This is a genomic window from Sphingobium sp. (genome assembly GCF_041987595.1).
GTDB lineage: Bacteria > Pseudomonadota > Alphaproteobacteria > Sphingomonadales > Sphingomonadaceae > Sphingobium.
Genome location: NZ_JBHIWJ010000003.1, coordinates 1 through 56,060, shown reverse-complemented (window position 1 = coordinate 56,060; position 56,060 = coordinate 1). Strand labels below are relative to the sequence as shown.

The window sequence follows — 56,060 nt, the reverse complement described above, 5'->3', positions numbered from 1 at the left end:
GCGACCTACCTCCCCGCCTTCCGCATGGCGTTGACGCAGGGCAAGGCGCTGTCGGTGATGTGCGCCTATAACAGCGTCCATGGCGTGCCGGTCTGCGCGTCGGACTGGCTGCTGAACCAGCGGGTGCGACAGGATTGGGGCTTTACCGGCCTTGTCGTGTCGGACTGCGACGCGATAGGGAATATCAACCATTATCAGCGCTATCGCCAGACCAACGCCGCCGCCGCCGCCGTAGCGATCAATGCGGGGATGGATCTGAATTGCGGCAAGGCTTACGCCGCGCTTGATCAGGCGATGGCGCAGGGTCTGACCTCGCAGGCGACCGTCGACACCGCCCTCGCCCGCACTTTCGCCGCGCGCAAGGCGCTGGGCGATGCCCTAGGCGCAAAAAGCCGCTGGGACAGCGTTCCGGCCAGCGCCGTGGACACGCTCGCCAACCGCAATCTTGCGGTGGAAGCGGCGCGCAAGTCGCTGGTGCTGCTCCAGAATAACGGCGTTCTCCCCTTGAAGCGCGGCGCGCGCATTGCCGTCATCGGTCCCAATGCCGACAGCCTCGACGTGCTGGAAGCCAATTATCACGGCACCGCCGCCGATCCGGTGACCCCGCTCGCCGCCCTGCGCAAACGGTTCGAGGTGCATTATGCCCAAGGATCGACACTGGCCGAGGGCGTGCCCGTGGTCATTCCCGAAACCGCCTTCGCGCCCGGCCTGAAGGCGGAATTTTTCGCCAGTCCCGACTTCAGCGGTGCGCCGGTCGTGACCCAAACCCATCGCAAGGTCGATTTCGACTGGAACCGCAGTTCGCCCGCGCAGGGCGTGCCGAGCAACCGCTATGGCGTGCGCTGGACCGGCACGCTGCTGCCGGAAGGACCGGGCGATCATCTGCTGCGCGTCGATGTGCCGCGCTGCTTCGATTGCAGCGGCCATGATGCGGTGCGCCTCTGGGTCGACGGTCAGCCGGTCGTCACCGACACCGGCGACAATAAGAGCGTCGAGGCCCGCCTCCATTTCGCCGATGCCCGCCCGCGCAGCATCCGCCTCGAACTCGCCCATAGCGGCGAGGATGAAGGCATACGCCTCACCTGGGTCGCGCCTGCTCTGCCGCAGCGCAGCCGCGCCGTGGCCGAAGCCCGCGCTTCCGATGCCGTGATCGCCTTCATCGGCCTGTCCCCGGCGGTCGAGGGCGAAGCGCTCCAGATCGAGGTGCCCGGCTTCTCCGGCGGCGACCGCACCGATATCGGCCTGCCCGACGCCCAGCAACAACTGCTCGAAGCGGTCAAGGCCACCGGTAGGCCGCTGGTCGTCGTCCTGCTCTCGGGCAGCGCCGTCGCCATGCAATGGGCGAAGGACCATGCCGACGCGGTCGTCGCCGCCTGGTATCCGGGCGAAGCGGGCGGCACCGCGATCAGCGACCTGATCGAAGGCCGCTATGCCCCGTCGGGCCGCCTGCCCGTCACTTTCTACGCCAAGACCCGCGATCTGCCTGCCTTCGTCGATTACAACATGCGCGAGCGGACCTATCGCTATTTCCACGGGACCCCGCTCTGGGGCTTCGGCCATGGCCTGAGCTACGCCAGCTTCACCTATGACCAGCCCGAAGCGCCTGCGACCATCGCAGCGGGCGACACGCTGACGGTCAAGGCCCGCCTCACCAATAGCGGCGCTCGCGAAGGCGAGGAAGTGGCGCAGGCCTATCTGATCCCACCGGAAAATCTCCGCATTATCGGCGAGTTCAACGATCCGGTGCTGCGCCATAATCTGGTCGGCTTCCAACGCGTCAATCTGAAGCAGGGCAAGGAAAAGACACTGAGCTTCACCTTCGATCCGCGCGCGCTCAGCACCGTGGACCGCGACGGCAACCGTGCCGTGCGCCCCGGCGCCTATCGCCTCTTCATCGGCAGCGGCCAGCCGGGCGAAGCCAAGGGCACCGAAGTCAGCTTTACCATCACCGGAACGCAGGAGCTGCCGAAATGAAGATCGACCGCCGCTCCCTGATCGCTGGCGGCATGGCGCTCGCCGCAACGCCCGCGATCGGCGCCGGCCCGCGCTTCGAAAGCAAGCGCCCCGCGCAGCGCCACTTCACCAGCCAGGCCGTCGAACGCGAACTCGCCCGCGTCTCCACAAAGATCGGCGATGCCGAACTGCGCTGGATGTTCGGCAACTGCTATCCGAACACGCTCGACACGACGGTCTTCCTGGGGGAGGTCGACGGCAAGCCCGACGCCTGCGTCATCACCGGCGACATTGAATGTCTCTGGCTGCGCGACAGTTCGGCGCAGCTCAACCCCTATGTCCATCTGACCCGCGAAGATGCGAAGCTGCGCATCCTGTTCCATGGCCTCATCGCCCGGCAGGCGCGCTCGATCCTGATCGATCCTTACGCTAACGCCTTCATGCGCGACCCCACGGCCAGGACGAACCTGCCATGGGCACAGGCCGACGATACCGAGATGAAACCCGGCGTCGCGGAACGAAAATGGGAGATCGACTCCCTATGCTATCCGATGCGCCTCGCCCACGATTATTGGAAGGCGAGCGGCGATTCCGCCCCCTTCGATGCGCTCTGGGCGAAGGCTGCCCGCACCAGCATCCGTACCTTCCGCGAGCAGCAGCGCAAGGACGGCCCCGGTCCCTATCGCTTCCTGCGTCGCGACAGGCTGGCCACCGAAACGCAGATCCTGAACGGCTATGGCGCACCCACGCGCAAGGTCGGGATGATCCACAGCATGTATCGGCCCTCGGACGATGCCTGCATCTTCCCCTTCCTCGTGCCCGCCAATCTCTTCGCGGTGGCGGCGCTGCGCAAGCTGGCCATCGTCGCCAGCGAGGCGGCGAAGGACGCCACGCTTGCCGCCGATGCCAGGGCGCTGGCCGACGAGGTGGAAGCCGCCACCCGCGCCCATGGCACGATGATCGACCCGGCGACGGGCGAGCGCCTCTGGGCCTATGAGGTGGACGGTTTCGGCAACGGCCATTTCATGGACGATGCCAATGTGCCGAGCCTCTCCGCGCTCGCCTATCTTGGCGCGGTCCCGACCGGCGATCCCCTGTTCCAGCGCACCGCCGCCGCTGCATGGAGCGATCGCAACCCCTATTTCTTCAAAGGCACGGTGGCCGAGGGCATCGGCGGACCCCATGCGGGCCTGCGCATGATCTGGCCGATGTCGATCATCATGCATGCCCTCAACAGCGACGACGACGCCACCATCCGCCAATGTTTGCGTCATCTGAAGGCCAGCCATGGCGGCACCGGCTTCATCCACGAGGCCTTCGATCAGGATGACGCCGCTACCTACACCCGTCACTGGTTCGCGTGGGCCAATGGCCTGTTCGGCGAACTGATGCTGGACCTCGCCCGCCGCAAGCCTGCCCTGTTGGGGGCGCCGCTGTGACGCATCTCACCCGCCGCACCCTGCTCAGCGCAAGCGCCACGCTCGCACTCGCGAGGGCGGCCCGCCTCGAAGCCGCCGTGCCAACGGCCAGGCCGAACCTTTTCGTCGGCACCGGAGGCGACGGTCACACCTTCCCCGGCGCGTCCATGCCCTTCGGCATGGTGCAATTGTCGCCCGACACCGACACGGCCCGCTGGGACACATGTTCGGGCTATCATCATGGCGATGCCTCGCTGCTGGGCTTTTCGCACACGCACCTGTCGGGCACCGGTATCGGCGACATGCTGGACGTGCTGGTGGTCCCGACGCGCGGCCCGGTCCAGTTGCAGCCCGGCCGGCTCGACAAGCCGGATGAAGGTTATCGCCAGCGCTACAGTGAGGAACAGGCCGAACCGGGTTACTATGCCGTCTCCCTCGAAAGCGGTGTTCGTGCCGAACTGACGGTGACGCCGCGCACCGGCATCCATCGCTATCATTTCCCCGCCGGCCCGGCCCATATCCTGATCGACATGAGTCATCTGGTGATGGAAGGCCCCGGCGAAGCTCCGCTGATCGATGAGGCCGGACTGATCCTCGAAGCGGACGGCACCCTTACCGGCACGCGCCGCGTGTTCCGTTGGGCCAAGGGCCGTCGCATCTTCTTTGCGATGCAATTCTCCCGCCCGCCCAGCCGGGCCGAGTTCTTCTCCGACGACGACCAGCCTGCCGGAGCAACCTCCGCGAAGGGCAGGCGCCTTAAAGCCGTCCTCCATTATGAGGATGCAGGCATCGCGCCGCTGGTCATCCGCTGCGGCATTTCAGCGGTCGGTCTCGACGGCGCGAAGAAGAATCTCAAGGCCGAGGCCTCCCACTGGAACTTCAACCGCTACCGCGCCGCCGCCGCCCAGGCATGGGCGGAGGAAATGAGCCATATCGCGGCGGAAGGCGGCACGCCCGAGCAGCGCACCATTCTCTCCTCGGCACTTTATCATGCGAGCCTTGGTCCGACCCTCTTCTCCGATGTCGACGGCCGTTATGTGGGCCTCGACCACCAGATCCATCGGCTGAACAAGGGCGAGGAAGCCTATAGCGCCTATTCGCTCTGGGACACCTATCGCGCCTTTCACCCGCTTCAGACGCTGATCCGCCCGCATCGCGCCGCAGTGTTCACCGCCGATCTCATCCGCCAGACGCAGCAAAGCCCCTTCGGCCCGCCCGTCTGGCCGCTGCAAGGCGTGGAAACCGGCTGCATGATCAGCTGGCATAGCGTCGCCGTGCTGGCCGAAGCACGGGCGAAGGGCATCTCCGCCGACTATGCCGCCGCCTGGCCCGGCATCGAAAGGCGGCTGTTCGACTGGTCCACCCCGCATCAGGACAATAGCCTTGGCATCCGCGAATATGACGAGATGGGCTTCATCCCCGCCGACCGCATTTTCGAGAGCGTGTCGCGGGTGCTGGAATATAGTTATGACGACTATGCCGCCGCGTATGTCGCGGACGCGGCGGGCGCGACCGACAGGGCCAGGCGCCTGCGCCAACGCTGCGGTAACTGGCGCAATGTCTTCGACACGAAGCTGAACTTCGCCCGTCCGCGTCTGGCCGATGGCCGCTGGGCAGAACCCTTCGCGCCCAACGCAGTCGGCCATTCGAAACAATGGCGCGACTTCACTGAAAGCAACAGCTGGCAGGCGACCTTCCTCAACCAGCATGACGTCCACGGCCTGATCGCGGCCATGGGCGGCGATGCCGCGTTCGAGGCGAAGCTGGACGCCCTGTTCACCGCCGATTCCACCCTGCCCGAAGGCGCGCCGCCGGACATTAGCGGCCTTGTCGGCCAATATGCCCATGGCAATGAGCCGAGCCACCATGTCGCCTATCTTTACGCCTATTGCGGCGCTGCGTGGAAGACGCAGGCCATGGTTCGCCGCCTGCTGACGGAAATGTATAAGGCCGCGCCCGACGGCGTGATCGGCAATGACGATTGCGGGCAGATGAGCGCCTGGTTCATCCTGTCCTCGCTCGGTTTCTATCCGGTCGATCCGGTCAGCGCGACCTATGTGCTGGGCAGCCCGCTCTTTACCCGCGCGACCGTCAGTCTCGGCAAGGGAAGGAAGCTGGTCGTCGAGGCGCCCAATAACGGCCCCGACGCCCCTTATGTCCGCTCGGTGGAGTGGAACGGGAAACAGTGGACGAAAAGCTGGATCGCCCATGCCGATCTGGCGCAGGGCGGCACGCTGCGCTTCGAGATGAGCAGCACGCCCAACAAGGCCTTCGCCAGCCGCCCTGAAGACCGCCCCGGCCGCCCGGTATGAGCGTCGCAGCGGCCCTGACGCTGCTCGCCCAAAGCGCGCCATCCGCATTCGTGCCGCTGCAATCGGTCTGCGTGGTCGGGACCGGCACGGCCAAGCCAGCCGCCGACCTGCTGCGCCGCCGCCTTGTGGAACGCGGCGCGAACGACAAGAGCTGCGCGACGCGCATCGCCTTCCGGCCCGCGCACCTGTCCCAAGAAGCCTTCCGCATCGACCGGCAGGCCGCGACCGTCAGCATCAGCGCCGCCAGCACGCGCGGTTTCGTCTATGGCGCGGGCTGGCTGCTGCGGCATAGCGACAATCTCGCGCTCTCGCTGAGCGCGCCGGTCAGCGAAAAACCGCAGCAGTCGATTCGCGGCACCCAGATCGGTTATCGCTTCAAGAATAACAGCTATGATGCCTGGACCCCGGCGATGCTCAGGCGCCGGATCGAGGATTTCGCGCTCTGGGGCGCGAACCGCATCCAGATCATATCGCCGCGCTCCGACGACGCACCGATCTCGCCGCTGATGCCCGTGCCGCCCGAACAGGCCGTGCGCGATATGGCGCAGGCCACGCATGATCTGGGGCTGGACGTTGCGATCTTCTATCCGCTGCTGGGGGACTATGACGGCGGCGCGGCGGATAAGGCGGAGGCGCGCACTCTCGCCGCCTTCCTCAAGACCCTGCCCGCGCTCAACGCCCTCTATTTCCCCGGCGGCGATCCCGGCCATACCAGCCCAGAACGGCTTTTCCCGCTGCTTGACCGGCTATCCAGGACGCTGCGTGCCCGCTTCCCCAAGGCCGAATTGCTGCTCTCGACCCAAGGCTTTGATGCCAGGGATCTTGACGCGTTCCATGCCGCATTGGCCCGCCGCCCGACATGGCTGACCGCGATCTTCGTCGGCCCCCAGACCCGTGAAAGCGCCGCCATCCATCTTCGCCGCCTCGCGGGCCGTTTGCCGCTGGAACTCTATCCCGACACCGCCCATGCGATGCAGGCGCAATTTCCCATCCCCGACTGGCATCCTGCCTTCGCGCTCACACAAGGCCGCGAGCCGGTCAATCCGCGCCCCTCGGCACAGGCAGACATCTTCGCCGCAATCACGCCCGGCACGCGCGGCGCGATCAGCTACTCCGAGGGGGTCAACGACGACTGGAACGTCCACCAATGGCTCGCCATGGGTTGGAATGCCGGGGCGGACATCGCCAGCGATTATGCCAATTTCTACATTGGCGACCCGGCCTTCGCCGCCATCCCGGCGATGCTGGAAGCCAATTGGCAGGGCAACCCCGCCGCCAACACCGCCATCGACCGCACGCTGAAGGCCATTGACGCGGTCCACCCCGCACCATGGGCGGGCTGGCATGTCGACCTCTACCGATACCGCGCCGTCTACGACGCGCTGATCCGCGAGCGGCTGATCCGCGCGCGTTCCAATCAGGCTGAGGCGCTCTACACGCTGCGCCAGACGCCAGCCATCGGCGCCGAACCTGCCGTCGCCGCTGCCCGTTTCGCCTACGCCCGCCCGGACGCCCCCCGCTCGACGAGCTTGTATCAGCGGCTGAGCGCTCTGGCCGACCGGCTGCGCGCAACGGCCGGGATGCAGCTGTCAGTCGAGCGTCATGGCGCCTCCGACTGGCGACGTGGCGCCAATTTCGACCGTGCGATGATCGACCTTAACGACCGCTTCGCCGTTGAGCGCGACATGAACGCCGCCCTCTCTTTCCCCACCGAAGCCGAGCGGATCGCGGCGCTCTACGCGCTGGGCGACCGCTGGGGGATGGCAGATTTCGCCCTCTATGACGATCTGGGCGATCCCGATAACGAGCCGCATCTGGTGCGCGGCCCCGGCTATCCCGGCGATCCGCAGCTCTGGCGGACGGCAATCGACGGCGTGGCTGAATATACGCCGAATGAAGGCTGGCGCATGGCCGAACTCAGCTATGCCGAGGCGCTGTTCGAACATCCGCTGACCCTCCATTACGAAGGGCTGGAGAAGAACCGCGCCTATCGCCTGCGCTACAGCCGGGCCGGCGAGGATTACAGCCTGCCGCTCACCCTCACTGCCAACGGCACGCCTCTGCCCGCCCCATCCATGCGCGCGACCAACCCGCAGCGCGTAGAACTCCTTCTCGCCCCATCCCTCACTGCCGGCGGCACGCTCGATCTCGTCTGGAGCCGACCGCAGGGCGTGGGCGGCAGCGGCCGAGGCCGCCAGATCGCCGAAGTCTGGCTCATTCCCGAACCCCTAACCCCAAAGGCCAAGCCATGACCCCGCATCTTACCCGCCGCTCGCTGATGGCCGGATCGCTGCTCGCCGGAACAGCCGCCTGCGCCCCGCGCGGTCCCACGGCAACGCTCGGCAAGCCGCCGTTCCCCGCCGCATGGGGCGCCACCCCCTCGGCCCGGCAGCTTAAATGGCATGACCGGCGCATGTATGCCTTCATCCATTTTTCGATAAACACCTTCACCGACAAGGAATGGGGCTATGGCGACGAAGATGTCCGCCTGTTCAACCCCACCGACTTCGACCCCGACCAGATCGTCGCGGCAGCGAAGGCAGGTGGTCTCAACGGCATCATCATAACCGCCAAGCATCATGACGGCTTCTGCCTCTGGCCTACAATGCTGACCGAACATTGCGTCCGCAACACGCCCTACAGGCAAGGCAAGGGCGACATTGTCGGAGAATTGGAACAGGCCTGTCGCCGGGCTGGCATGGCGTTCGGCATCTATCTGTCGCCCTGGGACCGCAACCGCGCCGATTATGGAAAGCCCAGCTATATCGATTATTACCGCGCCCAGTTGACCGAACTCTGCACCCGCTATGGCGAGCTGTTCGAGGTGTGGTTCGACGGCGCCAATGGCGGCGACGGCTGGTATGGCGGTGCCCGCGAGACGCGGAAGATCGACGCTGAGCCCTATTATGACTGGCCCAGCATCGTCGCACTGGTCCATGAGCTGCAACCCAATGCCTGCACCTTCGACCCGCTGGGCGCGGACATTCGCTGGGTCGGCAATGAGGATGGCCATGCGGGCGATCCCTGCTGGCCAACCATGCCCAACGAACCTTATGACCAGACGAAGGGCAATAGCGGCGTGCGCGGCGCTGAACTGTGGTGGCCCGCCGAAACCAACGTCTCGATCCGGCCCGGCTGGTTTTACCATGCCGATGAGGATGCGCAGGTAAAGACGCCGCAGAAGCTGATGGAGATGTTCGACCAGTCGATCGGCCACGGCACGACCTTCCACCTCAACCTGCCGCCCGACAAGCGCGGCCGTATTGCTGATCGCGACGTCGCCAGCCTGAAAGCCTTTGGCGATGCCGTCCGCGCCACCTTTGCCACCGATCTTGCGCAAAACGCGGTTGCCACCGCAAGCGCTGACATTGGCAGCACGGCGGCCCACGCAACTGACGGCAACCCCGATAGTTTCTGGTGCGCGCCTACCGAAGCGAAAGACGCGACCCTCATCCTCGACCTTCAACCGGGCACCCGTTTCGATACTATCCGCCTGCAGGAATGGCTTCCGCTCGGCCTGCGCACGACCAGCTTCGCCATCGACATTTCCCATGACGGCCAAAACTGGCAGCAGGTCGCGGAAAAGCAGATGATCGGCCCCCAGCGCCTCATCCGCCTGGCCCAGCCCATCGCGCCCCGCCGAGTCCGCTTCCGCCCCACCGCTGCGGAGGCAGGCCCGACCCTGCGCGAATTCGCCCTGTTCCTCTCGGTCGCGCCCGCCGAACTGCCCCCGGCCAAAGCCAGCGATGCCAGCATCGTCGCCCGCAAGGGGTGGAAGATCATCGCCGCCAGCGCCCCCGGAGCCGAAGCCGTCCTCGATGAAGATGCCGGGACCGTCTGGACTTCCGTAGCTCCGGCAAATCTGACCATTGATCTGGGCCAGACCGAGAAGCTCGCCGGCTTCTCGCTGACGCCCACTCGCCATGTCGACCCGCAAGCCGCCCCGCCCGCCCGCTATGTGGTGGAAAGCAGCACCGACGGCAAAAACTGGACCAGACCGCACGAGGGCGAGTTCCAGAATATCAACTACGCCCGCGCAACCCAGCGCATTGCCTTCGCCGCCGCGCAAGATGTCCGCTATCTGCGCCTCAGCTTCCCACGCCCGGCAGTCCCGGCGCCCGCCATCGCGGTCGCCACGATCGGCGCTTTCCGCTGATCCTCTGAAGGGACGGAAGTGAGGGTTGGAAGCCGCATACGGCCCAAAGCAGCCCTCACTTCCCGGCCAGCCGGACAGCGCCCAATATCCCTGATCTTTCGTCAGGATCCGATTGGATCAGCAGCGCGACCTCATGCGCGCCGGCGGGCACTATGGCTGCCATGGCGCCAACGCCACCCCGATCCTTCACCCCCGCGCGCCTGCCGTCGATCCAAAGCTCCGCGCGCCCCGCAACCTGATCGAGCAACAGCCGTCCGCCTTCGGCCTTGATCCGCCTGCGCTCCGGCAGGACGGCCCGCCAGATGCGCCACTGCGCCGCCTTGTCCGCCTCAACGGCGGTCCCGCTGCGGATGAAGGCCCAGAGATTATTGTCTCCGTCGGCAGGACGCAGCGCGGGATCTGGACGCTCGGCAAAGGCGGGAGACACACGCCATTCCGTCAGAAGCGCGGCCCGAGCCTGCACCGGGACAAAGGGCCGCACGTCGCTCGCGAGTACCGGCAGCACCAGCCGAACCGGCCGTAGCCCTTCGGCCTGCGCATCGATCGTCACCCGGCCCCGTCCCTCACCCGCCTGCACGATCAGCTGCGCCAGACCATTGAACAGAGAACGCTCCGGCGCCTTCTCGCTCTCATGGCAATTGGGATCGCCGTTGCCGATGCCGATCAGTGTCGCGCCCGACACGCCAAAGCACACCTTGCGCTGCTCCACCGGCACATGATGGCCACGCGCGTCGACGGCGTCGACCGTCACCGCCACGACATCCTCGCCGTCGCCCCGCAAGGCGCGCCGTGTGGGCGTCAGCCGCAGCGCCACCGCTGGCCCGGCCGTATGATGCGTCGCCCGCGCCATGACGCGGCCGCCTCTCAGCGCCTCGACCTCCAGCACACCCGGCACATAGGTCGCGGCGAACCTGTTGCCCATGATGCGGTCGCAATCCTGCTCGCCGATCACGCGGCCGTTGATCTTCACCCGCACCCGATCGGCATTGGCGCTGACCAGCAGGTCGATCGTCTGACCTTCCCGGCCCGGCCCATGACCCGACCATGTCCAGTGCGGCGCAACGCCCACCACCACCTCGTCATCGATCCACTGCGCGCGCCGGATGTCATAAGCCGTCTTGGCAAAGCCGCACAGGTCCAGCACGCCGAAAAAGCTGGCGATCGTCGGCCAGGCATAGGGGGTCGGCTCGCCATGATAGTCGAAGCCCGTCCACACGAAGCCGCCCGCGATAAAAGGCCGCTCGGCAATCGCCTTCCACGATGCCCGATGCGTCGCGCCCCAGGCTGCTGCTTCCTCGTCCATGGAGGAAATGACATGCCTGCCCGAATCGCTGGCGAACGCGCCCCGCGTCATGAAGGCGCTCGTATCCTCCGAACTGGTCGAGGGCCTGGCCGGATTCAGTGCATGGAAGCGGTCGTAATCGTCTGGATAATAGTTGAATCCCATCACATCCACGACCTGCGACACGTTATGCAGGGCGTAGAAAGAGCCGTTCATCGCTGCCGTTACCGGGCGGCTGTCGTCCAGCGCGTGCACCGCCGCGCGCATACGCCGCACCATCTCGACCCCGGCCTGCGTGCCCTGCATCGGCTCTTCATTGAACACCGACCAGAGGATGATGCTGGGATGGTTGCGATGCGCCCGCACCAGCCATTGCAACTGCGCCATATTTTCGGGTGCCGGATTGAAAATCCGGTTCTCATCCATGACCAGAAAGCCCATCTGGTCGCAGAGCGCATAAAATTCCGGCGCCTGCGCATTGTGAGAACAGCGTATGGCGTTGCAGCCGAAATCCTTGAGGCGCTGGAGCCGCCATGCCAACAGCGCATCCGGCACGGCGACACCCACCCCTGCATGGTCCTGATGCAGACATACGCCCTTCAGCTTCACCGTCTGGCCATTCAACAGAAAGCCCCGCCCGGCGTCGAAGGCAATGGAACGGAAGCCGATGGGGATGGTCCGCCGATCCTCCCCGTGAGGGCCCTTGACCTCCATCTCGACCGTATAGAGCCGCGGCGTCTCGACCGACCAGAGCAGGACATCGCCCGCCTCGATCAGCAGCTCGGCATGTCCCGACGCGAGAGGAGCGACTTGCGCCGCAACGGCCTGCCGCGCCACCTCCCGCCCGTCCGGATCGCGCAGCACCGCCGTCACCCCCACATCGGCGGGAGCATCGGAGACGCTTTCCAGCGTCACCGTAACCGGCACTGTCCATCGTCCGTCAACCAGCCGGGGATCACAATGCACGCCGTCGGTCGCAACGGACACGGCAGCCCGCTTCGCCAGCCAGACATGGCGGTAAATGCCTGCGCCCTCATACCACCAGCCCTCCATCGCGGTGGCATCCACCTGCACCGCGATGACATTCCCTTCCTCACCGAACCGGGCGAAGGGCGTGATGTCGACAATGACCGCATTATAGGCCGAGAAATTCCGGACGACGAGGCTGCCATTGACCCAGATGGTCGATCGCGTCGCAATGCCGCCGAACTGCAATTCCAGCCGCTTGGCCCGGTCGCTCTCCTCCAACCGGAAGCTGCGCCGATACCAGCCCATGCCGCGCGGCCGATAACCCTGCGAGACATTGGCGCTTTCGACGAAAGGCTGAAAAGACGCCCAGTCATGCGGCAGGCTGACCTGCTGCCAGTCACTGTCGTCCCAGTCGATCGCGGCCGCTCCACGCGCATTGCCTGCCTTGACCGAAAGATAGGTCTGATGGTGGCCGACCGGCGGGTCCAGCGGAATGTCGCCCTCGTGAAAGAGCCACCCCCGGTCCAGCAACAGCCGCGAAGGATCGCCCTGTGGCAGAGGAGGCCACTCCCTCTGGCCCAGACCGTGCAACTCGGGTGCAGGCTCAGCCGCACTGGCGGCGTCGGGAACCAATCCGGCAGCCATCGCCAGCATCATGACCTCCCGCCGGCTGAAGCAGTTCACGCGTCCAGCGCCGCGCGCAAGGCCTGGACTTCAGCCAGCGAGGTCCGCCGCGCCGCCCCCAGCGCAAAGCCCATCGTCAATGCCCGCGGGTCTGGCGCGTAGCCTTCCATGCTGGCCGACGCATGAACCGCCTGCACATCGGTCGCGGCGATCAGCTGCCGCACATTGGCTGCCCGGATGCCCGATCCCGGCATGATGACGATCCTGCCGCCGGCCCGCCGGTGCATGGCCGCCAGCACCGGCAGCGCGTCGAGCGCCTTCACCGCTCCGCCCGATGTCAGGATATGATCGAAGCCCAGCTCGACGGCCAGATCGACCGAGGCCAAAGGATCATCCGCCAGATCGATTGCCCGATGCAGCGTCAGCCCGATATTTCCACGTCTTTTCCGCATCGCCGTGACCCAGCCGCGCAGGGCATCCGCGTCCAGCCCCCCGTTGCGCACCGCGCCGAAGACCAGCCCGTCCACCCCCGCGTCGATCAGCGCCGCACCTTCCGCCACGGCCGTATCCAGCATGGCCGCATCATAAACAAAATCGCCATCGCGCGGACGCACCATGGCACGCACGGTTTTGCCGCCCGCCCGCAGCCTTTCGACCGCCAGTCGGGCCAGACCCGCCGATGGCGTCAGCCCGCCGAGCGCCAACGCGCCGCACAATTCGATCCGATCCGCGCCGCCCCTGATCGCGCTTTCCAGGTCCGGCATGCTCTCTACGCAAATTTCCAGCAGGATGCGGCTCATATATTCTCAAATGTCCTAAAAATGGGAGGCGGGGCCGGGACAAAGGCGATTGGCGGCTGTCCTTTCGCAAGGCTATTGTATAGCGCTACCATTGCCAAGCCCCGGCTAGCCGGGGTCTGAATTCAGCCCTTCTTTCGCGGCAGAGCCGCTTGCCTCGCGGAAAAGACTTTCATAAGGAACTGCATGACGACGACCCGCCTTCTTGCCCACGCGGTGGAAAAGCCCTGGGGCCGCACCGACATTCCCGGCCATATCGCCGCCGCCGACGGCAGGCGCATCGGAGAGCTGTGGTTCTCGCCAGAGCAGGACAAAAATCTGCCGCTGTTGGTCAAATATATCTTCACCAGCGAGAAACTGTCGGTGCAGGTCCATCCCAATGACGCGCAGGCGCAGGAATGTGGACTGGCGGGCGGCAAGTCCGAATGTTGGTATATCTTGGATGCGCGGCCCGATGCGCGGCTGGGCATCGGGCTGACCCGGGAGTTGACGCCTGAGGAACTGCGCGCCGCGGCGCTCGATGGCAGCATCGAAGGACTGATGGACTGGAAACCGGTCGAGCCGGGCAGCTTCTACTATATTCCGGCGGGGACCATCCATGCCATTGGCGGCGGCGTGACATTGGTGGAGGTCCAGCAGAATAACGATGTCACCTATCGCCTCTATGATTATGGCCGCCCCCGCGAATTGCATCTGGAAGAGGCCATGGCGGTCAGCCTTCCCGCGCCCTATGCGATGCCCGACCGCATCGTGCCGGCGACGGCGGAGGAAAGGCTGGTCGCCGGTCCCGGCACACCCTTCCTTCTCGACATGATGCAGGCCGGAGCGGGCACGCAGCAGCAGATCGAGGGCGAGACGCTATGGTTCATTCCGCTGGCGGGGGCCGGCACGATCGACGGGCAGCCGTGGCGGCAGGGCGAATGTTGGTTGATTGAGGGGAGCGCCGCCCTGACCGCAGATCAGCATATGAGCGCGCTGCTCGCGCGCTTGCCCTGACATAGCGGCGCGAGCAAAGGGAGGCTGCGATGCCGCGCGCGGAAATGATAGCGAACAAGCGGGTCCTGTTCGTGATGGCGGTGGAGGATGAATATGGTCCCCATCTCAAGGCCCGATTCGACCCGCTCATGATCGGCGTCGGGCCGGTGGAAGCCGCGCTCAATACCGGCATCGCATTGCATGACATGGAACGGCGTCAGTCCCTGCCCGATCTGGTCGTCTCGCTCGGATCGGCCGGATCGCGCATCTGCACGCTGGGCGAGGTCTATCAGGTCGCCAGCGTCTCCTGGCGCGACATGGATGCTTCGCGCCTTGGCTTTCCCAAGGGCATCACGCCCTTTTCCGACCATCCGGCCGAAATGCCGCTGCATACGCCGCTGGAATTGCGCGCTGCCCGGCTGTCTACCGGCGCGAATATCGTCGGCGGCGAAGATTATGCCGGGATCGATGCGGACATGGTCGACATGGAAACCTTTTCCGTGGTCCGCGCCTGTCAGCGCTTTGGGGTGCCGGTCATGGGGCTGCGCGGCATTTCCGACGGGCCGGGCGAACTGGCCGACATGCTTGGCTGGACGCAATTGCTCGCGCTGCTGGACGAGCGGCTGGCCCAGGCCGTGGACATGATGGCGGGCGCGCTAGGCGACTGAGGATCTGCGGGGCCGCCATTGGCCAATGGCGAACATAGAGCGATTTCCAGTCAGATGGCATCATCTGACGGTTAAGAAATCGCAGCAAACAAAAGACTTGGAGCGGCGGTCTGATTCAATCAGATCGAAAACCGCTCTAGTGCCCGGCAATCCCCGCTGCGACCAAACCGTGCTTTCAGCGCAGCGGATCTCGCGCCCCTCACGCTTGCGGGATGGCTGGGAAGGAATATTCGGGAGGTAAAGGGCCGCTTTCATCCTTACCGCCCATGTGCGAGCAGACTGGCGGTAAGGCCATGCCAGGCTCGCTCAACCACGCGGTCAATGCCCCTCAAAGGCGATGATCGCCTCTGACGCAACGCCATCCGCTTCCAGCGCCGCCATACCGCCCAGTTCGGGCAGGTCGATGGCGAACAGCGCCATGAGCACGGATGCCCCCTGTTCGCGAATCAGTTGCGCCGCCGCCAGCGCAGTCCCGCCCGTCGCTATAAGGTCATCCACCAGCAGCACCCGCGCTCCGTCAGGAATCTGTCCTTCATGCAGTTCGAGCCTGTCCGTGCCATATTCCAGCACATAATCGATGCCGACGGTCTTGCCCGGCAGCTTCCCCTTCTTGCGCACCGGCACGAAACCCGTGCCCAGCGCATGGGCCAGCGCCGCGCCCAGAATGAAGCCCCGCGCTTCGATCCCGACGATGAAATCCGGATCGAGCGGTCGGGCAATCGCAGCCATGCGTCCCACCAGTTCGCTCAGGCCCTGCCTGTCCGCCAGCAAGGTCGTGATGTCCCGGAACTGGATGCCCGGCTTGGGAAAGTCGGGAATGGTGCGGACCAGGGCCGCCAGACTGTCAGCGCTCATATCTGCCCTCAAAAGAAAAGGGGCCCGGTTCCTTCGAAACCGCGCCCCTCCCATTTTTCTGCGTCAGACCGTAATCAGGCGGCCTTCTTCTTGTCCGCCCAGATATTCTGATAGGCCATGTAAGCCAAGCCCGTTGCGATCAGCAGGAAGAAGATCGTCGCCAGACCCGCACGGCGGCGGTTTTCCAGCTTCGGTTCGGCCGTCCAGGTCAGGAAGGCCGCGACGTCCTGCGACATCTGGTCGACGGTCGCCTTGGTGCCGTCGCCATAGGTCACCTGACCATCGGCCGTCAACGGCGGCGCCATGGCAAGGTTCAGGTTGGCGAAATAGGGGTTGTAGTGCAGCCCCTCCGGCGTCTTCGCATCCGGGAATTCCTTCAGCAGTTCGGCCGGCTGCGGCTGGAAGCCCGTCAGCAGCGAATAGACATAGGCGCTGCCATGATGGCGGGCCTTGGTCATCAGCGAGAGATCCGGCGGGATCGCATTGTTGTTCGCCGCCGCCGCCGCGACATTGTTTGCGAAGGGCTTGGGGAAATAATCCGCAGGGATCGGGTCGCGGGTCGACATCTCGCCCGTTTTGGGATCGACGTCGGGGGTCTTGATCGCCCACTGCTTGGCGATCGCCTTGATCTCCGCTTCATTATAGCCAATGCCCTTGAGGTCGCGGAAAGCGACGAACTTCAGGCTGTGGCAGGCCGAGCAGACCTCCTTGAACACCTGAAAACCGCGCTGGAGCTGCGCCTGATCGAACTTGCCGAAGGGACCGTCGAACGAGAAGGACACTTCCTTGGGATTGCGGTGAAATTCATGCTCCACCGTGGCCGCGGGCGGTTCGGTGACATAGGCCACCGCGCCGACCAGGAAGGACACGAGCAGCCAGCCGGCAAAGAAGAGCCCGACAAGAAATGCGCCAATGCGTACCATGCCTGTCAACTCCCCTTATTCGGCCGCGACCGCGACGGGTTCGCCGTCGGTCTTGCCATATTTTGCCAGCACTGCCTCCGTAATCGAATTGGGCAGCGGCAGCGGCTTTTCGAAGCGCGAGATCAGCGGCAGGATGATCAGGAAATGGGCGAAATAATAAGCCGCCGCAATTTGGGAGATCATTACATAGGGTTCCGCCGCGGGCGCGCCGCCGCAATAGCCAAGCACCAGCACGTCCAGGATCAGGATCCAGAAGAACTTCTTGAAGGTCGGGCGATAGCTGCCCGAACGCACTGCCGAAGTGTCGAGCCAGGGCAGGAAGAAGAGCAGCAGGATCGACGCGAACATCGCCAGCACGCCCAGCAGCTTCGCGGGGACAAAGAAGAAGTCCACGGTAAAAGCGCGCAGGATCGCGTAGAAGGGCCAGAAATACCACTCCGGCACGATATGCGCAGGCGTCGAGAGCGGGTTCGCCTCGATATAGTTATCGGGATGGCCCAGATAGTTGGGCGCATAGAAGAGCATGATCGCGAACAGGATCAGAAACACGCCCGCCCCGAAACCGTCCTTCGCGGTGTAATAGGGGTGGAAGGGCACCGTGTCCTGAGGCCCCTTCACTTCCACGCCGGTCGGGTTCGACGAGCCTGGAATGTGCAGCGCCCAGATGTGCAGGATCACGACCGCCGCGATCACGAAGGGCAGCAGGAAGTGCAGCGAGAAGAAGCGGTTCAGCGACGCGTTGCCCGGCGCGAAACCGCCCAGCAGCCAGGTCTGGATCGGCTCGCCCACGACCGGGATCGCGCCGAACAGGCCGGTAATCACCTTCGCGCCCCAGTAGGACATCTGTCCCCAGGGCAGCACATAGCCCATGAACGCCGTCGCCATCATCAACAGGAAGATGACAAGGCCCAGCAGCCAGACCATTTCACGGGGCGCCTTGTAGGAACCGAAATAGAGGCCGCGGAAGATGTGCAGATAGACGACGATGAAGAAGAAGCTGGCGCCATTGGCATGAGCGTAACGCATCAGCCAGCCCGCATTCACGTCGCGCATCGTGTGTTCGACGGTGTCGAAGGCGACAGCGGCGTTGGCGCCATAATGCATCGCCATGACGACGCCGGTGACGATCTGGATGACGAGGGCCAGGCCGGCCAGAACACCGAAGTTCCAGAAATAGTTGAGGTTGCGCGGCACCGGATAGCCTGCGCCCACGGCGTTGTAGACGAGGCGCGGAAGCGGCAGCTTCTCGTCGATCCACTGCATCGCGGGATGCTTGGGAGTATAATGTTCAGCCCAGGGAAAGCTCATCTTATATCCCCTCAACCCACAAGAATGGCGGTGTCGGAAGTGAAGCTGAACTTCGGCACTTCCAGGTTCTTCGGCGCGGGGCCTTTGCGGATGCGGGCCGCGGTGTCGTAGGAAGACCCGTGGCAGGGGCAGAAATAGCCACCATATTCACCGCGATTCTCACCCTCGCCCGCGCCCAGCGGCACGCAGCCCAGATGGGTGCAGACGCCCATGGTGATCAGCCACTGCTTCTTGCCGTCGACGGTGCGCTCCTCCAGCGTCTGCGGATCGCGCAGGGTGGACGGATCGACCTTGTCGGCTTCGGCGATTTCCTTCTCGGTCAGGTGCCGCACGAACAGCGGTTGCGAGCGAAAGGTCGTCTTGATCGCCTGACCCGGCTGGATCGCGGAGAGATCAACCTCCGTCGACGCCAGGGCCAGAACGTCGGCGCTGGGGTTCATCTGGTCGATCAGCGGCACCACGACCGCGACCGCGCCGACTCCCGCAAAGCTCACGGCTGCGATGTTGATGAAATCGCGGCGGCGAACACCCTCGCCCCCCGATGGCCCCTCACTCTCCACATGCTCAACAGTCGTCATGCACCTCAACCCTTGCAAGAACGTCACTGGCCCCGCCGCATTGCCTGTTTGGCTATGATTATCGGGAGAGCCGCGGCGCCCAGGCAAGTGGACGCGCCTTTCCCCCTGGCGCGGTTTGCAGGCCTGATAACCGTAGGATACGCCCTTTGCCAAGCAATTTAGACAGGCTATGACAATTAACCGCACTGTTCTATGGCCCGGGCCATGCGTATTGCCCTTTATCAACCCGAAATCGCTGGCAATGTCGGCGCGATCCTTCGTCTTGCCGCCTGCTTTTCCGTGCCCGTGGATATCATCATGCCGATGGGGTTCGCCTTTTCCGATGCGAAGCTGAAGCGGGCCGCCATGGATTATGGCGCGTCGGCCGACATCACCCGCCACGCCAATTTCGAGACCTTCGATGCCGCCCGCCGGGCCGAAGGGCGGCGCCTGATGCTGATGAGCAGCCATGCTTCGCAGCGGTTGCCGGATGTCGAATTCCGCACGGACGACATATTGTTGATGGGGTCGGAAAGCGCAGGCGTCCCCGACAGCGTGCGCGATCTGGCCGATGTTCGCGTACGCATTCCGATGGCGCCGGGCTTTCGGTCCTTGAACATCGCCGTTTCGACGGGCATCGCGATCGCAGAGGCCCTTCGCCAGACTGGAAGTTTTCCGCAATGACTAAAGTCCCTGAAATGACATTGGCTTTGAATCCCCGGCAACAGGCCGCCCGCCATTGGTTCGAATCGCTGCGGGACCGCATCTGCGCCGAATTTGAAGCGATCGAGCGGGAGGCGGGGTCGGATGCCCGCTTCGATTACAGCGCATGGGACCGCGAAGCGCCCGGCCTGACGCTGGGTGAAGGCGGCGGCGGCGTGCGCGGCGTCATGAAGGGCAAGATATTCGAGAAGGTCGGCGTCAACGTCTCGACCGTAAGCGGCGCCTTCTCCCCTGAGTTCGCCAAGACCATCCATGGCGCGGCCGAAGACCCCCGCTTCTTCGCCACCGGCATCAGTCTGGTCGCGCATATGGCCAATCCGCATGTTCCCGCCGTGCACATGAACACCCGCTATCTGGTAACGGCGAAAAGCTGGTTTGGCGGCGGCGCGGACCTCAATCCCCCGCTTCCAAGAGACGAAGACACGGCCCATTTCCATGCGGTGCTGAAGGCCGCCTGCGATGCCCATGGTCCGGACCATTATCCCCGCTTCAGCAAATGGGCCGACGACTATTTCTTCATTCCGCACCGCAACGTCCATCGCGGCGTCGGCGGGATTTTCTACGATCACCTGGAATGCGGGGACGATGCCGCGTTCGAGGCCAATTTCGCCTTCACCCGCGATGTGGGCGAGGCGTTTCTCAAGGCCTTCCCGCCCATCGTCCGGCGCCGCATGAACGAGAGCTGGTCGGAGGCGGACTATGCCCAGATGCTGGAATGGCGCGGCCGCTATGCCGAATTCAATCTGGTGCATGACCGGGGCACGCTTTTCGGCCTCAAGACCGGCGGCAATATCGACGCCATATTGATGAGCCTGCCACCCATGGCCAGCTGGAGCTGACGCAGTTGATGAGCCTGACCCCGGTTCCCGACGGCCAGATCGCCACCATCGTCACCCATCTGGAGATGCGGGAACGGCCGCGTCCCGCGCCGATCCCGCCTGCGCCGCTGCGACTGGTGCCGTGGAAGGCCCCCGCGCTGGACGCCTATCGCGCGCTGTTCCGCCGCGTGGGCGAGCCGTGGCTCTGGTTTTCCCGGCTGGCGATGAGCGACGAGGCGCTCAGCGCCATCATCCACGACCCTGCCGTCCAGATCTATGCGGCGACCGACCCGCGCGGGGTCGAGGTGGGGTTGCTGGAACTGGATTTCCGGTCCCTGCCGGACTGCGAACTGGCCTTTTTCGGGCTGGTCCCGCAGCATGTCGGCAAGGGCTTCGGCAAATGGCTGATGGCGCAGGCCAAGGCGCTTGCCTGGCGTAAGGATGTGACGCGCTTCTGGGTGCATAGCTGCACGCTCGACAGCCCGGCGGCGCTGGGCTTCTACCGGAAGGCGGGATTCCTGCCCTATAAGCGGGAGGTAGAGATTTTTGCCGATCCGCGGCTGGCCGGGCTGCTATCGCCCGACGCGGCGCCCCATGTGCCGATGCTGGGTCAGCTTACGGCCTGACGATAGAGCCGGGCCAGCATGACCAGCATATAGACCTGCACCACCGTCGAAACGGCGGCGGCCGCCACGCCGCCGGTCAGCCGCCCGCCCGTCTGCCCGCCGATCAGCGTGCCGATCAGTCCGAAAACGGCCTGCGCGGCGCCGCCGACGATGGCCGACAGCAAAGTCAACACCAGCATGAAACCCAGCAGCCGCCAGAAATGCCCGCGGGTCAGCGCCCAGCCCTGACGCAGCGAGGTCATGACTCCCTCCGTCCCGTCAATCACCACCGGATTGAGGAGCAGCAGCCGCACGCTGGCGAAAATGGTGGCGATGACCACCCCCGCCCCAAGCAGCAGGCCCAGAGTCGCCCCCAGCGGCTTGGCGATCAGGGTCAGGGCAGTCACGACCAGCATGGCGGCGATCACCGCCCCGGCCAGAAAACCGGCCACCACCATCGCCGTGCCCAGCAAAACCGGCAGCCGCGCAAAGCTGAGGCGCAGCGCTTCGCCCACGCTGATACCAGGGCGCAGGGCCAGCGCGAACAGGGTCAGCGACCCGAACCAGATGATGACCACCGCCAGCATCATCGCGATCCAGAAGCTGCCCGGAACATGCGGCAGGCTCGATTCCGCCATATTCCAGTTCGCCAGTTCCGGGGGCGTCATTTCCTGAAGGATCAGTCCCGGCAGGGCGACGAACAGCAGGGCGACCGGAAACAGCAGGCTGCTTTCGCGCGAGACGAAGGCGACAGCCTCCTCCCAAGCCTTGCCGATGGACATTGTCGCCATATCTTTGTGCCCTGTTCTCTTTACGATGCCTAGAAATTTGCGGGTGAGACTTGATCGCTCGCCCGGCCCAAGTCAAGGAAACGCCATGCCGTCCCTGTCCCCGTCCGACCCCGCCCGAAATATCGAGTGGACCGTGGAATCCAGTCCGGTCGATTATCCGGCGGCGCTGGCCGATATGGAGGCGCGGGCAGCGGCAATATTCGAGGGCGATGCGACGGAGCGGGTCTGGCTGCTGGAGCATCCGCCGCTCTATACTGCAGGCACCAGCGCCAATCCGGACGAGCTGCTCGATCCGCGCTTCCCGGTGCATGATGCCGGGCGCGGGGGGCGCTATACCTATCATGGGCCGGGTCAGCGGATCGGCTATCTCAATATCGACCTGCGCGAACGGGGCAGGGATGTGCGCAATTTCGTCCACCATCTGGAGGGCTGGATGATCGGCGCGCTGGGCGATCTGGGCATCGCCGCCCGCCGGGCGGAGGGCCGCATCGGCATCTGGACCGACGATCTGGAGGGACGCGAGGCGAAGATAGGCGCACTCGGCATCCGGGTGCGGCGCTGGGTCACGCTGCACGGATTTTCGATCAACGTGAACCCCGACCTGTCCCATTTCGGGGGCATCGTGCCGTGCGGTCTTGCCGAGTATCCGGTGACCAGCATGGCGGCGCTGGGCGTAAAAGCATCGATGGCCGACCTCGACGCCGCTTTGAAGGCTCATTTCCCGGCCTTTATCGGGCGCTTGCGCCGCTGCCCCACGCCCGACGGGGAAGGGGTTGAGCAATGCGGGACAGGCCGCTAGGGTCGCGGCTTTCGCCAGGTGGGGGGCTACCGGGCATGCTTTTTAAGGCTTGAAGGAGACCCGGATGCGTCTTGACGCGAAGACGGTTTGGACGAGTTTGCTTGTGACGGGCTGCCTGGGGCTGGCCGGATGCGGCAGCAAGAAAGAGACCAGCACCACCGTCCCCATGAACCATATGGAAGTGGTCGACGGCACGGTCAGCGACGCCATGACCGATCTGGACGGCGTGCAAAGCGAAGGCGCCACGATGGCGCTGCCCGCCAACCGCAGCGACAATGCCGCCGCTCCCGCCGCCGCCGCGTCCACGGAGGACAAAGCGCAAAAGCCTGCCGCCGATACCGAAGTGCTGTCGGACCAATAGGGGGCTGGCAGGGGCGTTCAGCCGTGATACAGCCCCCTCCAGCCAGATCAAAAGCTGTTGTCCGACAAGGGGATTTTCGATGACTTTCCGTTCCGCTCTGCGTCTTGCCGCTCTGGGGCTGACGGTCATGACCGTGCAACCGGCGTCGGCGCAGTTCTTCTGGTCGCCGCCCGATTTCTCGACGCCGCCGCTGACCGATGCGGAGGCCGCGACGGCTCTGGGCCTGCCCGGCGCCACCGCGGCGGAGATCAAGGCGGGGCTGGTGTGGAACCTGCGCGCCGCGCTCAATGTCGCGGCGCTGCAATGCCAGTTCGAACCCACCCTGCTGTCTATCAGCAACTATAACGCGATGATCGCCCATCATGACGCGGAACTGGACGCGGCACAGGCGACGCTGCTCGGCTATTTCCAGCGCACCGTGGGCAAGGGGAAGCCGGGGCAGATGGCGTCCGACCAATATGGCACGCGCATCTATTCGGGCTATTCGACCGTGCAGGCTCAACGTGGCTTCTGCCAGGCGGCGGCGCTGGTCGGACGGCAGGCGATCTTCGCCCAGCGGGGCACGCTGAACGAAGTGGCGCGCGGCGGCCTGGGCTCCATCAAGAAATCGCTGATCCTCGCGGGCGAGCAATTTTATGGCGATCCGGGGCGCAGCTATTCGCTGAACCTGCCGTCTTTCGATCCCAAATGCTGGAAGAAGGGCAAGATGGTGCCCGCCTGTCAGATTGCCTGGAATCAGAAGACCGGCGCGCAGCCCTGAAGAGGATTAACGCAAGCCCAGATATTTGTGCGACTGGAGGCTGAGCCGCCAGCGCGGGCGGGCCATGACCAGATCGACCGCCGCCTGCACATTTTCCGCAGCCTTGGGGTCATCGAGCGGCTGAACCAGCAAATGGTCGAATGCCCAATCCTCCATCGCCTCCACATCGGCAAGGCTATGCCCCCGCCCCGGCTGCGGCCAGACCAGTTTCAGCTCATTGCCGCGACGCTGAACCACCTCGCTTCCGGCTTTGGGGCTGATGCAAACCCAGTCCAGCCCCGGATGCGCGGGCAAGGTTCCGTTGCTCTCGATCGCAATAGCAAAGCCGCGCGCGTGCAACGCGTCCACCAGCGCGTCGTCGATCTGGAGCATCGGCTCGCCGCCTGTCAGGACGATATAGCGCCCTTCTTCGCCCGCGCCCCAAAAAATCAGAGCCGCATCGGCAAGACTCTCCGAATCGGCGAACCTGCCGCCGCCCTCGCCGTCGGTGCCGACGAAATCCGTATCGCAAAACCGGCAGATCGCAGTTGTGCGGTCCTGTTCCCTCCCGGTCCACAGGTTGCAGCCGGCAAAGCGCAGGAACACCGCCCGGCGTCCGGCATGCACACCCTCCCCCTGAAGCGTGAGGAACATTTCCTTGACGGCATAGCTCATGGCGTCAGGGCTTTACCGCATAAATGGTGGGATCGGGCAGGCCCGCTTCCTCGAACCCCTTGGATCGCAGGCGGCAGCTGTCGCACAGGCCGCAATGCTTGCCGTCGGGCGTCGGATCATAGCAGGACCAGCTCATCCCCGCGTCCAGCCCCAGCCGATGCGCTTCCCGCACGATGTCGGCCTTGCTCATATGCTGGAGCGGCGCGTTGATCCGGATCGGATTGCCCTCGACCCCCGCCTTTGTGGCAAGCGCCGCCATATTCTGGAAGGCCTCGATAAATTCGGGGCGGCAGTCGGGATAGCCGGAATAATCGAGCGCATTGACCCCGATATAGATGTCGTTCGCGCCCGCAACCTCCGCCATCCCCAGCGTCAGCGACAGAAAGATGGTGTTGCGCGCAGGCACATAGGTGACCGGAATGCCCTCTCCAACGCCACTCTTGGGCACGGCGATGTCGGCGGTCAGGGCCGATCCGCCAAAGGCGCTCAGATCGAGCGGCAGGACGATATGCGAAAGGGCGTTGAGCGCCGACGCGACGCGCGCGGCCGCCTGCAATTCCAGACGATGGCGCTGATTATAATCGATCGTCAGCGCCAGAACGCGATAACCGGCTTCGCGCGCGAGACCTCCCGCGACCATGGAGTCGAGTCCGCCCGACAGCAGAACGACGGCGAATTTTCCTTCATTGGCAACCATGGGTTCGCGCTACCCCTCCCGGCGCATGAGCGCAAGCGGGTCGACTCAGGAACAGGGGCGCACCCACCGTCCCTCCAGCGCGAACTCGAAAGGGGCACCATCGGCAATGCCCTGCGACTGGATCTGAACGAGCCGCGCCGTTTCGACGCGCAGATCGGTCCGTCCATTGCCCGCGCCGCCACATTCATAGGTCACGATCAGGCGGGTCGGCGTCTCGCTGACGGTGAAGCTCCGGCAGCTCGCACGGGCATGGCGAACCTGCAAAAACTGGCGGAAATCGGAAATGCAGAGCCGCCGGACCTCGCCCCCGCCGCCGCGCTCCCGCAATTCCCATTCGCCCGGCTCCAGCCCCTTGGCGAGCCGGGGCGAAGGCGCAACCGCCCCCGCGGGCCAGGCCGCCATCATCATCGCCATCACTGCCATCAGGGTGCGCAAACCCATTCGTCCAGCCTTCATCTGTTGCGCGCCGTGCACGCGGGAACGCGACTCCGCCAAACCCCTTGCCTCCCAATTGCGGCAATTTGATAGCGAAATGATTCCCCGCGGGCGGCAGCGACGCGGGATGGCGCGGTCAGCCCTGCCCGAAACTGTCGAGCGCCACCGGGAACATGCGCGAGCAAAAGGCGCAATCGACGCCGATGATCCCCTGATCGTCGGCCATTTCGGCCCGCTCCTCCGCCGGGAATCGGCCGATCACGCTGCGGATATGGCCAAGATCGCAGCGGCAACCCTTGGTGAGCGCAGTCGGTTCGGTCACCCGCACCTCATCCTCTTCATGGAACAGGCGCCAGACGATGTCGGTGAGCGGCAGGCTGCCATCCGTCAGCTCTGCATCCTGGAGCGTATGCGCCAGTGCCTGCACATGCTCCCATTCGGGATGGTCGTGACGCACATGCAATCGCTCGCGCCCCACCTCGCCCTCCGGCAGATGCTGAAGCAGCAGGCCCGCAGCCAGACAGCCCTCGCCCGCATCATGACGGGTCGCGATCTGGATGATGCTGGGAATCTGTTCTGACTGGAAGAAATAATGCTCTGCCGCGTCGGCGAGCGATTCGCCGTCGAGCGGCACAATGCCCTGATAGCGCTCGCCCGATACCGCCTGATCGAAGGTAATGGCGAGATAGCCCTTGCCGAACAGGCCGAACAGCGTCGGATTGGCGCCCAGCTCTGCCAGCCGGTCGGCGTCGAACTTGGCATAGCCGCGCACTTCGCCGCCCTTGTAATCGGCGACCAGCAGGCTGACGACGCCATTTTCAGTCTGCGCCTGAAGGGTCAGCTGCCCGCCCGCATCCTTGAGCGTCGTGCCGAGCAGCCCCGCCAGCACCAGCGCGGAGGCCAGCAGCCGCTCGATCTGCGGGGGATAGGCGTGCGCGGCCAGCACATCGTCAAGGACCGGTCCCAGCCGCACGATCCGCCCGCGCGCATGACGCGAGGGGATGGTAAAGCCAAGGGCCTGGTCGAGCGAAGCGGTTGAGGTCAAGTCGGACTCCGTGGGACCCGTGATCGCACGGGCCAGTCAAATGCTGCCGGAGCGCGCTGCGTCAAATCAGACGCAGCGCGCTCCAAGCTCTTGTTGGCGCATCGTTTTAAGCGGGAAATCGGTTCCCACTTTCCCGCACGATGCCCTAGATAGGAAGGCGGCCGCCAAACTCAACCGAGGCGACCAAGCGCCCAGAGCAGCACCGACTTCTGGGCATGGATGCGGTTTTCCGCCTCGTCCCAGATCACCGACTGCGGCCCGTCGATCACCGCTTCCACCACTTCCTCGCCGCGATGCGCAGGCAGGCAGTGCAGGAATTTGGCTGTCGGCCTGGCCAGCGCCATCAGATCAGGCGTCACCTGATAGGGCATCATCGCCTTCAATTTTTCCTCGGCATGGGCCTGACCCATGGAGATCCACGTATCGGTGACGACGATATCGGCGCCCGCCACGGCCGCCTGCGGATCCCGGCTGTGGATGATCTGCGCGCCCAGTGCACGGGCCTCCGCTTCGAAGGACGGATTGGGATCATAGCCCTCCGGTACGGCGATGCGCACGTCAAACTTCATCAGCCCCGCCGCCTCGACGATCGAGTGGAGGACATTGTTGCCGTCGCCCAGCCACGCCCACTGGCTGCCGGGCAGCGCCACGCCATGTTCCACCACGGTCAGCAGGTCCGCGACGATCTGACAGGGATGCGACATGTCGGTCAGGCCGTTGATCACCGGAACCGTCGCATGATGCGCCATTTCCTCGATCTTCGCATGATCGTCGGTGCGGATCATGATGGTGTCGCACATGCGGCTCAGCACGCGGGCGGTATCGGCGATCGTCTCGCCCCGGCCAAGCTGGCTGGTCGCGCCGTCCAGGATCAGCGACGTGCCGCCAAGCTGACGGATCGCCATGTCGAAGGATACGCGGGTGCGGGTCGAATTCTTCTCGAAGATCATCGCCAGCGTATGCCCGGCGAGCGGCGCATCCGCATCGGCCCGTCCCTTGGGCCAGCTCTTGCGCGCCGCCTTCCGGTCGATGGCGTCGGCAATCATGGCGGCGATCGCATCGCCGCCGGCATCGGATAGATTCAGAAAATGTCTGGTCATGATAACCCCCAATCCCAGCCTCCGTCCGATCGCGTCGAACGGAGGGGGATGATTGGCGTCAGGCCGCGTTCGCGAAGCTCCGCGCACCGGCGGAAATCTTCTCGATGCACTCGGCGATATGGCTTTCCTCGATGACGAGGGGCGGCAGGATGCGCACGACATTCTGCCCCGCCGACACCGCCAGCAGGCCATGATGGTCACGCAGATGCGCCACGAAATTGCGCGCATCATAGCTGTCCGTCATCTTGACGCCCAGCATCAGGCCCATGCCCCGCACGTCCACGAACATGCCGTCATGATTGGGGATAAGCTGCTCCAGCGCCGAACGCAGACGCGCGCCCATCGCCTTGACATGATCGAGGAAGCCCTCGCCCAGCACCTCGTCCACCACGGTCAGACCGACCGCCATGGCGAGCGGATTGCCGCCATAGGTCGATCCATGGGTGCCGAACACCATGCCCTTGGCCGCTTCCTCCGTCGCGAGGCAAGCGCCAAGCGGAAAGCCCGCGCCGATGCCCTTGGCCACCGCCATGATGTCGGGGGTCAGGCCATATTGCTCATGCGCGAAGAAGGTGCCGGTGCGGGCGTAGCCGCACTGCACTTCGTCCAGGATCAGCAGCAGGCCCTTCTCGTCGCACAGCTTGCGCAGGCCGGAGAGAAATTCCTGCGTGGCAGGCGTGACGCCGCCCTCACCCTGCACCGGCTCCAGCATGATCGCTGCCGTGTCTTCATCGACCGCAGCAGTGGCCGCCGCCAGATCGTTGAAAGGCACCACGTCGAAACCGGGCAGCAGCGGCTCGAACCCGTCGCGCATCTTGGGCTGGCTGGTGGCGGAGATCGTTCCCAGCGTCCGCCCGTGGAAGGCGTTGTCGAAGGTCACGATCTTGTGCCGGTGCGCCTCGCCATTGGCATAGTGATAGCGGCGCGCCGTCTTGATCGCGCACTCGACCGCCTCGGCGCCCGAATTGGTGAAGAACACCGTGTCGGCAAAGGTCGTGTCGACGAGACGCTGCGCGAATTTTTCGCCCAGCGGCATGCCGTAGAGATTTGACGTATGCATCAGCGTCGCGGCCTGATCGGCAATGGTCCTGACCAGTTTCGGATGGCCATGGCCCAACAGGTTGACCGCGATGCCGCTGGCGAAATCCAGATAGCGCTCGCCGCGTTCCCCGATCAGATAGCAGCCCTCGCCTCGGACCGGGCGTACATCGCACCGGGGGTAAACGGGCATGAGCGGCGTAATCGACATGGACCTTCCCTTTCTGGGCTGATGTGTAACACGTTCCGAAACGCAAAAAGGCGGCCCCCGCCGGGCCGCCCTTTGCGAGCGCTGCCTATACAGGGGCGCCCCCAAAGGCGCAACCCCATGCGACAGGGACGGGATTGGCCTTTTTACCCGATCTGGTTCCACGCCTCGGCAATCTCGCCGATCATGACGCGGGCCTGTTCGACCGGCTCGGCCTTGCGTTCCTTGGCCCCCACCAGCAGCAGGCGGCGGGCTTCGCGATAGATTTGTGCAAGGCCGGTCGCGATATCGCCGCCCTTGTCGAAATCCAGGCTCGATTCGAGCGCGAACAGGATCGACATGGCACGGGCCTGCTTGTCCGACACCTTGATGCGGTCGCCGCTCCGTTCGGCCAGCGCGGCGGCGTCCAGCGCCAGCAGCAGTTCGTCGAACAGCACCTTGACCAGCGCATGGGGCGTCGCCCCCTCTATCCGGCTGCCCGAATGCACCGCCGCATAACGGCGCGCCGCCATGCCGCCACCAAAGCTGCCATGATTATAAAACATGTCCGTGCTGACCCCTTTTTATCAATTGTCGCTCTTGGTCCAGAGCGCCACCTGCTGCTCCAGATAGCTCTGCGTCGCCTTCATGGCGGACAGCCGGGTTTCCATGGCCGAATAGACCTTGGTCAGCTGCGCCTGATAATCCGTCATCTGCGAGTCCAGCTTGTCGAGCTGATCGCTCAGATCGCTGGCCAGCGCCTTATATTTGCTTTGCGACGTAGCGAGCGGGCCGCCATCCTTCTGGATATTGTCGCGCACGCTGTCCATCATCCCGGCCAGACCGATGTTGGTGGCCGTCTTGACCGAAGGGTTCAGCATCTGCGTGATCGCCGTCGGGTCCGCCGCGATCGCCTTGTCCAGCGCCGCCGTGTCCAGCGACAGCGTGCCGTCGCGATTGGTGCTGACGCCGATGTCGTTCAGCGTCCGGTATGTTCCGCTGCCCGTCAGCGCGGTCGACACCATGGCCGACAATTGCCGCTTCATGTCGCGGATCGACGATTCGCCGTTCAGCACGCCCGCATTCGACGAATCCGTGCCAGTCGCCGTCGCCGTGTTCAGCGCCTTCATCAGTGTGTTGTAGGCGTCGACGAATTCGACCATCAGGTCGCGCATCGACGTCGTTGGCTCGCTCGTCGCCAGCGTGACCATGGTGCCGGGCGCAGCTTTGTTCAGGTCGATCCGCAGGTAGGAAATCGCGCTGTCGATCGTGTTGCTGGCATAATGCTGCTCTACACCGTCCAGCTTGATGATCGCGTCCCTGGGATCGGACTTGGAGACCATCGTGCTGCTGTCCGTGCCGCTCCAGGCGAATTGGGCAAGATCGGTTCCCGACACGCTGGTCAGGGAAAAATCATTCGCTGCGCCGGTCTGCCCCTTTAGCACCAGCCGCGTGCCCTGCGTATCGGTCACGACCGACGCCGTGACGCCCAGACCCGCATTGTTGATGGCGGTGGCGAGGCCGGCATAGCTGTTGTTGGTCGAACCGATGGTGATGGTGGCGCTGCTGCCGCCAACGCTCAGGGTCAGCTGGCCCTCGCCAACCGCCGTGCTGGAGGTGGCACCGGACACGGGTGTCGACGCCAGCGTCCGAGCCGAGGCCAGTTGCTGCACCTCGATCTGCGCGGGCAGCCCGGCGGGCGTGCCGCCCGGCAGCGCGCTGACCGCGGCGATGCTCGTGTCGTTGGAAGCGGGCGTCCCCGAATAGCCGGTGCCCGACAGCAGGCTGCTCAGGGCATCGGCGAAGGTGTCGAGCGAGCTGGAGGCCGAGGCCAGCGCCGAAATGCGCGCGCTGTTCGTCGTCTGGCGGCTGGTGATGGCGGTCTGCTTGGGCTCCTTGGCCGCGCTGACCAGGCTGGAAACGAGCGAGGCCGTGTCGATGCCCGATCCCGCGCCAAGCGCCGTCAAGATGCTGCTGCTCACCGAAGTCATTGGGCCGTCCTTTCAAATGCAAGAACGGCCCTAAGCCCAAGACCTTTAGGAATGATTTGCGTCAGGGTTCAAAAAAGCAAAGCCGAGTCTCGCTGACTGTCTGCAAGTGCGCCTTTCGGCCCATGGCGGCGGCACCCCTCTCGCCCGCGATCCGGCTACCCAACGGAAGTATCATATAATTGGCCGGGTCGGGCAGAGGGCTGGCACGGCATCGAGATGCGCGCTTCCGCGCACCGCCAAACAGACTCTCAAACCCCGGCGGCTACGATGTGATCGACCGTGCCGCGACGCACGTTGGCCTGCGCGGCATGGGCATAAGCAACCTGCTCCGCGATGCGCCTGGCGATGCGGATGGAGCTTTCCACCGCTTCCTTCGAAGCGGGCGGCAGGGGCACCAGCACCTGCGGCGCAGGCAGCATGGACTGGATTTCCTCCGCTGCGCCATCGACGGTCGCGCTGCTGCCTTGCGATCGCAGATCGGCCAATATGTCGGCTATGCGGGCATGCACCCTGGCATATTCGGCACTGCTGGCGATATCGACCTCCGCCGCCGCCTGTTCCTCGGGCTGTGCATTTCCAGTCGACCGGCCATTGGAGTTGACCGTAACTGAGGCGGAAACCGGCTGAACGGCGGACACGGCTGACGGAGCGCGGGTAACGCTGCGCTCGACCGGCGATATCTCATTCCGCGATAAATAGTCGCTCATGACGCACCATCTTAATGCGTCCCCGCCAATATTATACGGATAATAAGACCTAAACTTGAGTTAAGGATCGTAATTTTACTGCATTTCTGGCCAACATTCTGAAATCATGATATTTTCTTGCCATCTCCGTCGAAGCGGAGATCGTCGGGCACGGTGATGAACGGCCGGTCCATCTCGCTGGCCATCCGATTTTCTACCCGGAAGACGAAGGCCAGCACCGTTGCGACCGCCATATACAGCCCTTCGTTGACGATCTGCCCGGCGCGGGAGGTGAAGTAGATGGCGCGCGCCAGCTCGGGATATTGCAGCACCGTCACGCCATTCTGATCGGCCAGGTCGCGGATCGCCGCCGCCACCGCATCGCAGCCCCTCGCCACGACGACGGGCGCTCCGTCCTGCCCCGGCTTGTAGCGCAGCGCGACGGCGAAATGGGTCGGGTTCGTGATGATGACGCTGGCTTCGGCCACCGCCTTTCGGGTGGAACCGCTCAGCACCTCGAACTGGCGGCGGCGGATATGCCCCTTGAGTTCCGGCGAGCCTTCGCTTTCCTTATGCTCGTCCTTGATTTCCTGCTTGCTCATCGACAGCCGCCTGGCGCGCTGGAACAGCTGTGCCGGCACATCGATCCCGGCGATCACAAACAACCCGCCCGCCATGACCAGACAGGTCATGATGAAGATATTGCCCAGATCTGCCATGGCGGGCGCGAGACCGGCCTTGCCCAGCCCGACGATCTCGGTCAGCCTGTCCCAGATCATCCACACGCCGATGGCGCCCAGCAGCGAGACCTTTGCGATCGACTTGACCAGTTCGATCAGCCCCTGAAGCCCGAACATGCGCTTGAGACCGGAGGCGGGATTGAGCTTCGACGCCTTGGGTGCAAAGGCACCGGGACGGAATCCCAGCGAACCCAATAGCGCAGGCCCGGCAATGGCAGCCAGCAGCGTCGCCAGCAGGATCCCCGCCACCGGCAGGGCAATGCCGGAGAGCAGGCTCATTCCCCGGTCGGCGGGGGCGAAATTGACGATATCCTCCCGCCGGAAGCGCAGCGCCTCGATCAGCATGTCGGACAGGGATTTGACCACCGACGGGCCGGTTACCGCGATCCAGCCGATCCCTGCCATCACCACCAAAGCCGTCGCCAGATCGCGGGACTGAAGGATGTCACCGTTCTTGGCCGCGTCCTTCAGCTTCTTGGCTGTAGGCTTTTCGGTCTTTTCGCCGCTGCCATTTTGCTCCGCCATGGCTCAGCGCCCTTCCGAAATGGCCTGGGCCTGATCCAGCCCGGCCTTGAGCGCCACCGTGATCCCTTCGCCCATGACCGGAACGGTCATCGCCAGCAGGATCAGCCCGGCCATCAGCGCCACCGGCATGCCGACCGCGAACAGGTTGAGCGCTGGAGCCGTGCGCGACAGCATGCCCATGACAATCTGCACCAGCACAAGCGCGAAACCGACCGGCAGCGCGATCGTCAGCCCTGCGCCCAGCAGCGCGCCGCCAAATTCGATGAGATGCCAGACCGCATCGTTGCTGAGCATCGGCCCGCCCGGCGGCAGTGCCTGATAACTCTGCACGATGAAGCTCACCAGCATCAGATGCCCGTCCATGGCCAGCAGCAGAAACGTAGCGAGGATCGAGAGAAACTGCCCCACGGCCTGCGTGGCCTGCCCCGAGGAGGGATCGACCATCGCCGCGAAATTGAGTCCCATGGTGTTGCCGATCGCTTCGCCCGCCACCAGCGCGGCGGCGTAGCCGATCTGCACCGCAAACCCCATGGCAAGCCCGGCCAGCACTTCGCCCGCGACCAGCATGATGCCTTCGAAACTGGCGACGCCGTCCTGGGGCAGAACGATATGCACGCTGTTGAGCGCCGCCATGCCCAGCGCCAGCGACAGGATCAGCCGCAACTGCACCGGAACGGAGGGCGCGCCGAAAACCGGCGCGGCGATGAAGGCTGCGCCCGGCCGGATCATGGCGATCAGCCATATCCAGAGCTGGACTTCGACATTGGCGAAGCCCGGCGCGATCATTGGAGCAGGTCCGGGATGCGTTCGAAAATCTCGCGCGTGAAATCGGCGATCAGCACCATGATGGAGCCGCCGAACAGCACCAGCATGGCGCCGACGATCAGGATCTTCGGAATGAAGCTCAGCGTCTGTTCGTTGATCGACGTCGCGGCCTGAATCATGCCGATCAGCACGCCCGCGATCAGCGCCGGAATCAGGATCGGCGCTGCCGCCAGCGCCGTGATCCATAGCGCCTGTTGCGCCAGCCCCATGAAGAAATCGGCATTCTCCATCTCAGGGCCTCTATGTCGCGAAGGAGCCGGCGAGCGACCCCATGGTCAGCGCCCAGCCGTCGACCAGCACGAACAGCAGCAGCTTGAACGGCATGGAGATGATCGTGGGCGACAGCATCATCATGCCCAGCGCCATCAGCGTGGATGCCACCACTAGGTCAATGATGAGGAACGGCAGGAAGATCATGAAGCCGATCTGGAAGGCGGTCTTCAGCTCCGACGTCACAAAGGCGGGCAGCAGGATCGAGAAGGGAATGTCGGCGGGCGACCGGAAGGCGGGCGCCTCGGCCAGATTTTGGAACAGCTTGAGGTCGGTCTCCCGCGTCTGCTTGGTCATGAAGCCATGCAGCACCTTGGCCGAGCGGCCGACGGCTTCCTCGATCGGGATCTGGCCCTTGCCATAGGGGTCGAAGGCCTGCGCGTTGATCTGGTCGATGGCGGGCCGCATCACGAACAGCGACAGGAACAGCGACAGGCCGACCAGCACCTGATTGGGCGGGGTCTGTTGCAAACCCAGCGCCTGACGCAGCAGCGACAGGACGATGATGATGCGGGTGAAGCTGGTCATCATGAGGATCAGCGACGGCAACACCGTCAGCAGGCTCATGAGGATCAGGATTTGCAGCGACAGCGACAGCGAGCGCCCATCGCCCGAAATCTGGCCCATGGCGCGGGTCAGCGCGCCGCCATTGTCGGCGGGGGCGGCCTGCGCTGCGGCCTGCGCCAGAGCGGGTTCCGCCAGCAGGAGTCCGGCGGCCAGGGCAAGGCCGCCGATCAGAAAAAATCTAGCGCGCACGAAAAGGATCGCCTTCCGCGATCTTCTCGATCCGTCCGCGGGTCACCGACAGCAGGATCTTCTTCCCCTCGAATTCCACCACCGCCAGCTTGCCGAAAGTCCCCATCGGCAGCGCTTCGAGCAGCTTGAGCGAGCGGTCGTTCTGCCCCACCATCATGCCCGGCTGATATTTGCGCCAGAGCCAGAGCGCGCCGAAGGCCATGCCGCCGACAAGAGGCAGCAGGATCAGCAGCTTGACGAAATACCAGATCATGCAAAGGCTTTCCGCGACTATGGTTAATGCGTCATCCGTTCGGAAAGAATGGCGCGCAAGGCAAGCGCTAAAATCAGCGGCTTGCGATCAACCCCGCCGCTCGACGCCCGCCAGACGGGTTTCGGTCGCGGCGATCTCGACGATGCGGATGCCATAGCGGCCGTTCACCGTCACCACCTCGCCCTTCGCGATCAGCGCGCCATTGACCATGATGTCGAGCAGATCGTCGGCCTGCCGGTCCAGTTCGACCACGCTGCCTTCGGAAAGGTCCATGACCTCGGCCAGGCGCAGAGAGGTCGACCCGACCTCCACCGACATGCGGACGGGGATGTCCGCCAGCAGACGGAACTGGCGGTTGTTCACCATGCGGCTCACGCTGTCTTCGCCGACGCCGTCGAGACGCGGGGCTTCGCTCATGTCGCTCATTGTCCGGGTTCCTGTGCAAGCTTTTCGATCTGGAATGCGGCGCGGCCATCCTGGTCGCCGATCGAGCCATGGGCAACGATGCGGTCGCCGACGATCAGCGGCAGGCTGCGGTTGATGGTGACGGGAATGATGTCGCCGGCCTTGAGCTGCATCAGCTCGGCGAGCGAGAGATTGGGACGCGCCAGCACCGTGCGGGCGGGCAGGCGGATGTCGCGCATGCGCGATGCGATGCGGGCCTGCCACACCGGATCGGCGCGTTCCTCGTCAACCGGCAGCTTCGTCCCCATCAGCGGCTCGACCGCCCGCAACGCGGCAAGCGGAAACAGCAGGTCGATCGGCCATTCCTGATCGCGGGAAATGCTGATCCTGAAGCGTTGCAGCACCATCTGTTCGCCCGGCTGCGCCGCGGCGGCAAAGCCGATGCCGGTTTCGCGCACCACCAGCGCCGGTTCGACGGCCAGCATGTCGCTCCAGCATTCGACCAGACGTGCCATGACCGCATCGGAAATGCGGGCGATCAGCCGGTCTTCGGTGGGCGTGAACTCGCCGCGCGAGGGCAGCGGGCGATTGCCGATGCCGCCATAGAAACAGTCGACCAGCGTGGAGATCATCGCAGCGTCCAGCCGCAGCAGCACCTGCCCCTTGAGCGGGGCCAGCCGATAGACGCCGATGCTGGAAAAGGCGGGCACTTCCGCGCTCCAGGCGCCGAATTCCAGCGCCCGCGCATCCTGCGCGACGACAAGCGGACGGGCGCCCGCAATCGGCTCAATCAGGGCGCGAAGGCGCCGGCCGAGCTTTTCGCCCAGCCGGTCCAGCCCTGACAGCATCAGCGGCGCCTGCGATTCCCCTCGCCCGAAGGCATAGGACTGAACGTCGGTCATGAATGTCCCCTGCCGTCACGGTGAGGGACTTCCCACGCGATCAGGCAGGCCTATTGAATAACGAAATTGGTAAAATAAACGTTATCGACGCCGCCATAGCCCGTCTTTTGCTTCAAAATGTCGTTAATTATGGTCCGGATCTTCCCCTGAAGGGCCTTTTTGCCCTCCGGCGTCGACAGCGCCTCCACCGGCTGCTGCGCCAGCATCATCAAAACCTGGCTGCGAATCGCCGTCTCATGGGTCTTGATCGCCTCGATCACGCGCATGTCGTAATAGGTCGAAACCGCGATGGAAATCTGCGCGAAGGCGTCCGTGTCCGACATGTTCGAGGTGAACGGCGTCTGAAGCTGAAAATAGGTTGCCTGATAGGCCGAGGGATTGGCCGGGACGGGCAGATCGATGCCCTTGGCGGGGATATGGACGCCAGCGGGCAACGGCTGATGACCGCTGCCGCCGCCCTTGCCGCCTTCGCCCCCCTCACCGCCGCCGCCATGGGCCTTGGCCACTTCCTCTGCGCTCTCGCCCGCCAGGACGAGGACCGGCTTGTTCGGATCTTCCTTGGGGCCTTCCTCCTTGTGGGTGAAGAAACCGGCGGCATAAAGACCGCCAGCAGCCCCCGCCCCGCCCACGACCATGGCGATGACGATCAGCAGGATCATCTTCATGCCCCCGCCCTTCTTCTTCTTCGGCTTTGCGTCGTCACTCATCGGTCATAATCCCCCGTATCAGGCCAATCAGGCATAGCGCGCGCGGACGGATTCATTGCCCGCCCGACGCATGTCGTCATGGTTAAGAACGGCAGGATCGCCGGTATTTTTAGGGGTAAAGCCGCCATTTTCCTGCGCCCGCCAACGGCCTTGCCCCTGCGACTGGCCCATATTCTGGCTGTTGGCCCAGGCGGTCTGCGCAGATTGCTGCTGGGATGCCTGCTGTTGGGGCTGCTGCTGCGAACCTTGCTGACCGGGACTGTCGGCCCGCGCGGCTTCCGCGACATGAGGCGCGCGCTCAATCTTCAGGTCGGTGATGCGCACGGCCGCGAAGCCAGCATCCAGACGCAGCCGGTCGCTGTCCTGCCGGAGCGCCATTTCCGCGGCCTCGCTGGCAACGGTCAGACTGACGGCGGCGCCGTCCTGTCCCTGCCGGATGTCAACCTGAACCGGACCGAGTTGATCGGCGTTGATCTGGAACCGGCCCTGCGCACCATGGGCAGACAGCCCCGCTATGTCGCGGGCCAGCCCGTCGATCCACTGTCCGGAAACGCCCATGTCGACGACCTGCGCACCCAGACTGGCGGACAGGTCGACGACCGGCGCAGCGGCAATTGCCGAAGGCGCGGTCGGGGCAGCAGACGGCTGCGACGCCACGGTCTGCGGAGCGACATCAGCCAGTGCGGGCTGGACGGGGCTGGCGATGGCGACTTCAGCCGCCCGGGCGGGCCGTTCCGGTTTGGCGCGAGCCGGGACAACCTGATCGCCCGTACGAACGGGCGCGCCCGCCGGACGTGCAGCAACCTGTTCACGCACCATCTGGAGCAGAGCGAGCGCCTCGGATTTCACCGGCTGGACCGGCGGTGCCGCAGCGCCCGGATCACGCGCCAGGGACGACTCCCCGGCGATCGGGGCGGGACTGGCGATCGGGACAGGACCGGCGATCGGGACGGGACTGGCGATCGGGACGGGACTGGCGGCCGGTGCGTTCGCGGTGTTGGACGCGGTGGCCGGGATTGCGGGGCGGGACGGCTCGTCGGCCTGCGCGGTCGCGGCAGGCATGACGACGGTCCCCTTATCCGGAGCAGGCGCGTCGGAAGCCGCCTTGCCCGATGGGGCAGCGCTATCCTCCGGCCGCGCCTCTGGACCGGACGGCGTCGGCGCGCGTTGCGGCGATTGACTGGCCGCCGCGACGGCAGGTTGGGGCGTTTCGCCTGCCGCCGCCTTGCTAACCGGAGAGGCGGGAGAAGACGGCACGACATTCGCCGGGAGCATGGGCGCCGACGAAGACTGAGGCGCCGCTTCGGTCTGAACCGGCGCGGGCTGGTCCTCATCCTGATCGGCCGCCTCTGCTTCCGGCGCCGGCGCAATAAGGGTGGCATCGGAGACCGGGTCCGCCGTCACGATTGCCATCTGTTCAGGAAACGCAGGGGCTTTCGTTGCCTTGTCCGGCTTCACGACAGGCTGATCCGCGATCAACGGCCCGCCATCCTTCAGATCCATCACTGGCGGCACAGGAAGATCGACCGCTTCCTGCAGGACAGACGGAACAGGTCCGGTCTCGTCGGAATATGTTGCAGGAGGCGCCTCTTCGACATCAGCGTCAGCGGCCTGCTGCGCCTTCTCCACCCGTTGGGCCAGGCCAGCGGGGAGCGGCAAAGACGGATTGCGATGGCTCTGCACCGCGTTCAGAGCCGTGGCCAGACCCAGAGGCAGCGCGCCAGCGGGAATGTCGATCGCGGGCGTCTTGGCTCCGGGGAGATCGGCAGCCGGCGGAGCGGCGCCCCCTTCGTCCGTTGCGGCTGTCGGCTGGAGGGTCGGGGCCGCTTCGATGGTGCCCGACAGAAGCTGGGCGAAATCCGCGGCGCCCTCACCCGGCACGGCGAGCGCGCCAGTCCCGTCGACGGGCGCACGCATCGCGGCCGACGAAAAAAGCAAGGCCTTGAGACTGGTCAACATGGTCACGTCAGACATCTCCTGTCCGCTGCATCCGGCGATAGCGCGGCAGCGCCGCAAGTTTATTCTCCCGCCATTCCTCCAGGTCCGCGCGGGCGCGATCCTTGAGTTTCACGGCGATTTCGCGATCCCGATTGGCCGCGAGGGAGAGGGTTTCCTTGACCTCCACCTTGCGGCGCGCATCGTAGAGCGCACCATCCAATTGCCGTCCGGCCTGCTCCAGCCGCCCCGCAAGTTCCTGCATCGCTGCAAAATTCGCGCCAGTTGCGACGCCCTGCCCGGCAAAAAGATCATTGCGCACGTTGCGCAGCCGTTCGACGTTGCGGGCAATGCCCTCTGCCTCGTCGCGGGCGCGGGCGGTTTCGGCCGCGGCCATGGCATGCTGCACATGGCGGACGCGCAGCACGCGCTGGCGGCGGGCGACTTCGCCCTTCATGCGCCGAACTCGGCGATGAGCGCGTTGGCGCTGGTGTCGAGGTCGATGAAACTCTTCTGATCCTGCCGGATGAAGTCGAGGATTTCCTGACGACGCTGCACCGCCTCGTCGATCACCGGATCGTTGCCGGGGCGATAGGCGCCCATCAGGATGAGGTCGCGATTTTCCTCATAGGCGGCCCAGAGGCGGCGATAGGCGGCGGCGGCAAGGCGATGCTCGTCCGGCACCACGTCGGCCATCACGCGGGAGAGCGACTTGCCGATGTCGATGGCGGGGAAGATCGCCTGTTCCGACAGATGGCGCGACAGCACGAAATGGCCGTCGACGATGGCGCGGGCGGCGTCGACGATCGGATCGTCGGTGTCGTCGCCATCGGCCAGCACGGTGTAAAGCGCGGTGATCGAGCCGCCGGTCCGGGCGTCAACGCCCGCCCGCTCGACCAGACGCGGGATCAGCGCCAGCGCAGACGGCGGATAGCCCTTCATCGCTGGCGGCTCGCCCAGGGCGAGACCGATCTCGCGCTGGGCATGGGCGCAGCGGGTCAGACTGTCGATCAGCAGCAGCACCTTCTTGCCGCGTGCCCGGAAATATTCGGCGATGGCGGTGGCGCGGGCAGCGGCGCGCAGGCGTAGCACCGGAGGATGGTCGGCGGGCACGGCGACGACGATGCTCTTGTGCATCGCGCCCTTGAGCTTGGTTTCGAGGAAATCGCTGACCTCGCGGCCGCGCTCGCCGATCAGGCCGGCGACGACGATATCGGCTTCGGCGCCCTGGATCATCTGGCCCATCAGCACCGATTTGCCGACGCCGGACCCCGCGATGATGGCAATGCGCTGGCCACGCCCGGCGGTCAGCAGCGCATTGACGGCGCGCACGCCCAGATCGAACGGCTCGGTCACGCGGCCGCGGTCGAGGACGTTGCCCTTCACGCCGTTGAGCGGCCAGCTGCCCCCTGCGATGATCGGTCCCTTGCGGTCGAGCGGCTGACCCATGGCGTCGATGACGCGGCCGATAAGGCCCTCGCCCACCTGCACCATGGTCGCCTGCGCATCGGGTTCCACCCGCGCGCCATTTTCCAGCGGCGCATCGCTGTCGAGCGGCACCAGCAGCGTCCTGTCGCCGCGAAAGCCCACGACCTCGGCGCGGCAGATGGTGCCGTCGGACGCGATCACCCGCGCGCCCGCGCCGATCGGACGGCGGAAGCCGGTGACTTCCAGCATCCCGGCATCATGACTCACCAGACGGCCGACATGGCGGGGTGCACGGTTCTGGACCTGCATATGGTCGAACAGCGTCTCCGCCTGTGCAAGCGCGGCGCGGATCATAGCTTGCCCTCCATATCGTCGAGCAGGGCGCGCAGGCGCGAGAGGCGCACGTCCGGGCCATCCTCGACCCAGCCGTCCCGGGTTTCCAGCCGCACGCAGCCGCGCTGCATGGCGGGATCGCCCACCAGTTTGACGCCGATCTCCTCGCCTTCGAGCAGTGCGATATCTTCGGGATGCAGGTGCAGCGCGCCCTTCTCGTCATTGTCCTCGATGAAGGCAGCGACGCTGTCGCAGCGCTGGAGCAACCGCTCTATGTCGATTTCGACCTCGCCCACGATCTGCTCGACCAGCCGCACCACCGTCGCCGACAGCATGGTAGAAAGCATGCCGCTGGGCGCCGGGGACAGCAGTTCGAGCGCTTCGGCCAGCCGGTTGCGCGCTTCGGTTTCGGCGGCATGGGCGTCGCCTGTCACGCGGCACCCTTCATCGAAGCCCATGGCGAACGCCTCGATGCGCGCCTGTTCGAGAATATCCTCTTCGCTTTCAGGGACGGCGTCGCTGACGGCGGGACGGTGGGTGCCATGCCCCTCGGTGAACAGGCTGCGAAAGCCGCCGCTCGTCACCTGGCCTACGCCGCCCAGCGGAATGCTGGCGACTTCATGCCCGTTCCAGCCCTTATACAAAGTCGTTCCCCTTGCCGCCCAGCATGATGGTGCCCGCGTCGGCCATGCGGCGCGCGGTGCCGATGATCAGCTTCTGCGCGTCGATCACTTCGGCGAGGCGGATCGGGCCGCGCTCCTCGATCTCGTCGGCAATGGCCTGCGCGGCGCGGGCCGACATCGATCCGAAGATCTTGGCCTTCAGCATCTCGTTCGCGCCCTTCAGCGCCACCACCAGGATCGAGCTGTCGACGGTGCGCATCAGCGTGCCCAGATTCTTGTCGTCCATGTCGATGAGGTTGTCGAAGACGAACATTTCCTCTTCGATCGTCTGGGCGACCATCTTGTCCCGCTTGGCCAGCGCCTTGATGATGCGCTGCTCATTTTCCTTGCGGACGTTATTCATGATCGCCGCGGCCTCGATCGTGCCGCCGCGCTGCGACGCGCCGCCCTGCTTCTTGGCCATGTTGCCGCGCAGCAGCAGCTGTTCGAGGTCATCGAGCGCCTCGTTCGACACGGGGCCGAGCGTGGCTATGCGGTAGACGATCTCTTCCTGATATTCGACCGGCAGCAATTGCAGCACATCGGCGGCAATCGGCGCCTCCAGATGCGCCAGCACGATCGCCATGATCTGCGGATGCTCCGCCTCGATCAGCGCGGCGATTTCCTTGGCGTCCATCCATTTCAGCATTTCCAGCTGGGTGGACCGGGTCGGCGGGGTGATGCGGGCGAGCATATTCTCCGCCCGCTCTTCGCCCAGCGCCTTGGTCATCGCGCCGCGAATATGCTGGGTCGCGCCATAACCGATGGTGGTGCGCTTCTTCGCCTTGGTGACGAAATGGTCGAGCGCCTCGTTCACTTCCTCGACCGCGACGTCCGCGACGTCGTACATCGCATAGCCGAGCTGGCGGACTTCGTCGGGCTCGAGGCGCGAGAGGATCTGCGCGGCTTCGTCCTCGTCGAACAGCATCAGCAGGACGGCGGCGGCGGCGCTGCCCTTCAGCGCCGGACTGGCGGCGGCAACCTCAGGCATTTTCCTTCTTCCCTTCCTTCAGAAGGTCACGGACGACGAGGGCGGCGCGGTCGGGGTCCTGCTTCACGAAGTTGCGGATCAGGTCGGCGCGCTGGGCATAGTCGTAGGTGGACGAGATCATGTCGAGCGTCACGGGCGTCGAACCGTCGGGGTTCACCGTCGCCTGACGGCTGATCTCGGTCGAGATTTCGCGGCCGATCTTCTGGCCTTCAGCCGCGGTCTGCCCGGCGGCGGCCTCCTGCGCGGCGGCGCGACGCTTCAGCAGCGGGCGGCCAATGCCGAAGATCAGCAGCAGCGCGACCAGCAGCGCCGACACGTTCCGCACCAGCGGCGACACCCATTCCGCTTCATACCACGGCGCCTTGACCTCTTCTTCCCTGGCAAAGCTGCGAGCCGACAGGGCGACCACATCGCCCCGCGCCTGATCGAAGCCGACCGCGCCCTTCACCAGCGCTTCCAGAGCGGCGATTTCCTGCGCACTCCGGGGCTTGCCGTCCGGGCCATTGTCCAGCGCGACGGCGACCGACAGGCGTTTCACCGTGCCGATGGCGTCCTTGGTGACGGACACTTCGCGGCCCAGTTCGAAGCTGCGGTTGAAGGTTTCTTCCGTCTTCATCAGCGGATTGGGCGGGGTGCCGGGCTGGGCGGCGGTCTGCGCGCTGGTGGTCCCCTGCGCCACGGCCTGCCCATTGGGATTGGTCTGGGTCACGGTCGGGTTGACCGGCGCCTGATTGCTCAGCGCGCCCGGAACGCCGCTCGCCTCACCCCCCGCCCCCTGCCCCCGCGGGTCAGAGGCCCAGGTGCCCTGTTCGCTGCGCAGACGGGCTTCGTCCTGCGGATAGGTTTCGCGGGTCGCCTGACGTTCAGCGAAGTTCAGTTCGGCATGCACCTCGGTGGAAAATTTGCCTGCGCCAAGGATCGGGGTCAGCAGCGCGATCACCGACTGGCGATAGCGGTCCTCCATCTTCGTTTGAACGGCGAGCTGGCGATCATCAGCGGCATTGCTGTCATTATTGCTGATCAGGCGGCCATTCTGGTCGACGACCGAAATATCCTCCGGATTGAGTTCCGGGATCGACGAAGCGACCAGATGCACGATGGCGCTCACCTGCGCGTCGGTCAGCGACCGGCCCGAAGCCAGACGCAGCATCACCGAGGCGGAGGGCTTGGCCCGTTCGCGCAGGAAGACGCTGGGCGGCTCCACGGCCAGATGCACCTTGGCGCTCTCGACGCTGTCGATCGCCTCGATCGTGCGGGCAAGGTCCATTTCGCGGGCCGAGCGCAGCTTTTCGCCCTCGACGGCACGGCTGGCGCCCATGGGCAGGCTGTCGATCATGCTGTTGCCGTCAGGCGCGCTTTTGGGCAGCCCTTGAGCGGCGAGCATCATCTTCGCCTTGAAATAATCGTCCTCGCCAACAGTCATGCCGCCCGAATTGTCGAAATCGTAGCGGATGCCATTCTGGTCCAGCACCTGCGCCACCGCCGACTTGTCGGCATCGGGCAAGGCGCGGAACAGATCGCGCTGCGGCGGTTCGCGTAGCGCGAGCCAGGCGGCGCCGGCCGTCGCAACGACGCCCAGCAGACCCAGCAGCGGCAGGCTTTTCGCCACCGCCGGCTGCCTTATGAAGCCGGTGAAGCGCGCCTTAAGCGCATCGACGCCCTTCGCGCCGCCGAAGGAGGCGGGGCTGGTGGCGGGGAGAGCGGCAGCGCCGCCGACGTTCGTGGAGAGTGCGTTCTCGCTCATATTACACCGGCATGCTCATGATGTCCTTGTAAGCGGACAGCAATTTGTTGCGGACCTGAAGGGTGGCTTCGAAGCTGACCGACGCCTGCTGCTTGGCAAGCATGACGCCGGCAATATCCGTCGTTTCCCCCCGTTCGAACGAGGCGGCGGCTTCACCCGCCTGATTTTGCAGGCCATTGACCTGCTCCAGCGCCGATTTCAGCGCGTCGGTGAAACCGCCCGGCGCGGTGGCGCCATTGGTGCCGACGGCCGAGCCGGTGCCGACATTGCCGGTGTGGGCGACATCGCGCAGCGCCGCGTTCTTCTGAAGGATGGCGTTGCGGATCGCCATCACGCTGTCGGTGGGGGAAATGCCGGACATGTCCTATCTCCCCTTAAGCGGCCAGCTCGCGCATCTCGGCGAGCCGATAGCGCAAGGTACGTTCGGAAATGCCCAGCTTGCGCGCGGCGGCGGCGCGGTGGCCGTCTGTCTCGCGCAGCGCGGCGCGGACCGCTTCCAGCTTCGAATTATGGGCAACGTCGCGCAGGCGGATCGGCTGGGCCGTTTCCAGAACCTGAGCCTGCACCACGCGCAGCGGCTGGGGGGCGCCCGAAATATGCAGGTCCTGGGCATCGATGCGATCGCCGTCACGCAGGACGAGCGCGCGCTGAAGGACATTGCCCAACTCGCGGGCGTTGCCCGGCCAGCTATGCGTGGCAAGTTTGGCCAGAGCGGCAGCGGTCGGCCATATAAAGGCCTCCGGCGAGCGGAGCAGCATGGCGGCGGCAATGGCGGTCACGTCGCCCGGACGCTCCACCAGCGGGCGAAGCTCCAGCGGCATGACGTTGAGGCGCCAGTAGAGATCCTCGCGGAAGCGCCCGGCCGCGACCTCGGCGGCGAGGTTGCGGTTGCAGGCTGCGATGATGCGGACATTGACCGGCACCGGGTGAGTCGCGCCGACCGGCAGCACTTCGCCTTCCTGCAATGCGCGCAGCAGCTTGGCCTGAAGCGCCAGCGGCAGCTCGGCGATTTCGTCAAGGAACAGCGTGCCGCCGTCGGCCGCCAGAAACAGACCGTCAGATGCATTGGCCGCGCCGGTGAAGCTGCCCTTCTTGTGACCGAAGAGCATCGCTTCCATCATGGTTTCGGGCAGCGCCGCGCAATTGACGGCGATGAAGTCATGGGCGGTACGGCCCGACCGGGCGTGAAGGAAGCGCGCCATGCCTTCCTTGCCGGTGCCGGTATCGCCCTGAATCAGTACGGTGGCGTCGCTGCGGGCCACGCGGGCAGCCAGAGCCATCAGCCGCGCGCTGGCATGGTCGCCTACCGCCGGAACGGCAGCGGGCCGGGCGAGTTCGGCGATCAGCGCGAAGGCAAAGCCCATATCTTCCAGACCGAAGGCGACGCGAGCGGGCAGGCCGTTCGCGGCGGGCACCAGCGAGGGGGCACCGTCGATCACATTGATCAATATGTCGCGATGGGTTGCATGACCGATCTCGGTCGCCAGCAGCACACGGCGGTCCTCACGCTCACGCGGGCTTTGCGCGTCTACGATACGAACACAGAAGAACGCATTTTCCAGCCAGTGCCGCAGGCCCGGAACGAGCGCGCAAACGGCTCGGCTCACGTCCAGTGATGCCATGAACTTGACCCCATGTTTTGGCTGGCTTGTACCCCCGTACGCCCCAGACCCCTTCGATGGGTTCAACCTGCCCGACCATGGTTATCATATGGTTAATCCGGCAAACCGCTTGCCGCATAACGGCAATTTTTTTCCGGCTGGGCGGAACTTTTTTCCGGCTTGTGCATATGAAGCCGCCTTAAAAGCAGTCAAAATGCGCGATTTCCGGGGTCCTTGACGTTTTTTGAAAAAAATTGCGGCTGGCCCTAAAAGCTTTTTTGCCCCCGCCGTTATCCCCTTTCGAGGCCGCAAGCAGCCTGATGGCAGCGACCTGACTGAACGGAAAGGGAATCAAAATGACTGTTATCGGAACCAACTCCTCGGCGCTGCGCGCTCAGAACGCCAACATGTCTTCCAGCAAGGCGCTCTCCACCGCGATGGAACGCCTGTCGACCGGCAAGCGCATCAACTCGGCCAAGGACGACGCCGCCGGCCTCGCCATCGCCGCCACCATGACCTCGCAGATCAAGGGCATGACCCAAGGCATCCGCAACGCGAACGACGGCATCTCGCTGGCGCAGACGGCGGAAGGCTCGCTCGCCGAAGTCACCAACATCCTGCAGCGCATGCGTGAACTGACCGTCCAGTCGGTCAACGGCACCAACGACACCAATGCCCAGACGAATATCGCGTCCGAACTGACGTCGCTCTCGGCTCAGCTGACCGACACGCTGGCCAACACCAAGTTCAACGGCCTGACCCTGTTCGACGGCTCGGCTGGCACCGCCGGCGTCGTAACGATCCAGGCTGGCGCAAACAGCAGCGACGGCGTCGACATCACGCTGGACAACCTGTCCGCCGACGCCACCATCACGGCCATCGCGGGTTTGACCTTCGGCACCCCGACCTCGGCCGACCTCGACACCTACGACACCGCAATCCAGACGATCTCGACGACCCGCGCCAACCTTGGTGCCGCGCAGAATCAGCTGGAATCGGTGGTCAACAGCCTGACCGCGAACGTCACCAACCTGACCGACGCCAAGAGCCGCATCGAGGACGCGGACTTTTCGACCGAGACGACCGCTCTCGCCAAGGCCCAGATCCTGAGCCAGGCTTCGACCGCGATGCTGGCGCAGGCCAATCAGAGCCAGCAGAACGTCCTGAAGCTGATCCAGTAATCCGCTTCTTCCCAGATTGACCGTCTGAGGTTTTGGTCACCGACAGCGGTCATGCAACCCCCGGCACATTAACAGTCCCCACCGTGCCGGGGGTCCAAACTTCGATGAAACGACCAGCTACCGGAAGCCTCCGTCCCCCCGGGCGGAGGCTTCATCGCATTTCCCGATCGGTTCGGGATCGAAACACTTGCCTTGGCGGTTATGGCCTCCATGATGCGGACCATGACCAAGTTAGACCGCCGCGCGATGATCGCGGCCTCCGGCGCAGCCTTGCTGCTTCCCCGCCCCCTTTTTGCGCAGGCCCGCGCCGAAGCCTTTTCCTGGGACATGGTGGTGGGCAAGGCGCAGCGGCTGGCCCGCAGTCCGTTCAAGGTCACCCCATTTTTCCCCGGCGCGGACAAGATCGGCTATGACGCTTTCAATCAGGCGCGGTTCCGGGACGACCGGACGATCTGGAACGATCTGGGCGGCGACACCGGCATCCGCCTCTTCCCCTTAAGTGGTACGGTGCAGCAGCCCGTGACGATCGCGCTGGTCGAAAAGGGGCGGGCAACGCCGCTGCGCTATGATCCGGACATGTTCGACGCCCCGGCGGACAATCCGGTGCGCGCTCTGGGACCGGATGCGGGCTTTGCCGGTTTCCGCATCATGAACGCGGCGCGGGACGGCGACTGGCTGTCCTTTCTGGGCGCCACCTATTTCCGGGCGCCCGCGGAAAAGCAGTTCGGCCTGTCCGCCCGCGCCGTCGCACTCAACACCAGCATCGCTGGCAAGGAGGAATTTCCCCGCTTCACCCATTTCTGGCTGGAGCGCACGGGCAAGAGCAGCGTCACCGTTTACGCCCTGCTCGACAGCGCCTCCATCACCGGCGCCATGCGCTTTGTCAGCAGCCTCGATCGGGGCGGCGTCCATCAGGATGTCGACGCGGTCTTGTTCACCCGCCGCTCCATAGCCGAACTAGGGCTGATGCCGATGACCAGCATGTTCTGGTACGATCAGGCCGACCGCCGCACCCGCACCGACTGGCGGCCGGAAATCCATGACAGCGACATGCTCAGCATCGCCAGCGGCGACGGCACGGTTCATTGCCGTCCGCTGGTCAACCCCTCCAGCCCTCGCGTCGACGTCTTTGCCGAGCGCAATCCCAAGGGCTTCGGGCTGCTTCAGCGCGACCGCGATTTCGACCATTATCAGGACGACGGCGTGTTTTACGAACGGCGGCCCTCGCTCTGGGCGACCGCGCGCAAACCGCTGGGTGCCGGGCAGATCCGGCTCTATGCCTTTCCGACCGACAGCGAATATACCGACAATGTCGCCGCTTACTGGACTCCCGCCGCCGCCGTTCGCGCGGGCAGCCGGATCGAGGCCAGCTACCGGCTCGATTGGACCACGGCCCGCGCGCCCGCATCCGCTGGGCTGGCGACGGTCGAGAATATCTGGCTCGGCAAATCCGAACCCGACGGCGAACGGCTGCTGATCGATTTTTCAGGCGTGCCGGACAAGACGCAACCCGATATCTGGGTCGATCTGGCCGGGGCAACGCTGGTGAAGAAAGCTGGCTATCCGGTGCTCCATCAGAAGGGCCTGTTCCGGGTTGTCCTGGATATCCGCCGGGACCGGGGCAAGGCGGCCGATATCCGCGCCCAACTCCGCGCTGGCAATCGTCCGTTCAGTGAATATGTGCATTACCCGCTGGGCGCCTGAAGGGAACCAGCCGGCATCGAAACGGTTTCTTGGCACGGGGTTTAACGGCAAATGGGTCGGGAATGAAGGCGATCGGCGGCGTGCAATCGGGTAAAGCCACGGGACCGGTGCCCGTCAGGGCGTTCGAGCATCTGCCCGCCGAAAGGCGGCTGGCCATGCCTGCGCAGGATTTTTCGACAAGTCCGCGCGATCTGCCGCATCGCCCCTTCAATGTCGACCTTTGGGCGCGGCGCATGTTGGTGGTGCTGCTCGCTCTGCTGCCTGCATCGATGGCGGCGCACGAAATGCGACGGTCGATCGGCCTTGACGGCATTTCCGTCTGGGAGGGCGTGTATCTTGCCCTGTTCATCCCGCTTTTCGCCTGGATCGCTTTCGGCTTTGCCACCAGCCTGATCGGCTTCCTGATCCTGACCATGGGCAAGGCGCCTCGCGCCCGCCCCTATCGCGCCCGGCCGACGACCCCGCTGCGCGGCCGGACCGCCGTTCTGCTGCCGGTCTGCAACGAGGACTTTCGGGGCGTGCTGGGCCGGCTGTCCATCATGGAACGCTCGCTGGCGCAGGTGATGGGCGGGGAGCGCTTCGAATTCTTCATCCTGAGCGATTCAAACCCCGACAATGGCGAGATCGAGCGCACAGCCTATCTCAAGATGCGCAAAAGCTTTTCCCGGCCCGTCCACTATCGCCGCCGGGCGCTGAATGTCGGCCGCAAACCCGGCAACATCGCGGAATGGGTCGAACGTTTCGGCGGTGCTTATGACTATATGATCGTGCTGGATGCCGACAGCGTGATGAGCGGCCAGACGATGGCGCGCCTGGCTGCCGATATGGAGCGGCACCCGCATGTCGGCCTGATCCAGACAGTGCCGTCGATCGTCGGCGCCTCTACTTTCTTCGCCCGCTGGCAGCAGTTCGCCAGCCGCCTGTTCGGACCGATTTCCGCCGCGGGCATGATCTGGTGGTCAGGATCGGAAGGCATGTTCTGGGGCCACAACGCCATTCTGCGCACCAAGGCCTTCGCCCAGAGCTGCGGGTTGCCCGAACTGCCCGGCCGCGCGCCCTTTGGCGGCCATATCATGAGCCACGACATGATCGAGGCCGCGCTCTTGCGCCGTCGCGGCTGGGATGTGCACATCGTCATGGCCGACGACAGTTTCGAGGAATTTCCCCCGTCGCTGCCCGATCTCGCCACCCGCGACCGGCGTTGGTGCCAAGGCAATATCCAGCATGTTCCGTTGTTGGCGAAGATCAGGGGCATGCATCCGGTCAGCAAGTTCCAGCTGTTCGTCGGGGCCTCGGCCTACTGCACCTCGCCACTCTGGCTGGCGCTGATGCTGGTGGTGCTGGGCGGCGCGGCGGCTGGCGTCTGGCCGCCAAGCGCCATCCTGCCCTCGGGCGGGCTACTGGCGCTGACCGCGGTGCTGCTGTTCGGGCCGAAGCTGCTCGCCATGCTCTGGGCATTGGCCGATCCGTCGGCACGCATCGGTTTTGGCGGGGGCATCCGCATGATGCGCGGCGTGATCGCGGACATTGCGCTGTCGATCCTGATGGCCCCGGTCAGCATGCTGACCCAGACGATCAACCTGTTCGGCATTTTGATGGGCCGCAAGAGCAGCTGGAACGGCCAGACCCGCGATCGCGACGGCATGGCGATCCTGCCCGCCATCTGGCTGTTCAAATGGCACATCCTGCTGGGCGCGGGACTGACGCTGCTGGCGGTCCGATCGGGCACATCCCTGGGCTGGATCGCGCCGGTCGCGGGGGGATTGGTGCTGGCGCCGCTGTTCGCGGCCTTTACCGCGCGCAAGGATCTGGGCACGCATGTCGCGAAAAGCGGACTGTTCCAGGTGGCCGAGCCATGGTGGCGGACGCAGAATTACCAGAAGACGCGCTATCGGCAGCTGCAGCTGGATAATGCGCCGCTCAAGGACTTTTCCGACGCGGCGAACGACAGTTGATGCTTTCGGGATTGCGGAACGATCGGTCCCGCTCTCTCAATTCCAGTCGCGCAACTTCTCGCGCAGCCTGTCCAGCGCGGCTTTCTTGATCTGGCAGACCCGCGCCGCCCCGATGTCCAGCGTGGCGCCGATTTCCTCCAGATTGAGTTCCTCGACGAAATAGAGCTGAAGCACCAGCGCCTCGCGTTGGGGCAGGTCCCCGATGCATTTCGCCAGCGCACCCTTCAGCGACTCGCGTTCCATCACATCGTCGGCGCGGTCCTCGACATCGGCGAACCACATGGACTGGTCGGAATAGACTTCATCCATGCTGGTGTGCTGAACCATCTCGCAACTGTCCGCGACTTCGCGATAGGCGGCAGCGTCCAGTCCCATTTCCGCGGACATTTCCGCCTCCAGCGGCGCGCGGCCCAGCCTCTGTTCCAGCCGGTTGCGGATGCCCGCGATCGTCTTGCGCTGCGCCATGGCAGAGCGCGTCATGGTGGCGTTGCGGCGCAGATGATCGATCATCGCGCCGCGCACGCGCATCTGCGCATAGGAGGCAAAGCCCAGCCCGCGGTCCTCGAAGCCATTGGCCGCCTCGACCAGCGCGACCATGCCGATCTGGAGCAGATCCTCGATCTCGATCGCGCTCGATACCCGGCCATGGACGTGCCAGGCGATCTTGCGGACCAGCGGCATATATTGGCGCGCCAGCCGTTCGGGCGAGTTGGCGTGGGCGGACCGGCCATAGGTATTGGCATCGGAACCGGCGACGACCCTATTCATGAACATTGGTCAGGCTCCTCAACTCAGGCAACGCGTTCGCGTGCGGGCAGGGGATCGTGGCGCGGCGCGGGCCGCTGTTCGCCGCCGACCACGGCGACGACTTCCACGCCCTTGCCATCGGGAATTTCCAGGAAGGACAGCACCGGCGTTTCGGGCAGGTGGGGCTTGAACAGCCGGGCGAGCGCGCGGCGCGCCACCGGAGAGGTGACGATGGCGAAGTTGCGCGCCTGCCCCAACAGCGGGCGGGCGGCGGTGACCACCGCTTCGATGATGCGGTTGGCGAGCGCGGGTTCGATCGGATGCCGGGCATCGCCCGCCATGCGCATCGCCTGCGCCAGCAGCGCTTCCAGATCGCCGTCCAGCGTGATCACCGGCAACGGCATCTTCACCGGGACAAGACCCTGAATGATGAGCGATCCGATGCGCTGGCGCACCGCTTCCACCAGCTGGTCGAGGGTCATGTCGGGCCGCGCGGCCTCCACCATCGCCTCGCAGATGCGGCGGAAGTCCTTGAGCGCGATGCCCTCGGCCAGCAGGGCGCGGCACAGCGCGCTGATCTGCGTCAGGCTGAGCAGCCCCGGCGTCAGGCCATCGACCAGTTGCGGCGCCGCCTCCTTCAGATTGTCGAGCAGCTTGCGCGCTTCGTCGAGGCCGAACATCTCGCTGGCATTCATCGCAATCAGTTGATTGAGATGGGTGGCAACGACCGTCGGCGGATCGACCACGGTATAACCGGCGACCACGGCTTCGCTGCGTTTGGCGGGCGAGATCCACACGGCGTCAAGGCCGAAGGTCGGGTCCTTGGCTTCGCGGCCGGAAACCGTGCCCTCCAGCGCGCCGCTATCGAGCGCCAGCAGATCATCCGGGAAAATCTCGTCCTCGCCCACGACGACACCGGCGATGGTGATGCGATACTGGTTCGGCTCCAGCGCCAGATTGTCCTTCACGCGAACCATCGGCACGACGAAGCCCAATTCCTTGGAAAGCTGACGGCGGATGCCGGTGATGCGCGCCATCAGCGGGGCGCCTTTGCGCTCATCGACCAGGCTGATGAGACCATAGCCGATCTCCAGACCCAGCACCGCGCCGTCGGAAACGTCGTTCCATTCGATGACCGCCGGGTTGGGCGGCGGCGCGACGGGTTCAGGTTCAGCGGCCTTGCGCTGGCCCGCCTTGCGAAGCTGCCATGCAATAGCCCCTGCGATCGCCGCGGCAGGCAGGATGATCATGTGCGGCATTCCCGGCAGCACGCCCAGGAAGGTCAGAATAGCCGCCACCGGAACCCAGGCCTTGCCCGATCCGAACTGGCTGGTGATCTGACTCGACAGATCGTCTTCGCTGCCGACGCGGGTGACGATGGCTGCCGCCGCGATGGACAGCAGCAGCGCGGGAACCTGCGCTACCAGAGCATCGCCGATGGCGAGAACGATATAGGTCTGCGCCGCTTCCCCGATGCTCAGCCCATGGCTGACCACGCCCAGGATGATGCCGCCGACGATGTTGATGGCAAGGATCAGGATGCCCGCGACGGCATCGCCCTTCACAAATTTGCTGGCACCGTCCATCGAGCCGTAGAAATCCGCCTCGGTCGCGACTTCGCGCCGGCGGACCTTGGCTTCTTCAGGCGTCAGCAGACCGGCGTTGAGGTCAGCGTCGATCGCCATCTGCTTGCCGGGCAGGGCGTCCAGGGTGAAGCGGGCGGACACCTCGGACACGCGGCCCGCGCCCTTGGTGATGACGACGAGGTTGATGATCATCAGGATCGCGAAGACGAAGATGCCGACGACATAGTCGCCGCCGATCAGGAAATGGCCGAACGCCTCGATCACATGGCCGGCCGCGTCCGATCCCTCATGCCCCGACACCAGCACCACGCGGGTCGAGGCGACGTTCAGCGCCAGCCGCAGCAGCGTCGCGAACAGCAGCACCGTGGGGAAGCTGGAAAAATCGAGCGGCTTGGCGGCGTTCAGCGCGACCATCAGCACGGCGAGGCTGATCATGATATTGGCGATGAACCCGACGTCCAGCATGAACGAAGGCACCGGCACCATCATGAACAGCACGACCATCAGCGTCGCGAACGGCAGGACCGCGCCTTTGGCGGCGCTCATCCAGATCTTCGCTTTGACTTGGGCAGGAGTCATTGTCGGCCGTTACCTTCCGAGGGTGGCAAGCATGAGATAGGCGAGACGTGCCGTCTGCGGGTCCGGCCGGACGCTGACGTCGGCGGTACTCGCAAGGCGCTGGGTTTCGATCCGCACATAGTCGGCGGGCTGCACGGTCTTCGCACCCGAGGGCAAAGAAGCGTCGGCATATTGAATGTCGCCGGTGCCGACCGAATCAAAGCCCTTCTGGAGCTTGACGGCAAAACGGTCGCGGATTTCGGCGAAGCTGCGGGCATTGCCCTGCCTGTCGTAGAAAATGGAGCGGTTCGCCCGCGCCGCCGCCGGGAACAGGGAAGCCGCGCTCGCATGGGGCGCGGAATCCTCCATGGAAAGGAATTTGGCCGCGCCGCCGACGCCCAGAAAATGGGCCATGTACAGGTCGACCGGCTCGGCTTCGCGACCCAGCCTCGATTCCAGATAGGCCTTGTTGTCGGCAGCATGTTCCGCCGCCATGACCGACGCCGTTTCCGGATGGTTGCGCAGGTCCAGTATCTGCCGGCGCAGGTCGGGATCGGCCACATAATAGCGTCCGTTGCTGCCCCGGCTGATCGCGTCGGCGGCCCAGCCCAGCCCATATTCGCTGCCATGCTTGTCGACGACGGCGAGCCAGCTCTGGTCGACGAACTGGTACAGGCCGGTCGCGGAAGAGGTTGCCGCGCGAGCGGTCGGATTGAGGCTGCTCTCGATCTTGGCCTGGCCGAGCAGATAGGCGAAGTCCACGCCCGTCCGCCGGCTGGCCATGGCGATCGCGTTGGTCACGCGATTGCCCGCCGAAGCGCCTGTTGCCGTGATGTCTGCGAAAGCCGACACTGAGTGACTAATCCCCGTTGGTACCGGGGATCATTAGAGCAAGGCTTGTGCCAAGATTTGGTTAACGCGCGCTCATAATTAACGCTGTCCACTCCGTTCAACGCAAAAGGGCGCCCGCAAGGCGCCCCGTCCAATCAGCGGAAAATGAAGATTTTCAGCGACCGTAGGTCAGCGGCGCCGTCTCCGAACCCTGGGCGGCCAATATGGCGAGGCGCTGATTCGCATGGTCGGCCAGAACATTGGTCCGCACCCGCGCCACCTCCATCAAGGGTTGCAGGACCTCCAGCCGGTCCCTGACCGCCGAATCGGACCGCCAGCCGCCGATCGCGCGCACGGCAGAGGCTGCCCGGGCGATCCGCGCGGTGGCCGATTCGATTGCCGCTACGTCCGCACCATCCAGCACGCCGCGCAGTTCCTCGAACGCAGCGGTCAGTTCATCCAGCGCGGCAAGACCCAGCGGCACGGGATCAGTCGGCCGCAGGCAGGTCGAGCGCGATCATCCGGTCAGCGATGACCGCAGGATCGACCGGATAATTACCCGACGCGATTGCGGCCTTGATCGCCGCCACGCGGTCCATGTCGACCGGCGCCCCTTCCGCCGCCATGCGGGCGGCCGGGCTGGCCGACTCTGCCGTGGCAGAGGCGGACGGAGTCGAACCGACCGACAACGCACGCGTCGTCTTGCCACCTTCCTTCAGGCGGTTCGCCTCTATGGCGGCACTCAGATTCTGGCCGACAGAGTTGATCATTGCTTCAATCCTTCATTCGTCCCGCATAGCCATATAACGGACGCGTTCAAAAATCCTTAAATCCCGGAATGCGAACTATTCCCATTTCCACGACCTGCGCCATAACCGGCGCGGATTTCTTGTCTTCACGCACGCGGATCGTCTCTCCGGCCGCACCGTCCTCATCCGCTATCATCATGCGGGAAACGCTGAAACTGGCGTTGCCCGCCATCAATTGCACCGGATCCCCCTTCTTGACGAGCGCCTCCTTGGCCACTGGCCGCGCCGCCGGGGCATAGCGCGCCACGGGCCCCGAAGCCGCTGCCGCGCCACCCGCCGCCAGAGGCACGCGAATCCGCCAGCCCAGTGCATCGCATTTCACGATCGCAGCCCCAAAAGTGGGTCCATCGACACTGGGCGTCGCCGGACAGGCGGCCAGATGCAGGCGACGATCGACCGGGGCCATCGGGCCGCCCGGTTCGCCGACATTGGCGCCAACGGTCATCGCGACCAGACTGTCGATACGATCCAGATTCTCGAACTTCTGCTGCGCCAGCGCCGGTTGCGAGGCGGACGCCGACAGCGCGAGAAGGATGAGCTTGGGCATGATGTTCACGGCATCTCTCCGATAAGCGGACAGGATCAGCCGTTAATACGCAATATTCGTGCCAACCATGCTTATCGAGCGGCTATGACGCGGATGATCTGGCCTCTGCCCGCGATGCCATCCAGCTGGTCGAGTCCTCGGATGACCAGCCGGTCTCCGCCTATGCCGTCGCCCTTCAACGCGCGCGCCACGGCGCCAAGCCGGGCCGCCGCCAGATCCCAGGAATCGAATCGCTGCCGCGCCGGATCACTGCCCCTGCTGCTGATCTCGACGCGCCCCCGACCGGCGGAGAAACGCCCTGCCAACGCTGCGAGACGCGCTTCACCTGCAGGGGTCAGCAAGGCTTCGCCCGGCAGGAACAGGTCGCTGGCCCGTATGTCCAGCGCCTGCCGCGCCGGGCGGCCGCCAAATTGCTGGCGCACTTCCGCCAGCATGGCGTCGCGCCGCTGACCGCTGGCCTGCAACATGACGAAAAAGCCGAGCAGCAGCAGCAGCAGGTCGGCAAAGCTGAGCGCCCAGCGGCTGCGCCGGGCGCCGGATGCGGTGAGGATAGTCATGCGACCTCGCGGATCGAGGCG

General features: G+C 65.0%; 55 protein-coding genes (1 of these 55 running past the window's edge). 16 read left to right on the top strand and 39 right to left on the bottom strand.

What is annotated here, in order from left to right:
* The 5 genes in view from ACFC3J_RS01505 to ACFC3J_RS01485 are tightly spaced (each overlapping or abutting the next) and all read left to right on the top strand, a layout consistent with a single transcriptional unit that may run on beyond the window.
* On the top strand, window positions 1–1,974 hold the 3' portion of the coding sequence (locus ACFC3J_RS01505) for a glycoside hydrolase family 3 C-terminal domain-containing protein (protein WP_375194442.1). 567 nt of this gene lie to the left of the window's left edge; 1,974 of the gene's 2,541 nt are visible here — the last part of the coding sequence; its start codon lies beyond the left edge, outside the window; the stop codon is at window positions 1,972–1,974.
* A complete protein-coding gene (locus ACFC3J_RS01500; protein ID WP_375194441.1) occupies window positions 1,971–3,392 on the top strand; it encodes a glycoside hydrolase family 125 protein in 1,422 nt (473 codons plus the stop codon). Before ACFC3J_RS01505 ends, ACFC3J_RS01500 begins: the two co-directional genes overlap by 4 nt.
* Window positions 3,389–5,683, top strand: coding sequence for a GH92 family glycosyl hydrolase (locus tag ACFC3J_RS01495; protein ID WP_375194440.1), 2,295 nt, complete (start codon window positions 3,389–3,391; stop codon window positions 5,681–5,683). Before ACFC3J_RS01500 ends, ACFC3J_RS01495 begins: the two co-directional genes overlap by 4 nt.
* On the top strand, window positions 5,680–7,935 hold the full coding sequence (locus ACFC3J_RS01490) for a hypothetical protein (protein WP_375194439.1): 2,256 nt from the start codon (window positions 5,680–5,682) through the stop codon (window positions 7,933–7,935). Before ACFC3J_RS01495 ends, ACFC3J_RS01490 begins: the two co-directional genes overlap by 4 nt.
* Window positions 7,932–9,839, top strand: a complete 1,908-nt coding sequence (locus ACFC3J_RS01485; protein WP_375194438.1) for an alpha-L-fucosidase — start codon at window positions 7,932–7,934, stop codon at window positions 9,837–9,839. Before ACFC3J_RS01490 ends, ACFC3J_RS01485 begins: the two co-directional genes overlap by 4 nt.
* 55 nt (window positions 9,840–9,894) lie before the next feature.
* On the opposite strand, the gene galA is transcribed toward ACFC3J_RS01485, so the two are convergent.
* Window positions 9,895–12,747 (bottom strand): beta-galactosidase GalA, encoded by a 2,853-nt coding sequence (gene galA, locus ACFC3J_RS01480; RefSeq protein WP_375194501.1) that lies wholly within the window; start codon window positions 12,745–12,747, stop codon window positions 9,895–9,897.
* A gap of 23 nt (window positions 12,748–12,770) precedes the next feature.
* A complete protein-coding gene (locus tag ACFC3J_RS01475) occupies window positions 12,771–13,514 on the bottom strand; it encodes a copper homeostasis protein CutC (protein WP_375194437.1) in 744 nt (247 codons plus the stop codon).
* 183 nt (window positions 13,515–13,697) lie between these two features.
* Between ACFC3J_RS01475 and ACFC3J_RS01470 the strand changes: the two genes are divergently transcribed.
* Both ACFC3J_RS01470 and ACFC3J_RS01465 read left to right on the top strand, forming a co-directional pair.
* Window positions 13,698–14,507 (top strand): class I mannose-6-phosphate isomerase, encoded by an 810-nt coding sequence (locus tag ACFC3J_RS01470; protein ID WP_375194436.1) that lies wholly within the window; start codon window positions 13,698–13,700, stop codon window positions 14,505–14,507.
* Window positions 14,508–14,551: 44 nt separating this feature from the next.
* Window positions 14,552–15,154: a 5'-methylthioadenosine/S-adenosylhomocysteine nucleosidase gene (locus ACFC3J_RS01465; protein WP_375194500.1), complete on the top strand. Its 603-nt coding sequence runs from the start codon at window positions 14,552–14,554 to the stop codon at window positions 15,152–15,154.
* 318 nt (window positions 15,155–15,472) lie between these two features.
* On the opposite strand, the gene ACFC3J_RS01460 is transcribed toward ACFC3J_RS01465, so the two are convergent.
* The 4 genes from ACFC3J_RS01460 to petA all read right to left on the bottom strand — a co-directional run bounded on the left by ACFC3J_RS01460 (window position 15,473) and on the right by petA (window position 18,818).
* A complete protein-coding gene (locus ACFC3J_RS01460; RefSeq protein ID WP_375194435.1) occupies window positions 15,473–16,009 on the bottom strand; it encodes an adenine phosphoribosyltransferase in 537 nt (178 codons plus the stop codon).
* Window positions 16,010–16,083: 74 nt separating this feature from the next.
* On the bottom strand, window positions 16,084–16,932 hold the full coding sequence (locus tag ACFC3J_RS01455; protein WP_375194434.1) for a cytochrome c1: 849 nt from the start codon (window positions 16,930–16,932) through the stop codon (window positions 16,084–16,086).
* Between the two features lie 15 nt (window positions 16,933–16,947).
* Complete coding sequence (locus ACFC3J_RS01450) at window positions 16,948–18,240, bottom strand: cytochrome bc complex cytochrome b subunit (RefSeq protein WP_375194433.1); 1,293 nt, start codon at window positions 18,238–18,240, stop codon at window positions 16,948–16,950.
* An 11-nt stretch (window positions 18,241–18,251) separates the two neighbouring features.
* Complete coding sequence (petA, locus tag ACFC3J_RS01445; protein WP_375194432.1) at window positions 18,252–18,818, bottom strand: ubiquinol-cytochrome c reductase iron-sulfur subunit; 567 nt, start codon at window positions 18,816–18,818, stop codon at window positions 18,252–18,254.
* 192 nt (window positions 18,819–19,010) lie between these two features.
* Here petA and ACFC3J_RS01440 point away from each other — a divergent pair, with 192 nt between their 5' ends.
* From ACFC3J_RS01440 to ACFC3J_RS01430, 3 genes are read left to right on the top strand one after another with little or no spacing between them, the layout of a single operon-like run.
* Window positions 19,011–19,481 carry a tRNA (cytidine(34)-2'-O)-methyltransferase gene (locus ACFC3J_RS01440; protein ID WP_375194431.1) on the top strand — a complete coding sequence of 157 codons (471 nt, stop codon included), beginning with the start codon at window positions 19,011–19,013 and terminating at the stop codon, window positions 19,479–19,481.
* A 14-nt stretch (window positions 19,482–19,495) separates the two neighbouring features.
* Window positions 19,496–20,359, top strand: coding sequence for an oxygen-dependent coproporphyrinogen oxidase (gene hemF / locus ACFC3J_RS01435; protein ID WP_375194430.1), 864 nt, complete (start codon window positions 19,496–19,498; stop codon window positions 20,357–20,359).
* An 8-nt stretch (window positions 20,360–20,367) separates the two neighbouring features.
* Window positions 20,368–20,964 (top strand): GNAT family N-acetyltransferase, encoded by a 597-nt coding sequence (locus ACFC3J_RS01430; protein WP_375194429.1) that lies wholly within the window; start codon window positions 20,368–20,370, stop codon window positions 20,962–20,964.
* Here the strand turns inward: ACFC3J_RS01430 and ACFC3J_RS01425 are convergent.
* Window positions 20,949–21,734, bottom strand: a complete 786-nt coding sequence (locus ACFC3J_RS01425; RefSeq protein WP_375194428.1) for a hypothetical protein — start codon at window positions 21,732–21,734, stop codon at window positions 20,949–20,951. The genes ACFC3J_RS01430 and ACFC3J_RS01425 overlap by 16 nt on opposite strands.
* 85 nt (window positions 21,735–21,819) lie before the next feature.
* Between ACFC3J_RS01425 and lipB the strand changes: the two genes are divergently transcribed.
* The 3 genes from lipB (at window position 21,820) to ACFC3J_RS01410 (ending at window position 23,654) form a co-directional block, all read left to right on the top strand.
* Window positions 21,820–22,533: a lipoyl(octanoyl) transferase LipB gene (lipB, locus tag ACFC3J_RS01420; RefSeq protein WP_375194427.1), complete on the top strand. Its 714-nt coding sequence runs from the start codon at window positions 21,820–21,822 to the stop codon at window positions 22,531–22,533.
* Between the two features lie 64 nt (window positions 22,534–22,597).
* The gene (locus ACFC3J_RS01415; RefSeq protein ID WP_375194426.1) at window positions 22,598–22,894 is read left to right on the top strand and encodes a hypothetical protein; all 297 of its coding nucleotides are present in this window, start codon (window positions 22,598–22,600) and stop codon (window positions 22,892–22,894) included.
* Between the two features lie 79 nt (window positions 22,895–22,973).
* A complete protein-coding gene (locus tag ACFC3J_RS01410) occupies window positions 22,974–23,654 on the top strand; it encodes a hypothetical protein (RefSeq protein WP_375194425.1) in 681 nt (226 codons plus the stop codon).
* Between the two features lie 6 nt (window positions 23,655–23,660).
* Here ACFC3J_RS01410 and queE read toward each other — a convergent pair whose 3' ends face one another.
* The 25 genes from queE to ACFC3J_RS01285 form a co-directional block, all read right to left on the bottom strand.
* Window positions 23,661–24,308, bottom strand: a complete 648-nt coding sequence (gene queE / locus ACFC3J_RS01405; RefSeq protein ID WP_375194424.1) for a 7-carboxy-7-deazaguanine synthase — start codon at window positions 24,306–24,308, stop codon at window positions 23,661–23,663.
* Between the two features lie 4 nt (window positions 24,309–24,312).
* The gene (gene queC / locus ACFC3J_RS01400) at window positions 24,313–25,005 is read right to left on the bottom strand and encodes a 7-cyano-7-deazaguanine synthase QueC (RefSeq protein WP_375194423.1); all 693 of its coding nucleotides are present in this window, start codon (window positions 25,003–25,005) and stop codon (window positions 24,313–24,315) included.
* A gap of 45 nt (window positions 25,006–25,050) precedes the next feature.
* On the bottom strand, window positions 25,051–25,446 hold the full coding sequence (locus ACFC3J_RS01395) for a DUF3617 domain-containing protein (protein WP_375194422.1): 396 nt from the start codon (window positions 25,444–25,446) through the stop codon (window positions 25,051–25,053).
* A 130-nt stretch (window positions 25,447–25,576) separates the two neighbouring features.
* A complete protein-coding gene (locus tag ACFC3J_RS01390) occupies window positions 25,577–26,485 on the bottom strand; it encodes an Hsp33 family molecular chaperone HslO (protein WP_375194421.1) in 909 nt (302 codons plus the stop codon).
* A 170-nt stretch (window positions 26,486–26,655) separates the two neighbouring features.
* Complete coding sequence (gene argF, locus ACFC3J_RS01385) at window positions 26,656–27,585, bottom strand: ornithine carbamoyltransferase (RefSeq protein WP_375194420.1); 930 nt, start codon at window positions 27,583–27,585, stop codon at window positions 26,656–26,658.
* 58 nt (window positions 27,586–27,643) lie between these two features.
* Window positions 27,644–28,834, bottom strand: a complete 1,191-nt coding sequence (locus tag ACFC3J_RS01380; RefSeq protein ID WP_375194419.1) for an aspartate aminotransferase family protein — start codon at window positions 28,832–28,834, stop codon at window positions 27,644–27,646.
* Between the two features lie 143 nt (window positions 28,835–28,977).
* Entirely contained in the window at window positions 28,978–29,376 is a 399-nt protein-coding gene (gene fliS, locus ACFC3J_RS01375; RefSeq protein ID WP_375194418.1) for a flagellar export chaperone FliS, read from the bottom strand.
* Between the two features lie 21 nt (window positions 29,377–29,397).
* On the bottom strand, window positions 29,398–30,801 hold the full coding sequence (fliD, locus tag ACFC3J_RS01370) for a flagellar filament capping protein FliD (protein ID WP_375194417.1): 1,404 nt from the start codon (window positions 30,799–30,801) through the stop codon (window positions 29,398–29,400).
* 248 nt (window positions 30,802–31,049) lie between these two features.
* Window positions 31,050–31,508 carry a hypothetical protein gene (locus tag ACFC3J_RS01365; RefSeq protein WP_375194416.1) on the bottom strand — a complete coding sequence of 153 codons (459 nt, stop codon included), beginning with the start codon at window positions 31,506–31,508 and terminating at the stop codon, window positions 31,050–31,052.
* Between the two features lie 104 nt (window positions 31,509–31,612).
* Window positions 31,613–32,752: a flagellar type III secretion system protein FlhB gene (flhB, locus tag ACFC3J_RS01360; RefSeq protein WP_375194415.1), complete on the bottom strand. Its 1,140-nt coding sequence runs from the start codon at window positions 32,750–32,752 to the stop codon at window positions 31,613–31,615.
* Window positions 32,753–32,755: 3 nt separating this feature from the next.
* Window positions 32,756–33,538: a flagellar biosynthetic protein FliR gene (gene fliR, locus ACFC3J_RS01355; RefSeq protein WP_375194414.1), complete on the bottom strand. Its 783-nt coding sequence runs from the start codon at window positions 33,536–33,538 to the stop codon at window positions 32,756–32,758.
* Window positions 33,535–33,807, bottom strand: a complete 273-nt coding sequence (fliQ, locus tag ACFC3J_RS01350; protein ID WP_192668605.1) for a flagellar biosynthesis protein FliQ — start codon at window positions 33,805–33,807, stop codon at window positions 33,535–33,537. Before fliQ ends, fliR begins: the two co-directional genes overlap by 4 nt.
* 10 nt (window positions 33,808–33,817) lie before the next feature.
* Entirely contained in the window at window positions 33,818–34,603 is a 786-nt protein-coding gene (gene fliP / locus ACFC3J_RS01345) for a flagellar type III secretion system pore protein FliP (RefSeq protein WP_375194413.1), read from the bottom strand.
* Window positions 34,593–34,856, bottom strand: coding sequence for a FliO/MopB family protein (locus tag ACFC3J_RS01340; RefSeq protein ID WP_375194412.1), 264 nt, complete (start codon window positions 34,854–34,856; stop codon window positions 34,593–34,595). The genes fliP and ACFC3J_RS01340 overlap by 11 nt, the downstream gene beginning before the upstream one ends.
* An 87-nt stretch (window positions 34,857–34,943) precedes the next feature.
* Window positions 34,944–35,282 carry a flagellar motor switch protein FliN gene (gene fliN / locus ACFC3J_RS01335; protein WP_192668608.1) on the bottom strand — a complete coding sequence of 113 codons (339 nt, stop codon included), beginning with the start codon at window positions 35,280–35,282 and terminating at the stop codon, window positions 34,944–34,946.
* Complete coding sequence (locus ACFC3J_RS01330; RefSeq protein ID WP_375194411.1) at window positions 35,279–36,163, bottom strand: flagellar motor switch protein FliM; 885 nt, start codon at window positions 36,161–36,163, stop codon at window positions 35,279–35,281. The genes fliN and ACFC3J_RS01330 overlap by 4 nt, the downstream gene beginning before the upstream one ends.
* Before the next feature lie 50 nt (window positions 36,164–36,213).
* Complete coding sequence (gene fliL, locus ACFC3J_RS01325; RefSeq protein WP_375194410.1) at window positions 36,214–36,870, bottom strand: flagellar basal body-associated protein FliL; 657 nt, start codon at window positions 36,868–36,870, stop codon at window positions 36,214–36,216.
* 27 nt (window positions 36,871–36,897) lie between these two features.
* The gene (locus ACFC3J_RS01320; protein WP_375194499.1) at window positions 36,898–38,829 is read right to left on the bottom strand and encodes a flagellar hook-length control protein FliK; all 1,932 of its coding nucleotides are present in this window, start codon (window positions 38,827–38,829) and stop codon (window positions 36,898–36,900) included.
* A 7-nt stretch (window positions 38,830–38,836) separates the two neighbouring features.
* Entirely contained in the window at window positions 38,837–39,262 is a 426-nt protein-coding gene (locus tag ACFC3J_RS01315) for a hypothetical protein (protein ID WP_375194409.1), read from the bottom strand.
* Complete coding sequence (locus ACFC3J_RS01310; protein WP_192668613.1) at window positions 39,259–40,587, bottom strand: FliI/YscN family ATPase; 1,329 nt, start codon at window positions 40,585–40,587, stop codon at window positions 39,259–39,261. Before ACFC3J_RS01310 ends, ACFC3J_RS01315 begins: the two co-directional genes overlap by 4 nt.
* Window positions 40,584–41,210 carry a FliH/SctL family protein gene (locus tag ACFC3J_RS01305; RefSeq protein WP_375194408.1) on the bottom strand — a complete coding sequence of 209 codons (627 nt, stop codon included), beginning with the start codon at window positions 41,208–41,210 and terminating at the stop codon, window positions 40,584–40,586. Before ACFC3J_RS01305 ends, ACFC3J_RS01310 begins: the two co-directional genes overlap by 4 nt.
* Entirely contained in the window at window positions 41,203–42,219 is a 1,017-nt protein-coding gene (gene fliG, locus ACFC3J_RS01300; RefSeq protein ID WP_375194407.1) for a flagellar motor switch protein FliG, read from the bottom strand. Before fliG ends, ACFC3J_RS01305 begins: the two co-directional genes overlap by 8 nt.
* On the bottom strand, window positions 42,212–43,963 hold the full coding sequence (fliF, locus tag ACFC3J_RS01295) for a flagellar basal-body MS-ring/collar protein FliF (RefSeq protein ID WP_375194406.1): 1,752 nt from the start codon (window positions 43,961–43,963) through the stop codon (window positions 42,212–42,214). Before fliF ends, fliG begins: the two co-directional genes overlap by 8 nt.
* A 1-nt stretch (window position 43,964) precedes the next feature.
* On the bottom strand, window positions 43,965–44,324 hold the full coding sequence (gene fliE, locus ACFC3J_RS01290; protein ID WP_375194405.1) for a flagellar hook-basal body complex protein FliE: 360 nt from the start codon (window positions 44,322–44,324) through the stop codon (window positions 43,965–43,967).
* Between the two features lie 13 nt (window positions 44,325–44,337).
* Window positions 44,338–45,585 carry a sigma 54-interacting transcriptional regulator gene (locus ACFC3J_RS01285; RefSeq protein WP_375194404.1) on the bottom strand — a complete coding sequence of 416 codons (1,248 nt, stop codon included), beginning with the start codon at window positions 45,583–45,585 and terminating at the stop codon, window positions 44,338–44,340.
* Between the two features lie 335 nt (window positions 45,586–45,920).
* Here ACFC3J_RS01285 and ACFC3J_RS01280 point away from each other — a divergent pair, with 335 nt between their 5' ends.
* The 3 genes from ACFC3J_RS01280 (at window position 45,921) to mdoH (ending at window position 50,404) form a co-directional block, all read left to right on the top strand.
* On the top strand, window positions 45,921–46,745 hold the full coding sequence (locus ACFC3J_RS01280; protein WP_375194403.1) for a flagellin: 825 nt from the start codon (window positions 45,921–45,923) through the stop codon (window positions 46,743–46,745).
* Between the two features lie 222 nt (window positions 46,746–46,967).
* The gene (locus tag ACFC3J_RS01275) at window positions 46,968–48,449 is read left to right on the top strand and encodes a glucan biosynthesis protein (RefSeq protein WP_375194402.1); all 1,482 of its coding nucleotides are present in this window, start codon (window positions 46,968–46,970) and stop codon (window positions 48,447–48,449) included.
* Window positions 48,450–48,511: 62 nt separating this feature from the next.
* Window positions 48,512–50,404 carry a glucans biosynthesis glucosyltransferase MdoH gene (mdoH, locus tag ACFC3J_RS01270; RefSeq protein ID WP_375194401.1) on the top strand — a complete coding sequence of 631 codons (1,893 nt, stop codon included), beginning with the start codon at window positions 48,512–48,514 and terminating at the stop codon, window positions 50,402–50,404.
* A gap of 36 nt (window positions 50,405–50,440) precedes the next feature.
* Here the strand turns inward: mdoH and ACFC3J_RS01265 are convergent, their stop codons facing one another.
* From ACFC3J_RS01265 to ACFC3J_RS01235, 7 genes are all read right to left on the bottom strand, one after another.
* On the bottom strand, window positions 50,441–51,178 hold the full coding sequence (locus ACFC3J_RS01265; protein WP_375194400.1) for a sigma-70 family RNA polymerase sigma factor: 738 nt from the start codon (window positions 51,176–51,178) through the stop codon (window positions 50,441–50,443).
* 17 nt (window positions 51,179–51,195) lie between these two features.
* A complete protein-coding gene (gene flhA / locus ACFC3J_RS01260; protein ID WP_375194399.1) occupies window positions 51,196–53,316 on the bottom strand; it encodes a flagellar biosynthesis protein FlhA in 2,121 nt (706 codons plus the stop codon).
* Between the two features lie 9 nt (window positions 53,317–53,325).
* Window positions 53,326–54,147, bottom strand: coding sequence for a lytic transglycosylase domain-containing protein (locus ACFC3J_RS01255; protein WP_375194398.1), 822 nt, complete (start codon window positions 54,145–54,147; stop codon window positions 53,326–53,328).
* Window positions 54,148–54,301: 154 nt separating this feature from the next.
* On the bottom strand, window positions 54,302–54,610 hold the full coding sequence (locus ACFC3J_RS01250; RefSeq protein WP_375194397.1) for a hypothetical protein: 309 nt from the start codon (window positions 54,608–54,610) through the stop codon (window positions 54,302–54,304).
* Between the two features lie 4 nt (window positions 54,611–54,614).
* Window positions 54,615–54,896, bottom strand: a complete 282-nt coding sequence (gene flgM, locus ACFC3J_RS01245; RefSeq protein WP_375194396.1) for a flagellar biosynthesis anti-sigma factor FlgM — start codon at window positions 54,894–54,896, stop codon at window positions 54,615–54,617.
* Window positions 54,897–54,942: 46 nt separating this feature from the next.
* Window positions 54,943–55,482, bottom strand: coding sequence for a flagella basal body P-ring formation protein FlgA (locus tag ACFC3J_RS01240; RefSeq protein ID WP_375194498.1), 540 nt, complete (start codon window positions 55,480–55,482; stop codon window positions 54,943–54,945).
* Between the two features lie 71 nt (window positions 55,483–55,553).
* Complete coding sequence (locus ACFC3J_RS01235; RefSeq protein WP_375194497.1) at window positions 55,554–56,039, bottom strand: flagellar motor protein MotB; 486 nt, start codon at window positions 56,037–56,039, stop codon at window positions 55,554–55,556.
* Window positions 56,040–56,060 lie beyond the last annotated feature (21 nt).

Bases quoted from the DNA above. Each gene is read 5' to 3' on its own strand.
- ACFC3J_RS01500 (WP_375194441.1), top strand. From the start codon at position 1,971: ATGAAGATCGACCGCCGCTCCCTGATCGCTGGCGGCATGGCGCTCGCC.
- ACFC3J_RS01490 (WP_375194439.1), top strand. From the start codon at position 5,680: ATGAGCGTCGCAGCGGCCCTGACGCTGCTCGCCCAAAGCGCGCCATCC.
- ACFC3J_RS01485 (WP_375194438.1), top strand. From the start codon at position 7,932: ATGACCCCGCATCTTACCCGCCGCTCGCTGATGGCCGGATCGCTGCTC.
- galA (WP_375194501.1), bottom strand. From the start codon at position 12,747: ATGATGCTGGCGATGGCTGCCGGATTGGTTCCCGACGCCGCCAGTGCG.
- ACFC3J_RS01475 (WP_375194437.1), bottom strand. From the start codon at position 13,514: ATGAGCCGCATCCTGCTGGAAATTTGCGTAGAGAGCATGCCGGACCTG.
- ACFC3J_RS01470 (WP_375194436.1), top strand. From the start codon at position 13,698: ATGACGACGACCCGCCTTCTTGCCCACGCGGTGGAAAAGCCCTGGGGC.
- ACFC3J_RS01465 (WP_375194500.1), top strand. From the start codon at position 14,552: ATGATAGCGAACAAGCGGGTCCTGTTCGTGATGGCGGTGGAGGATGAA.
- ACFC3J_RS01460 (WP_375194435.1), bottom strand. From the start codon at position 16,009: ATGAGCGCTGACAGTCTGGCGGCCCTGGTCCGCACCATTCCCGACTTT.
- ACFC3J_RS01455 (WP_375194434.1), bottom strand. From the start codon at position 16,932: ATGGTACGCATTGGCGCATTTCTTGTCGGGCTCTTCTTTGCCGGCTGG.
- ACFC3J_RS01450 (WP_375194433.1), bottom strand. From the start codon at position 18,240: ATGAGCTTTCCCTGGGCTGAACATTATACTCCCAAGCATCCCGCGATG.
- petA (WP_375194432.1), bottom strand. From the start codon at position 18,818: ATGACGACTGTTGAGCATGTGGAGAGTGAGGGGCCATCGGGGGGCGAG.
- ACFC3J_RS01440 (WP_375194431.1), top strand. From the start codon at position 19,011: ATGGCCCGGGCCATGCGTATTGCCCTTTATCAACCCGAAATCGCTGGC.
- hemF (WP_375194430.1), top strand. From the start codon at position 19,496: ATGACATTGGCTTTGAATCCCCGGCAACAGGCCGCCCGCCATTGGTTC.
- ACFC3J_RS01430 (WP_375194429.1), top strand. From the start codon at position 20,368: ATGAGCCTGACCCCGGTTCCCGACGGCCAGATCGCCACCATCGTCACC.
- ACFC3J_RS01425 (WP_375194428.1), bottom strand. From the start codon at position 21,734: ATGGCGACAATGTCCATCGGCAAGGCTTGGGAGGAGGCTGTCGCCTTC.
- lipB (WP_375194427.1), top strand. From the start codon at position 21,820: ATGCCGTCCCTGTCCCCGTCCGACCCCGCCCGAAATATCGAGTGGACC.
- ACFC3J_RS01415 (WP_375194426.1), top strand. From the start codon at position 22,598: ATGCGTCTTGACGCGAAGACGGTTTGGACGAGTTTGCTTGTGACGGGC.
- ACFC3J_RS01410 (WP_375194425.1), top strand. From the start codon at position 22,974: ATGACTTTCCGTTCCGCTCTGCGTCTTGCCGCTCTGGGGCTGACGGTC.
- queE (WP_375194424.1), bottom strand. From the start codon at position 24,308: ATGAGCTATGCCGTCAAGGAAATGTTCCTCACGCTTCAGGGGGAGGGT.
- queC (WP_375194423.1), bottom strand. From the start codon at position 25,005: ATGGTTGCCAATGAAGGAAAATTCGCCGTCGTTCTGCTGTCGGGCGGA.
- ACFC3J_RS01395 (WP_375194422.1), bottom strand. From the start codon at position 25,446: ATGGGTTTGCGCACCCTGATGGCAGTGATGGCGATGATGATGGCGGCC.
- argF (WP_375194420.1), bottom strand. From the start codon at position 27,585: ATGACCAGACATTTTCTGAATCTATCCGATGCCGGCGGCGATGCGATC.
- ACFC3J_RS01380 (WP_375194419.1), bottom strand. From the start codon at position 28,834: ATGTCGATTACGCCGCTCATGCCCGTTTACCCCCGGTGCGATGTACGC.
- fliS (WP_375194418.1), bottom strand. From the start codon at position 29,376: ATGTTTTATAATCATGGCAGCTTTGGTGGCGGCATGGCGGCGCGCCGT.
- fliD (WP_375194417.1), bottom strand. From the start codon at position 30,801: ATGACTTCGGTGAGCAGCAGCATCTTGACGGCGCTTGGCGCGGGATCG.
- ACFC3J_RS01365 (WP_375194416.1), bottom strand. From the start codon at position 31,508: ATGAGCGACTATTTATCGCGGAATGAGATATCGCCGGTCGAGCGCAGC.
- flhB (WP_375194415.1), bottom strand. From the start codon at position 32,752: ATGGCGGAGCAAAATGGCAGCGGCGAAAAGACCGAAAAGCCTACAGCC.
- fliR (WP_375194414.1), bottom strand. From the start codon at position 33,538: ATGATCGCGCCGGGCTTCGCCAATGTCGAAGTCCAGCTCTGGATATGG.
- fliQ (WP_192668605.1), bottom strand. From the start codon at position 33,807: ATGGAGAATGCCGATTTCTTCATGGGGCTGGCGCAACAGGCGCTATGG.
- ACFC3J_RS01340 (WP_375194412.1), bottom strand. From the start codon at position 34,856: ATGATCTGGTATTTCGTCAAGCTGCTGATCCTGCTGCCTCTTGTCGGC.
- fliN (WP_192668608.1), bottom strand. From the start codon at position 35,282: ATGAGCGACATGAGCGAAGCCCCGCGTCTCGACGGCGTCGGCGAAGAC.
- ACFC3J_RS01330 (WP_375194411.1), bottom strand. From the start codon at position 36,163: ATGACCGACGTTCAGTCCTATGCCTTCGGGCGAGGGGAATCGCAGGCG.
- fliL (WP_375194410.1), bottom strand. From the start codon at position 36,870: ATGAGTGACGACGCAAAGCCGAAGAAGAAGAAGGGCGGGGGCATGAAG.
- ACFC3J_RS01320 (WP_375194499.1), bottom strand. From the start codon at position 38,829: ATGTTGACCAGTCTCAAGGCCTTGCTTTTTTCGTCGGCCGCGATGCGT.
- ACFC3J_RS01315 (WP_375194409.1), bottom strand. From the start codon at position 39,262: ATGAAGGGCGAAGTCGCCCGCCGCCAGCGCGTGCTGCGCGTCCGCCAT.
- ACFC3J_RS01310 (WP_192668613.1), bottom strand. From the start codon at position 40,587: ATGATCCGCGCCGCGCTTGCACAGGCGGAGACGCTGTTCGACCATATG.
- fliG (WP_375194407.1), bottom strand. From the start codon at position 42,219: ATGCCTGAGGTTGCCGCCGCCAGTCCGGCGCTGAAGGGCAGCGCCGCC.
- fliF (WP_375194406.1), bottom strand. From the start codon at position 43,963: ATGAGCGAGAACGCACTCTCCACGAACGTCGGCGGCGCTGCCGCTCTC.
- fliE (WP_375194405.1), bottom strand. From the start codon at position 44,324: ATGTCCGGCATTTCCCCCACCGACAGCGTGATGGCGATCCGCAACGCC.
- ACFC3J_RS01285 (WP_375194404.1), bottom strand. From the start codon at position 45,585: ATGGCATCACTGGACGTGAGCCGAGCCGTTTGCGCGCTCGTTCCGGGC.
- ACFC3J_RS01280 (WP_375194403.1), top strand. From the start codon at position 45,921: ATGACTGTTATCGGAACCAACTCCTCGGCGCTGCGCGCTCAGAACGCC.
- ACFC3J_RS01275 (WP_375194402.1), top strand. From the start codon at position 46,968: ATGACCAAGTTAGACCGCCGCGCGATGATCGCGGCCTCCGGCGCAGCC.
- mdoH (WP_375194401.1), top strand. From the start codon at position 48,512: ATGAAGGCGATCGGCGGCGTGCAATCGGGTAAAGCCACGGGACCGGTG.
- ACFC3J_RS01265 (WP_375194400.1), bottom strand. From the start codon at position 51,178: ATGTTCATGAATAGGGTCGTCGCCGGTTCCGATGCCAATACCTATGGC.
- flhA (WP_375194399.1), bottom strand. From the start codon at position 53,316: ATGACTCCTGCCCAAGTCAAAGCGAAGATCTGGATGAGCGCCGCCAAA.
- flgM (WP_375194396.1), bottom strand. From the start codon at position 54,896: ATGATCAACTCTGTCGGCCAGAATCTGAGTGCCGCCATAGAGGCGAAC.
- ACFC3J_RS01240 (WP_375194498.1), bottom strand. From the start codon at position 55,482: ATGCCCAAGCTCATCCTTCTCGCGCTGTCGGCGTCCGCCTCGCAACCG.
- ACFC3J_RS01235 (WP_375194497.1), bottom strand. From the start codon at position 56,039: ATGACTATCCTCACCGCATCCGGCGCCCGGCGCAGCCGCTGGGCGCTC.